Consider the following 57,671-nt stretch of genomic DNA (forward strand, 5'->3'; position numbering starts at 1 on the left):
AATATTTTCTTTAGCGACCAATCCTGTAATCGCTGCGACTGTTCCTTGCCAGTTTCCCCAACCAAGCGGCTGAAAAACAACTGCCAGGATTCGCCCGAAAAAGGCTAAGATACTTTGGTCTTCAGAAACAGGTTGAGCATAAAAATTATAAGAAGAGCTGAACCAGATCACGATACTAGAAACAAAGATAATCGTTCCTGCTTTTTTAACAAAAGACTTGCTGCGGTCATAGGTTTGTCTTAGGACCGCTGACCATTGAGGAAAATGATATGCGGGCAATTCCATGATAAAAGGAGCTGTATCTCCAGCAAACAAACGTGTTTTTTTCAAGCTGATTCCAGAGAAAATAATTGCAGTCATACCAAGAAAATAGGCAGAAGGAGCTACCCAAGATTGATGAGGAAAAAAGGCCCCTGCTACTAAGGCAATAATCGGCAACTTTGCAGAACAAGGCATGAAGGTTGTGACCATGATCGTCAAACGACGATCTTGCTCGTTTTCAATCGTGCGACTGGCCATGACGCCTGGCACTCCACATCCTGTAGCAATCAGCATAGGAATGAAGGATTTTCCTGAAAGACCGAATTTCCTGAAAAGTCGATCCATGACAAAAGCGATCCTCGCCATATATCCGCAGTCTTCCAGAAAGCTCAAGCATAAAAACAATATGATCAATTGCGGTAGAAATCCTAACACTGCTCCCACGCCTGCGATGATGCCGTTCAAGATCAGCTCCTGCATCCATCCCGCTACTTGCCATTCAGCTAACAATCTGCCAACATGTTCTGGTAACCATGTACCAAACAATGTGTCATTGATCCAATCTGTCCCCATTGTTCCTACTGTTTGAATAGCCAGATAATAGATCAGCCACATCACAAATGCGAAGATCGGCAAGGCTAACCAACGATTCGTTGCAATCTGATCGATTTTGTCACTCATCGATAATTGGAAAGAATCATTTGACACAACACAGAGTGTACATAATTGGGTAATAAATTCATACCGTTCATTGACTAGAATCGTTTCACTATCGTCATCCAATAGTTTCTCTGTCAACTGGATCAGTTGTTCGATTTCTTTTTGCTGAGAAACTGCTATCTCGTAATCCTCTCTTACCTTCTGATCTCGTTCAAAATATTTCATTGTATACCAGCGTTTCTTGCCGCTTTGTTCTCCTAGTACATCTTCAATTTCATGTAAAGCTGCTTCTACACGTGGATCATATGTACAGGGAACAGGAATAGAAGGCCGCTTTTTTGCAGACTCCTGAATCTTTTCGATTAGTTTTTCGATTCCTTGCTTTTTCAATACGCTGATTGGTAAAACTGGTACACCAAGACCATAGGAAAGCTTTTCTAGGTTGATTTTTTTTCCTTCTTTTTTGATGACATCCATCATATTCAGACCAATGATCATAGGAATGTCTAAATCCAATAACTGCGTAGTTAAATAAAGATTTCGTTCTAAATTGGTAGCATCAATAATGTTGATGATCAGTTCAGGCTGTTCCTGAACCAAATAATCTCTTGCAATCACTTCTTCTGGTGTATAAGGAGACAAAGAATAGATGCCGGGTAGGTCCTGAATATGAATGTTCGGATTTTTTTTCAACGATCCTTCTTTTTTTTCTACTGTTACGCCCGGCCAATTCCCTACATATTGATTCGAACCAGTCAAGAGATTGAACAAGCTAGTTTTCCCGCTGTTTGGATTTCCGACTAACGCGATATTCATTCTTTTTCCTCCCTTTGTATCAAGATTAGTTCGGCCTCTGACTTTCGTAACGTCAGTTCATACCCTCGCACTGTCAGTTCGATTGGATCTCCCAGAGGGGCTAGTTTTCGGATAACTATTTTTACATTTCGCGTCAATCCCATATCCATTAACCGTCGCTTCACTGCGCCTTGTCCGTGGATTGCTACGACGATCCCAGTCTCTCCTGCTTTTAATTGATCAAGAGAAGTCCAGCTTTCAGAGGAAGCAGTCTTTTTATTGACAAAGATTTGACCTAGTATTTCCCGACTTACTGCCACTCGATGACTTTTTACCAGTAAAATGGCATTGTTGCCTGATAAATTGACGACGACGATTTTACTTCCGGCAACGATCCCGATATTTTGCAAATGGCGTTTTGTTTTTTCTTCTGTTTCGATTCGTTCGACTTGATAAACGAAATTCTGCTTTGCCTGCGCTAAGGTCTGCATATTGATTCCTCTCTTGTGAAATAAATCATGTATTAAAATCATTCATTATATGTTCTAATTTTCTTACGTGTTACGCAAATAAATGAGAATCATTCTCACATAGAATACTCTCGGTAATTGAGAATGTCAATTATACTTGTGATATTATGAGCGAATCTTTAGTATTGATAGATAAAAATGAGAAAAAAATATTTCTTCATAGTTTTCCACAATTTTTTCTCTATTAAATTTGCTATTTTCCCACACGATACTTGTTTTCAGCTCTTTTTTCAAAAACACAAAACTTAGTATTCCACAGTTTCCACAACACAATATGTAGTGTTTGTTGTTTGACTTTTTTACTAAGAGTTTTATACTATCTATTATAGATAATAAGAATGTGTTAGAGGAGGCACTCACCATGAACGTAAAAATCTTTTCTAAAAATAATTGTATGCAATGTAAGATGGTCAAACGGTTTTTAACAGAAAATCAAATTGCTTTTGAAGAAGTCAATATCGATGAACAGCCTGAAGCAGTAGACTGGTTGAAAGCACAAGGATTCCAAAGTGTTCCTGTCATTACTTCTGATGCAGAAACAGTTATCGGATTCCGTCCTGATCAGTTGCGTAAACTTGCCAGCTAACATGACTAAAAGAATCAAAACGTGATACATGGATTTGAAGGGCTTGAGACAGCACCAGTTTTTGTCGCAAACTTCCAAATCCTTTTTTAAAGCTTAAAAACAATGCAATGATTTGCAATCAAGCATCATCAAATACGAAATGAAGGTTGGGCGTACGTATGAGTCTTAAAAATTTACAAGATGTCAGTTATTTCAAGCTGAATAATGAAATCAATCGGCCAGTCAATGGTCAAATCCCTTTGAATAAGGATAAAGAAGCTTTAGTTGCCTTTTTTGAGGAAAATGTCAAACCAAATACGATGACTTTTCCATCTATTATGGAAAAAATCAATTACTTGATCGATCAAGAATATATAGAAGCAGAATTCATTCAATTGTATTCACCATCATTTATTGAAAAGCTATATCAATTTTTGGACGAGCAACATTTTTCTTTCAAATCTTTTATGGCTGCTTACAAATTTTATTCTCAATATGCGTTGAAAACCAACGACGGTTCCGCTTATCTGGAAACTTATGAAGATCGAGTAGCCTTCAATGCGCTTTACTTTGCGAACGGGGATGAAGAATTAGCACTTGCTCTTGCAGACGAAATGATCCATCAACGATATCAGCCAGCTACACCTTCTTTCTTGAATGCTGGACGTAAACGTCGGGGCGAATTGGTGTCTTGTTTCTTGACTCAAGTCACTGACGATATGAACTCTATCGGGCGCTCAATCAACTCTGCTTTGCAATTGTCCCGTATTGGTGGCGGCGTAGGGATTACTTTATCAAATCTTCGTGAAGCCGGCGCTCCTATCAAAGGATATGAGGGTGCTGCAAGTGGTGTCGTTCCAGTCATGAAATTATTCGAAGATAGTTTCAGCTATTCTAATCAATTAGGTCAGCGTCAAGGAGCTGGCGTGGTTTATTTGAACGTTTTCCATCCAGACATTATTGCTTTCCTTTCAGCAAAAAAAGAAAATGCAGATGAAAAGATTCGCGTAAAAACTCTTTCTCTTGGCGTGATCGTACCTGATAAATTTTATGAATTGACACGTAAAAACGAAGATATGTATTTATTTAGTCCATATAGTGTCGAAAAAGAATATGGTGTCCCATTCTCTTATGTAAATATTACAGCTGAGTATGATCATCTAGTTGCAAATCCAAACATTCGCAAACAAAAAATCAAAGCGCGTGATCTTGAAAATGAAATCTCAAAATTACAACAAGAATCTGGCTATCCTTACGTAATCAATATTGATACAGCGAACCGCGAGAATCCAATCGATGGCAAGATCATCATGAGTAATTTATGTTCAGAGATTTTACAAGTTCAAACGCCTTCTGTGATTAACGGCAAACAGGAATATGAAGTATTAGGAACAGATATCTCATGTAACTTAGGCTCGACAAATATCGTGAATTTGATGCAAAGCCCTAACTTTGGTCAATCTGTGCGTACGATGACTCGTGCATTGACATTTATTACAGATGCATCTGATATCGATGTCGTACCACCGATCCAAAACGGAAATAAGCTGAATCATACGATTGGATTAGGTGCCATGGGCTTACACACTTATCTTGCAAAAGAACAAATGGAATATGGCTCAGAGGATTCATTAGACTTTACAAATATTTACTTCATGCTGTTGAATTATTGGACACTTGTTGAAAGCAACAATATCGCTCGTGAAAGAAAACAAGTTTTCCATAATTTTGAAAAATCAGCTTATGCTGACGGCACTTATTTCGAAAAATACGTAACTGGAGAATTCCAGCCAAAATCAGAAAAAGTCAAAGCATTGTTTGAAGGCATTTTTATCCCAACTGCTGAAGATTGGAATGCTTTGAAACAAGCAGTAATGAAAGATGGACTGTATCATCAAAATCGCTTGGCAGTAGCACCAAATGGCTCAATTTCATATATCAACGATACGAGTGCAAGTATTCATCCTATCACTCGCATGATCGAAGAACGCCAAGAGAAGAAAATCGGTAAAATTTATTACCCAGCGCCTTATCTATCCAATGAGACGATTCCGTATTACACTTCTGCTTATGATATGGACATGCGTAAAGTAATCGATGTTTATGCAACGGCACAACAACACGTCGATCAAGGCATGAGTTTGACTTTATTCATGCGTTCTGAAATCCCAGAAGGCATTTATGAATGGAAGACAACAACGAAGCAAACGACACGTGATTTGAATATTTTAAGACATTACGCTTTCCACAAAGGAATCAAATCCATTTATTACGTACGTACCTTTACTGATGATGCAGAAGAAATCGGAAGCAATCAATGTGAAAGCTGCGTGATCTAATATCATAGATAGATTCGCTTATTCATATTTTAATTAAAGGAGCATTCTCATGTCAGAAACATATTATGAAGCAATAAACTGGAATGAAATTGAAGATATCATTGATAAATCCACTTGGGAGAAGCTGACAGAGCAATTTTGGCTAGATACACGTATCCCACTTTCAAATGACCTAGATGATTGGCGTACATTGTCTCAATTGGAAAAAGATACAGTAGGACATGTATTTGGCGGTTTGACACTGCTAGATACTGTCCAATCTGAAAGTGGCATGGATCAGTTGCGTAAAGATGTCCGCACTCCCCATGAAGAAGCCGTTTTGAACAATATTCAATTCATGGAATCCGTTCATGCCAAAAGTTATTCTTCTATTTTTAGTACACTGAATACGAAAAAAGAAATCGAAGAAATTTTTGACTGGACAAATACGAATCCTTATCTGCAAAAAAAAGCTGAGCGTATCAATGAAATCTACAAACACGGTACACCGCTAGAAAAGAAAATTGCCAGCGTCTTTTTAGAAACATTCTTGTTCTATTCAGGTTTTTATACTCCTCTTTATTATTTAGGAAACAACAAATTGGCTAACGTAGCAGAGATCATCAAACTAATCATCCGAGATGAATCTGTACATGGAACCTACATCGGTTACAAATTCCAATTAGGATTTAACGAGTTACCTGAAGCAGAACAAGAAACGTTAAAAGACTGGATGTACAATCTTCTTTATGAGCTTTACGAAAACGAAGAACGTTATACAGAAGAATTATACGATCCAATCGGCTGGACAGAAGAAGTCAAGACATTCCTACGCTATAATGCCAACAAAGCATTGATGAACTTAGGGATGGATCCACTCTTTCCAGATACTGCCAATGATGTCAACCCAATCGTAATGAACGGGATTTCAACAGGCACAAGCAACCATGACTTCTTCTCACAAGTCGGAAACGGCTATTTGTTAGGTCATGTAGAAGCGATGAAAGACGACGATTATTTGATTGGATTGGAATAAGGATTTATTTTAATTCAAAAATTTTTCGAAAAATAAAAAGAGTTTAGCGTACAGATATTTTAAATGTACACTGAACTCTTTTTTATGCTTATTCACTTGTTTCTTCCAGCACTTTTGGACTGTCTAACTTTTCCGAAACATGTTCCATTCTTCTCAATAAATAGATTTTCCGGATATTTAATATTATCGTCTTAATCACTGCATAGACAGGTATGCAAATCAGCATGCCTAATATTCCTGCGACACTTCCTGCTCCAATCAATACCAAGATGATCGTCAAAGGATGGATATTCATTGATTTCCCAAATAACAACGGCTTGATCAAATTTCCATCTAATTGTTGGATCACTAAAATCGACAACGCCATATACAAAGCTTGAAATGGAGAGATAAACAAACCGACAATGATTGCTGGTACCGCTCCAATAAAAGGGCCGACATACGGGATAATATTCGTGATTCCGCAAATGACCGCAAGCAACAAGCTATAAGGCTGATCGAATATTCTCATTGCCAAAAAGCTCATTACACCAATAATCAAAGCATCTAAGATCGTACTGCTGATATAGGCAGATAATGTTTCGTTTAATTCTTTTACCGTTTGGCGTAACTCTTTACGAATCGCTTTCGGAAAGAAGTGAGACAACGCATCAATAAATTTGTGCCCATCCTTGAACATAAATAGCAAAATAAATGGAACGGTAAATAACAAAATAAAAAATTGCATCATAAATGAAATGATTTTTGAGACACTTGCAGATAAACTGACTAATATGATATTGAACAAATTACTAAGAGATAAATTTGCTGATGCTAATTGTTCTTCCAAATTGAAATTTTTAAACTCTTCCCGCTGCGCCAATTCATTTAACCATTTGCTTGTTTCATCTGCATACGTTGGCAAGCTCTGGGTCAATTGAATTGTCTGTTCCATTAACTGAGGCACTACATTCATGACAGTTAAAACAACTAAAATGATTACGACCAAAAACGTCAATAAAAAACCGAACACTCTCGGGATCCGATGCTTTTCGAGAAAAACAACGATTGGATCGAACATATAATAGATAAAACCAGCAACAAGCAATGGTAAAAAAATAGCCGAAAGCATTTTCAATATTGGACTAAAAATATTCGGCATTTGTAAAATAAAGTACACGCCGATGATCGTGAGTACTAGCTCCACTGTCCAGAAAAATAGTTTTGATTGTTTAAAACGTGATTGCATACATCTCCTCCAAGGTCCTTTGATACTTCTATTCTATCATTTAACAAAGAGTTACGCGCTGAGATTTTCATTTGCTTAAAAAAAACAAAAAAAATAAACATATTTTAATGAGTAGACGAGTACTTAAACAAAAACACGGTTTGGAGTAGTGACAAAAATTATACTGCAGTCCCTTTTTCCAAATAAACGGTGTTCAAAAGCTTGCATCTTCGTAATAAGCCCAGCCAAACGAAAAATATAAGGAACTATTTTTATTTGGCTGGGCTTATTACTTGATGTAGGACATCTATTTTACAACCTCAGATCATTTATTGCGCAATACTGACTAAATGCAACTTTGTGATATTTTTGTGTACGGACAACTCCTCGATCACATCGGCATAAGTGAGCCCTTTTGGAAGATCAATCGTATAGATATTTTTGTACACTCGGTAGTCATCAACGAATTTTACATCAAAATTCACATCTTCGATTACGATATTTTTCTCTTCAAAATAATCGGTAAGAAAATCTTTGGTTTCTTTTCTATGGATAAATTGGATTTCTAACTTTTTAGTCGTAGGTACATGGATCACGCGTTTCACTACTGTGAGTGCAATAGCAATCCCGATAAAACTGATGATCGCAATGGAATAGTAACCCATGCCGATGGCGATCCCTAATCCAGCAATAGCCCATAAAGAAGCGGCAGTCGTAAGTCCCGTCACCGATTGTTTCGTGACGATGATCGTTCCCGCGCCTAAGAAACCGACACCACTCACCACTTGAGCAATCAGCCTTGCTTCATCTGAACGAATCGTTCCAGCAAGCTGTGGATACTCTAAAGCATCTCTTAATGCACCACTAGCGATCTCAACTTGGATCAATGCAATGATACATGCTCCCATACAAACTAAAATATGCGTACGCATACCTGCTGGACGATTTTTATATTGTCGTTCAAAACCGATTGCTCCACCAAATAGCATAGCGATCCCTAAACGTAAAATAATCTCTGGAATTGTCAATACCATATCATTCATCTAAACACCCTCCAGTCCAATATATCATGTCTGAAAGGAGCAGACAAAAAAAGTGCAATTTTTACCTCTTACGAAAAAAGGACTATGACAAAATTTTTGTCATAGTCCTTTTTATGAATAAACGGTGTTCAATCAGCTGACCCTCGGTATTACTCAACAAACGGCAAAATATGGGGAGCTATTTTTCCTTTGTCTTCTCTAATACTCAGGTCAAAACGCTGATTTCACAACCTCTCTACTAAACGGTGTTCAATCAGCTGACCTTCGGTATTAGCTCAACAAACGGCAAAATATGGGGAGCTATTTTTCCTTTGTCTTCTCTAATACTCAGGTCAAAACGCTGATTTCACAACCTCTTTAGCCTACTATTGAAAATTACAACTTACTTGCTGCTTCTTCATCGATGATCACAACAACATTGTCGTGGTTTTGCAATACACTTGCTGGTAAATGATTCGTTACAGGTCCTTCAATCATCCCTTTGATTGCATCAGCTTTGCTTTCGCCAAATGCCATCAAGACGATTTCTTTACTTTTCATAATTGAACCGATTCCCATTGAAACAGCTTTTGTTGGTACATCTTCTGCTTTATCGAAGAATCGTTTGTTTGCATTGATTGTTGATTCTGTTAAGTCAACTACTGAAGTCGTTCCGTCAAATGAAGCACCAGGTTCATTGAAACCGATATGTCCATTTTGCCCGATTCCTAAGATTTGGATATCGATTGGATGTGCATCGATGATTTGATCATACTTTTTGCATGCTGCTTCCAGATCTTCTGCTTTTCCATCTGGTACAAACGTTTCTTTGAATGGTTTTTTATCAAATAATTGGACATCCATGAAATGACGGTAGCTTTGTTCATCTGAACCGCCTAGTCCAACGTACTCATCTAAGTTTACAGAAGTCATTTCACTGAAATCCAAATCGCTTGAAGTCATTTCTTTATATAAAGTAACTGGTGTGCTTCCTGTTGCCAATCCTAATACTTTTGCACCTTTGTTCATACCTTCTTTGATGATTTCAAATGCTTTTTTTCCGCCTTCTTCAGCGTTTTTTACACGAATGATTTCCATAGTGATTGCTCCTTTGTATTTTGGTATAGCCCAATTATAGCATTCTTTTTTTCTTTTTACAATAATTAGTATAGACCAAATTGAATTTTTTTCATTTTCTTGACAATAAATAGGAATCCGTGTTAGGTTTCATAAGATGGTTCAATCAAACAATCCATGTTGCATGAAAACCAAGCAAGTGATTCACTGTGGACGCTTTATGTCTGCAGTTTTTTTATGAAAAAGGAGTTATTATGAGTATACTGACATTAAACAGCATTACCCAGCAATTTGGCGACAAAATCCTCTATGAAGGTGTCGATCTGCAATTAAATGCTGGCGAACATCTTGGGCTGATTGGACAAAACGGAGCCGGTAAAAGTACATTGATTAAAATCATCACTGGTGAGATCTTACCAGATGACGGACAGATCCATTGGCAAAAAAATATTCACAAAGGTTACCTCGATCAATATGTGAAAGTCGATGAAACATTAACAATCGAAGAATTTCTAAAAACTGCGTACGCAAAAGAATACGAAAAGGAAGAAAAAATTGCTTTTCTTTACCAAACATATAGCGAGACCTTCGATGATTCTTTGCTGGAAAAAGCTGGGAAACTCCAAACGGAATTAGACCAAGGAGTGTTTTATCAAATCGACACCTTAGTTGCTGAGATGAGCAGCGGGTTGGGGATCGATGTCTTAGGTTTAGATTCACTGTTGAAAAATCTAAGTGGTGGACAACGTTCAAAGGTGATTTTAGCAAAACTACTTTTAGAAAACCCAGATGTTCTGATCTTAGATGAACCAACCAATCACTTAGATGATCAGCATATCCAATGGCTGACGCAGTTTCTTCAGGATTTTGACGGTGCGTATATCGTGATTTCCCATGACCAAGAATTTCTTGATCAGATCACCACCCATATCGCAGACATCGAGTTTGGAAAGATTACTAAGTATACTGGCCATCTAAAACAAGCATTGAAACAAAAGGAACAAAATCGCGAAAGCTATTTGCGCCAATATCATGCTCAACAAAAACAAATCGAAAAGACCGAAGCTTATATTCGAAAATACAAAGCCGGTTCCCGATCAACGATGGCTAAAAGCCGACAAAAACAATTAGATAAAATCGAACGGCTGACGCCTCCAGCTTCAGCAAGTAAAGCTGTCTTTGATTTTCCATTCTCGCCTATTGTCACGACATTAGCAGTGGAAACAACTGATTTAGTCATCGGATATGATCGACCGCTACTTGCACCCATCAATTTGACCATCCGCTTTGGTGAAAATATTGCCATTCGAGGCTTCAACGGGATTGGAAAATCTACTTTATTAAAAACACTGATCGGTGAGATTGAAAAAATAAGTGGCGATTTCCACTTCCCAGATAACACAAAAATCAATTACTTTTCACAAGATCTGTACTGGGAAAATCCATTAGAAACACCACTACAATATTTAAGCAGTCAATTTCCAAAAGCGACTATCAAAGAATTACGTCGCCAACTAGCTAAAGCAGGGTTAGTTAATCAATTAGCAAGTGAACCTCTCACTACATTAAGTGGTGGGGAACAAACTAAGGTAAAACTTGCACAGTTGACAATGAACCAAGGTAATTTACTGATTCTCGATGAACCGACGAACCATATCGATCAAGAAACGAAAGAAAGCTTACAAGACGGGATACAGAAATTTCCAGGAACAGTAATCATCGTCTCTCATGAACAAGAATTTTATCAAGATCTTGTGCAACGAGTCATTGAGATTGAACCAAAATAAACGTTTGATTGAATAGTTGAAAAAAAGGAGCTGTGACAAAAGTTTTGTCACAACTCCTTCTTCTGAATAAATGGTGGCCAATTAGCTGACCTTCGGTATTAGCTCAAAAAACGGCAAAATATGAGGAGCTATTTTTATTTGGCTATTCTTATTACTTGATGCAGAACAGCTTTTCACAACCTCTTTTCGTCTATTTTTTATTTTCGAGATTTCTCTTTCCTTTAAAAACAACTGTTTGAAAGAAGAACGCACATCCTTGAAAAACAAGCCCGCTAACCGTTACACCTAACCAGCCATACTGCTGCCACATTGTCGTCCCTAGCAATGAACCAGCCGCACCTCCAATAAAGTACATAAACATAAATACAGTATTATTTCGGTTGCTTGCTGCTTCACCTAGCCCTTGTACTCGTGTTTGATTGGCGACTTGACCAAATTGATTCCCGACGTCTAATAAAATAATAGCTAAAAGCAAAATGGCCAAATGGCTTCCGCCAACCAATAAAGCAATAAAGCTTATTGTTTGCATAACAAGTCCCATATACACGATTTTTCTTTCAGAATAAGAATCTGCCAGTCGTCCCACGATAGGTGCAGCAACTGCTCCAGACAAACCAAAAATCGCTAATATCCCTGCTTCGAATGTTCCCCAATTGTAGGCGGGACTGCTGATATAAAAAATCAACGTAGACCAAAAGATAGAAAATGTTCCAAACATGAAAAATCCACTGACTGCCGCTTCTCTTAATAGACGTTGAGAAGCAACTAAATGCGGCAAACTTTTAAGTGAATCAAGGTATGAAACAGCTGTACTACTTTGCTGGACAGAACGCGGCATTTTCCAGTAAAGCAGAAGTGTAAGAATTCCGACTGCACATAAAGCAAATAAATAGATCATCCGCCAAGAAAAAAGACTTGCAACAATGCCAGATACCGTGCGAGAAAGCAAAATCCCCACGAGTAAACCGCTAAGCAATGTACCCATGACCTTCCCTCTTGCTTTTGGTCCCGCTAATACCGCACCATAAGGAATGATGATCTGTGGTACGATTGAAAGTAACCCAATCAAGAAAGAAGCGCATGCAAATAACGTAAACGAAGGCGCAAAAAAAGCGGCCAACAGAGAGACGGCAGATAACGCTGCCATTCGAATGATCAATTTTGGACGATCCACCACGTCCCCTAAAGGAACTAAAAACAGTAACCCTAACGCATAGCCTAATTGGGTCAACATCGTCAATATCCCGACTGCACTTGTGCTAACAGATAAGCTTGCTGCTACTTTCGTTCCAATCGGCTGGATATAATACATATTGGCAACAACAACGCCACAAGTGATTGATAATAGTAAAATAAGCGAAGTTGTTAAAGGTGTTTTTTCATTACTCTTCATTGATTTCCCCCATTTCCTATCTTAGTTTACAACTTATGGAAAAGATTGGAAATAGAAAAATACAACTATTCGCCACACTTATTATTTGTGCTTTTGTTTTCCTTGTTTTTTCTTGCGATCTTTATAAATAAAGACAACTAACCCTACTAGTACAGTAACACTTGCAACCAACATAACTGCAGTTTTATTATATCCATGAAACAGAGCTTCTCCACCACACGCATACAACACAGACGAAGGGATGACTCCAATCACGATCGACAATATGATTTGCTGTAGAGGCAATTTCATCGCATCTGCAGCAAAATTGACCATAGAAGATGGGATCACCGGTATCATGTAACCTAACATTACGCCTATTTTTGGATGTTTCATTTGCCGAATAGATTGCACCCAATGATTCGTTTCGGTTTTCTTATCTAAAAATTTCAATCGGTGCATCAAAAACACAGCGGAGATATTGCCCAAAGCATTCCCTAAAACATTGATACCTGCCCCAATAAACGGACCAAAGCTCAAACCAGCGATGACTCCAACTACTGAAGTAGGAATACCTGGAACAGCACACATCACCGCTGTCAATACGATCAAGAGTATCGATGCAAAAGTCCCATGCGAACGAATATGTGCGAGTAGCTCTGCCTTACTTGCTCTCGGATTTAAAAATAATTGGATGTCTGTCTGATATTCTAAATACAACCGATAGCCCACTACCAGTATCAGAATGATTCCCAACGTGATCAACATCAATCGGATTATTTTCTTTTTCATATTTCCTCCTGAAAAAAATCTATATTCATTAAATAATAGTTTAACATAAAAACAAAAAAGCACCGAAATCCAACATAGGATCTCAGTGCTTTTAAATAGTAAAAATTATTTAACAGTTACAGATGCGCCAACTTCTTCAAGTTTAGCTTTCAATTCTTCAGCTTCTTCTTTAGATACGCCTTCTTTAACTGGTGCAGGAGCGCCATCAACTACAGCTTTAGCTTCTTTCAAGCCTAAACCAGTTGCTTCACGAACTGCTTTGATAACTTTAACTTTTTGGTCTCCAGCTGCAGTTAATTCTACAGTGAATTCTGTTTGTTCTTCAGCAGCAGCAGCGCCACCAGCAGCAGCTACAGCTACAGGAGCAGCAGCAGATACGCCAAATTCTTCTTCAATAGCTTTAACTAGGTCGTTAAGTTCTAGGATAGTTGCTTCTTTTAACTCAGCAACGATGTTTTCAATGTTCAATGCCATTATAATTTCCTCCGTTTAATTGTTCTTTTTTATTTAATGCTTTATGCGGCAATTAAGCTGCATCTCCATCTTCTTTGTCTGCCACTGCTTTGACAGCGTAAGCCACGTTGCGGACTGGCGCTTGTAGTACAGATAGCAACATAGATAGAAGTCCTTCGCGATTTGGCAATTTTGCCAATGCTGTGATTTCTTCCAATGAAGAGACTTTACCTTCGATGATACCGCCTTTGATTTCTAATGCTTTTGCTTCTTTAGCAAATTCGTCCATGATTTTCGCTGGTGCGACTACATCTTCGTTACTGAATGCAACAGCTGTAGGTCCAGTGAATACTTCGTCCATGCCTTCAAGGCCAGCTTTTTTAGCTGCACGTGAAAGAATAGAATTTTTGATAACTTTCATTTCTACGTTAGCATCACGAAGTTGTTTACGTAAACGTGTTACTTCATCAACTGTTAATCCGCGGTAGTCAACGACTACTACTGATGCAGCTGCTGTAAATTTTTCGCTTACTTCATCAACGATTGCTGCTTTTTTTGCGATAATTGCTTCACTCATTTTTGAGTTTCACCTCCTGAATTTTGATGGAAGAGTTTTTTGCACTGAAAAGGCAAGTCACTTTTATAGTTACTTTGCTCAACCAGTATTGTTCATCACCTATTCACTTCGTTCATAGTGATTCTACTCGCTTTGCTCGAAAGGAAACTCCTTTCGCTTTGCTCAACCAGTATTGTTCATCATCTCTTCACTTCGTTCATAGTGATTCACAATAAAAAACTCTATGCCACCGCAGACATAGAGGGACTATTGAATATATTCAATAAACGTCCTCGGTAGGAAATTAAGGCTTGATGCCACCTACTGTCTTCGGTACAAGTTAATTATTAACCTCAACTAGCTTAGCATGCTAAACTAGTTGAGTCAAGAATTATTTTTCAGTTGGATCAATCAACATTCTAATATTTAATTAGAAAGAAGCTTGGTCAACATGGATACCAGGTCCAAATGTTGTTGTGATCGTTACATTTTTCATGTATTGACCTTTAGCTGCTGATGGTTTAGCTTTTAGCAATACATCATGGATTGCTGCAAAGTTTTCAACTAATTTTTCATCGTCAAATGAAACTTTTCCGATTGGTACATGGATATTTCCAGCTTTGTCCACACGGTAAGTTACTTTACCAGCTTTCACTTCGTTTACTGCTTTTGTTACGTCCATTGTAACTGTACCAGTTTTAGGGTTTGGCATTAAGCCTTTTGGTCCTAATACTCGTCCTAGACGACCTACAGTAGCCATCATATCAGGTGTTGCAACAACTACATCAAAGTCAAACCATCCGTTTTGGATTTTTTGAACCATGTCGTCGTCACCTACGAAATCTGCACCAGCTGCTTCAGCTTCTTTTGCTTTGTCTCCTTTAGCAAAAACTAAAACAGTTTGTGTTTTACCAGTTCCGTTTGGTAATACAACAGCACCACGGATTTGTTGGTCTGCTTTTTTAGGGTCTACGTTCAAACGGTATGCAACTTCAACTGTTGCATCAAATTTTGCAATGTTTGTTTCTTTTGCTAAAGCTACTGCTTCGGCAACAGGATAAACTTTACTTGAATCAACTTTTTTTAATGCATCTTGCATTTTTTTGCTCTTTTTAGCCATTTTGGTTCCTCCTTGATTGTGGTTATAACGGTTGTACCTCCCACGTGTTCTATATCTTTCAATATAGAGCCAACTGAGAAGCTGCTGTCTTAGGGTGTATAGATTATTCTACAGTGATCCCCATGCTTCGTGCAGTTCCTTCAACCATGCGCATTGCTGCTTCAACGTTAGCTGCGTTTAGGTCTTCCATTTTTAATTCAGCGATTTCTCTTACTTGATCGCTAGAAACTTTCGCAACTTTATTTTTGTTTGGTTCGCCTGAACCTTTTTCGATTTTAGCTGCTTTTTTCAATAGAACAGCAGCTGGCGGTGTTTTTGTAACGAATGTGAATGAACGGTCTTCGTATACAGAAATAACAACCGGAATGATCAAACCTGCTTGATCAGCTGTACGAGCGTTGAATTCTTTTGTGAATCCCATGATATTGATACCCGCTTGACCTAGTGCAGGACCTACTGGTGGAGCTGGAGTTGCTTTACCTGCAGGAATTTGCAATTTAACGATTTTTTCTACTTTCTTTGCCACGAGACATACCTCCTTAAGTCCGTGATGTGGTTAATTGGAGATGCATATTTCTCCTCCCACGTTTTATCTGATCTGAAAAAATCCAGACAAATAATGTGCAAAACAATGCACACTGGTACAGTATAGCAAATTTATTTGTTTTTTCAAGATTTTTTTCTGCTATTTTTACATTTTGCTTGAATAAACGCTAAATTTATTCTAAAAAAACAACAATTTTTCGTTCCCATTTCTTCTTTTATGTTACACTTGCGCTAGCATGGTTCAACAGATGAAAGCAAACAATAACACGGTTTTTTAGACCCTTGTACAAAGATTCCTACATAACAAAATGAGGTGGAGAAAATGAAAGATTTAAGGTATAGAAGTGTCTTTGATATTATTGGACCTGTGATGATTGGTCCAAGTAGCTCTCACACTGCCGGAGCTGCTAGAATCGGGAAAATCATACGTAGTATATTTGGCGAACAACCTGATTCTGTAGATATTTATCTATATGAATCATTTGCAAAAACCTATCGGGGGCACGGAACAGATATTGCATTAGTTGGCGGTCTGTTAGGGATGGAACCCGATGATGAACGTTTAGCTGATTCTTTGAAATTGGCATATGAAGCCGGTATGGAAGTCTTGTTTGTTCCTAAGAGTGAAAAAGCCGAACATCCAAACTCTGTAAAGATGCTTCTAAAAAAAGGAACACGAAAGCTTTCAGTCACCGGCATTTCGATCGGCGGTGGCAATATCCAGATTTCTGAATTGAATGGATTCAAAATTTCTTTAAGCATGGGTACTCCTACCTTGATCGTTGTCCACCAAGATGTTCCAGGTATGATTGCTAAAGTGACTAGTATACTTTCTGAGACCAATACAAATATCGGTACTATGACAGTGACACGGGAATCAAAAGGCGAAAGTGCCATCATGATCATTGAAGTAGATAATCCTCAAGTTGAAGAAACGGTAAAAAGACTCAAACAGCTGCCAAATATCGACAGCGTAAATTATTTCGATTAAGGAGCTAAAAAAATGTTTTTATCGATTGAAGAATTAGTAGATCAAGCAAAAGCTTATCCAAGTGTAGCAGAATTGATGATTGCAGTTGAAATGGAAATGAGTGGCCGTTCCCGTAGTCACATCATCGAGATTATGGAAAAAAACCTCTCAGTAATGGAACAATCAATCAACGAGGGAAAAGAAGGTGTTACCTCCGTCACAGGAATTACCGGTGGTGATGCAAAAAAATTAGATGATTATTTAAATGAGGCAGACTTTTTAAGTGGAGAAACAATCTTAAAAGCTGTACGCAATGCTGTAGCTGTTAATGAAGTCAATGCAAAAATGGGGTTGATTTGTGCTACACCGACTGCCGGAAGCGCGGGTGTTGTTCCTGGTGTGCTGATGGCTGTCCGAGATCGGCTTGATTTGACACATGAACAGCAATTGGAATTCTTATTTACCGCTGGCGCTTTCGGGTTAGTTATCGCAAACAACGCTTCTATCAGTGGTGCAGAAGGGGGATGTCAAGCAGAAGTTGGTTCTGCAAGTGCAATGGCAGCAGCAGCTTTGGTTTGTGCAAAAAATGGGACTCCTCATCAAGCAGCACAAGCAGTAGCCATTACATTGAAAAATATGATGGGACTGATTTGCGATCCCGTTGCAGGCTTAGTTGAAGTCCCGTGTGTCAAACGTAATGCTTTAGGCTCTTCTCAAGCTTTTATCTCTGCTGATATGGCATTAGCGGGTATCGAAAGTGTCATTCCGCCGGATGAAGTCGTTGCTGCAATGTACCAAGTCGGACGTCAAATGCCGTCGATTTTCAAAGAAACAGCAGAAGGTGGCTTAGCTGTTACGCCAACTGCTAAACGACTTGCGGAAGAGATTTTAAATAAGAGGGCGTGATAAAGCTCCTTAATTTCGAGTATTAAGAGATTAGTTATCTTCATAACAAAAAACGAAGAGAGGACTAATTGCCCTTCTCTTCGTTTTTTATTAATCCATCAATTTCGTATTTTTTACTTCATCGATCGTTTTTGTTCCTGCAAGTTGCATCGTGATCGACAATTCTTTGTTCAGGTGTTCAAAAACAGATGTTACTCCTTCTGCCCCACCTAGATTCAACCCATAAATCACTGGTCGGCCAATCGCAACTAAGTCAGCACCACTTGCCAGAGCTTTGAAGACATGCTCTCCTCGACGGACACCAGAGTCGAAAATCACTGGTACACGTTTGTTGACTACTTCGGCAATTTTTGGCAATACTTCAAAGGAAGCAGGACCTCCATCTAATTGACGTCCACCATGATTGGATACCCAGATACCATCTGCCCCTGCAGAGATAGCGATTACTGCATCTTCTGGCGATTGTATTCCTTTTACGATAACTGGAAGATGGGTGATTTCTTTGATTGTTTTGATGTCATCTGGTGTCAAGCCTTGTTTTGCAGCTGCATAAATTTCTGCGATTCCTTTTCCTTCGCCATTACCACTTGCACTTTGTTCGCTATACGCAGCTAAGTTAGGCATTGGTAATGGAAATTGGAATTGATTGATGACGTCTTCTTCACGGTAACCACCGAGCGTTGAATCTGCCGTTAAAATGATAGCTTTAGCCCCTGCTTCTACTGCTTTGTTCAAAATGAACTCATTGAATCTGTCGTCTTTACTCATATATAATTGGAAAAACTGCGGTGCGCCTGGCGCTGCATCGGCTGCGTCTTTGATTGTCGTATTTGCATAAGTGCTGATGGAAAAGATTGATCCAGCAGCAGCTACTCCTTTAGCTGTATCAGCTTCCCCTTTTTCATGTGCCAATCCTTGGGCCGCTGATGGCGCTTGGATAATCGGTGTATCTAATTCAATTCCGAAAACAGATGTATGCAAATCGGCTGAGTCGATTCCGCGTAATATCCGTGGCATGATTTTCTTTGTATTAAAAGAAGTCGTATTTTCTTTCATCGTCCACTCATCTTCAGAACCACCGCGAATATAGCCAAAAACTCCTGCTTCCATGCGCTCTTTTACACGACCTTCTAGTGAGGCAATGTTTACAATATCGATTGGATGTTCTTCATTACTTGTATGATAAGTCATAGTAGATCCTTCTTTCATCTTCTTGATTACATATAAATCATACTAAACTTACAAAAAGTAAGCAAACATTTACTCTCAGATACTTTTATCGCTATTCTTTCCAAATAAATCGACTTACAAGCTGATCTACTTCTTGGTTTTCATGAAGCATACTATGAGAGGCATTTTCACCTGTCACTACTTTTTCCTCTATTTCATTTCCGCGTTGCTTCAACAACGCATAGACCGCTAATGCACTGTTTAACGGTACTGTTCCATCACTCAAGTCTGTTTCATCTAGTTGACCAGCAATCAAGAAAAATCGAGTGGTTATAGGAATATTACCGATCATTTGCTGGTAATCTTGATAGCGGTTAGAAACGACAGCAGGCCCCTTTGCTAACTCATCTGTCAGAGACTGCGCACTGTCATCGACAAAATCATTAAAAGGCGCGCCAATTGCTGTTAATGTCTGAACTTGTGGCAATGACGTATCCTGTCCATACGTTCCTAAATAGCGTAGTGCACTAACTCCTCCCATGGAATGCCCCACTATGTTGACTTTATCTATGCCGTAGTTTTCTTTCAGATACAAAAGACAAGATTTGATCCATTCTGCTTGATTCCACTCGTTATTTTTATTATCTTCAAACAATACTTGGACCATCGGATTGTCTGCTTTTCCAGACAAATCTCCTGTTGCTTGTATTTGTCCATCTGTTCCTACTGTTAAAACCAATTCTTTTACTGCTTGCTGATTTTTTTCCAAACGCCGCAACATCCCTTTAAAGGAATTTTCTGTCCCGCTGTAGCCGTGGAAAAAAAGTGTTGGAATAGTGGTTTTTTCTATCACTTTACTGGATTCTGCCGTTTTTTCTTTATCAGAAACTTCAGTAGTATTTATCTTCGTCGTCTGGCAACCACTTAACGCAAACAAACTGATAAGGACTAAAGCTGCTGCAGTTGCACGTTTGCATAAATTTTTGATTGGTTCTGTCATACACCTCTTCCTTTCCATATAGAAAAAAGAAAGACTTGAAAGGCCAATCATATGATCAACATTTCAAGTCTCTTTATTAATCGATTTTATCTACTTGATCGAAATCAAGTTCTGTACTGGTTTCACGTCCAAACATATCGATGTTGACTTTCAATTTTTCTTTTTCTCCGTCAACTTCTGTTACTTGTCCTTCTAATCCAGCAAATGCGCCTTCGATGATTTTCACGACTTCGCCAACTTCTACTTCTAGATCATTTTGTCGCAGGCTCATACCGATAGAACGCAAGATATGATTGACTTCTTCTGGAAGTAATGGTGCTGGTTTGCTTCCGGCTCCGTGTGAACCAACGAATCCTGTCACACCAGGTGTGTTGCGGACAACATACCATGAAGCGTCTGTCATGATCATTTCAACAAGTACGTATCCTGGGAATGTTTTATGAACGATTTCTTTTTCTTTCCCATTTTTGACTTCAGTTTCTTTTTCTTCAGGAACAACGACACGGAAAATAAAGTCGGCCATTTTCATACTTTGCGCACGAGATTCGATATTTGCTTTTACTTTGTTTTCATATCCTGAATATGTATGCAAGACATACCAGTTTTTTTCAAAAGATTCCATTGAAGGCTCCTCATTTCATTGTAAAATAAAAAAACCTCAGTACACCCGAAGTTTTTCTTTCGCTTCATTATAGCACTAAAAGTACGTTGTGGCTAGCGAGTTATTTTAAGATCCAGCCAAATAAACTTTGGATGGCTGTATCCATTACGTAAAACATCAATCCGAAAATAATAGAAGTTTCGATGACTACTAACGTATCTTTACGGAGTTGTTTTCTGCTTGGCCAAGTTACTTGTTTGATTTCATCTTTTACGCTTTTTAGAAATTTCATGAGACAACCTCCCTTGCTACTGTTTATTTCGTTTCTTTATGTAATGTATATTGATTACAATATTTACAAAACTTATTGATTTCCAAACGTTCGCCGCTTTTTCCTTCACTGACTGATTTTGTGTAGTTGCGAGACCCACAAATGGAACAAGCGAGTGCTGCTTTTTTCTTTGCCATTTACTTCTGCCCCCTTGCTGAGAATCAGACTTATACTTCATAACAGTATCACGTAACTTTTTACTTGTCAATTTGTGAAATAAACTATCTATTGTTTTGGATAAAATTATGATATGATTAATTTGAAATTAAGCTAAAATGAGACAATTGGAGGTATAGCGATGCTATTAAAAACACTTGTATATAAGAAAAAAGATCTGACAACCGTTACAGAGACTAGTACATTAGAAGAAGCATTAAAAATTTTAGAAACTTCCGGATACCGTTGTGTGCCGATCTTAGATTCTTCAGGTAATATTTTCCGTGGAAACATTTACAAAATGCATATCTATCGTCATAAAGCAAATGGCGGTGATATGACGCTTCCTGTCACTCATCTTTTGAAAAACGCTACAAAGTTCATTTACCTGGATACTTCTTTCTTCAAAGTATTCTTTACGATCAAAGAGCTTCCTTATATTGCTGTCCTTGACAGTGAAAATCATTTTTATGGTATTTTGACACATAGTACGTTGCTTAATATGCTCTCTCAATCTTGGAGCGTAGAACAAGGAAGCTATGTACTGACAATTGCTTCCACAGGAAAGCAAGGAGATTTGGCTGCTATTGCAAAAATCATTTCAAAACACAGCAGCATTGCCAGCTGTATTACTCTTGATATCGAAAAAGACGAATACATTCGACGTACATTGATCACGCTACCGGCTAACACTGAAGCGAAAGTATGTGAAACGATCGTCAACCACTTAGAGAAAAAGAATTATAAAGTGGTAGAAATTGAAAATTTGCAAAACCAAGAAGCATAATCAAAAAGCGAAAAAAGAAAACAGCTAATCTGCTTTCTTTTTTCGCTTTTTATAATTAGACACGCTTTTCAAAATCAAGCGCGCGATCTAAATAATACATCAATGGTGCTGAAACAGCCATGACGATAAACTCACTTAATGCAAGCGTGCCATAGGTTGTCCAAAATGCTTGGCCACCTGTTGGAACTAACATATAAGCAATCAGTCCCATGCTGATGGTAAAGAAGATCGTGTTCAATACTAAACGCATCTTTACATTTTTCACTTTGTTTTGCAATAAAGCTGTCAGGCCTAAAGAAAGCAATGTTTGGCCGCCACCAAAAACCACATCCATGATACCAAAACCAAAGAAGGCATTATAGACGATGACCCCGCCTAAAACTCCCCCAAGCAATTTACGGTTAAAGACAACTAAATGATTCAAACTTTCTGAAATACGAAACTGGATCGGCCCTGAGGATACAGGCGCAACTAAAATAGTTAACGCTAGATAAAGAGCCATGATGATGCCATTTACAACGATTACGGATAACCGTTGTCTGCTTTTCGTTTTTTGCATTTTCTCTCCTCTTTTCTCCTAGTTTTTTTAACGCGGGATGGTTGATGAACCGCGGTTATGTGAAACAAACAATAATTATAACAGACTTTTCATTTATTTCAATCCGTCTTATCTGCTTTTAAAAAAGCAAAAGCTTAAATAATGTAAACGTTTGCTAAAAATCGTGGGATATGGTATAAAGTAAGTGTAAGGGGTCATAAGAATTCCCAGTAAAGCAGACGAAGTAGGATCTGCAAGAACAGAATTGTTGTGAAACTTAAATAAATAAAAAAGGATGTGGGAATTTGAGCAACCTCTTACTAGAGAACGGTCTAGCAAGCAGCTGAAGATCTAAGTGGACATGCCGAACCTTGGAACTTCTCCTTACGTAAGTAATGGATCATGCGCTTGCTAGGCTTTTTTGTGTTTTTCGGTCTTCGGACCTTTTTCATTTTCCTAGACTTCTGCTATAATAACCAAGAATTAATTTTGTAACAGATTTTTTTGAAAAAACAAGTTTCTTTCATTCAAAAAATAGAAAAAGCTTGCTAATTATTGGTTAACCAGCAAACAGGAGTATTAAAATATCTTGTTTTATTGAATAGCAGGAGGAAATTATGAAATTCCATTATCATATATTGATCAATCCATCGGCAGGCAGCGGAAATGGCTATAAAGTAGCAGAAAGAATTTTACCGGTATTAAAAAATAAGCATATTGACTATACACTTCATTATAGTGAATACAAAGGACACGATGCTGAGATTGCTGAAACTTTGGCAAAAGAAACATTGATTCCTTGGATAGAAGAAGAACAGAAAACAATCGATATTTTCCCCCTTTTGATCATCGTAGGAGGTGACGGCACCTTACATCAGGTACTTGATACTTTCTATCAGATGGAAGTAGAATTCCCAGTTGCTTATATTCCAGCAGGTTCTGGAAATGATTTTGCTCGAGGGGCAGGCCTTCCAAAAAATCCCAAAAAAGGACTTCAGCTGATTTTAGCAGCTCAATCACCAGAAAAAGTCCACATAATGGCTTATGAAGAAAAAATAAGTGAAAAAAAAGGAATAGCTGTTAATAATTTCGGTATAGGATTAGATGCAGCTATCGTCCATGCGACAAATCATTCTTCCACAAAAAAGCGATTGAACAAATACAACTTAGGATCATTTTCGTATTTATTCTCTATTCTCCGTGCTTTATTCACTCAAAAAGGATTTCCAATTCTGGTAGATGCAGGAGGAAAACAATTAAGTTTTTCAAACGCATTTTTATGTACAGCAACGAAGCATCCTTTTTTTGGCGGAGGAATCGCGATTGTTCCAACTGCTGATGCGTCTAAACCAGTCATTGATTTTGTCGTGGTCGAACGAATCAATTTCTTTAAAATCTTGTGGCTCATTCTTTTACTTATACAGAAAAAACAATTGAAATCGAAATATTTCCATCACTACACAACAAACAGATTACGTATCGTTTCAACAACACCGCAACATGGTCAAGAAGATGGAGAAGAAATGGAAAAACGACCTTTTGATATCACAATAACCACAACTAAACAGTTGTTTTGGTGTTAATAAAAGAGGTTTTGTCAGAAGCTACATCTGGAACACCGTTTATTCGGAAAAAAGGACTGTGACACGACTTTTGTCACAGTCCTTTTTTTACTATGCAGTTAATTCTTTGCCCAATTGGGTTGCCATCGATAGTTTCTTTCTTTACCCAAAATAAATTGGATCATTGAAAACACCGCAGCAAAAGCAACTAAGACACAACCATTGAACCAAAAAGATTCTGCAAATGTTTGATTGTAACTGAGTGTTTCACTGATCAAGTTATTATTTTGAACAAACCAATATGTTGGTGTGAATGCCGCTATTTTGCTAACCATTTCTGGCAAGTATTCTGCTGGTACAAACACCCCACCGATAAAGCAACTGCCTGTGATAAAAATATCTTTGATCCCACTGCTGGTTTCTGAGTTTTTTACCAATGAAGTGATACAAGCCGAAAAGCTAATGACCGGCAATAAAAACAAGAAAGTATTTAAAATATGATACCATACCGTTATATCCCACGAGGTGTGGATCACTAACAGAACCATTAGAAGTAAGAAGCCACTGAACAACAGCAGCGAGTAACTAATCAAACTAAAGGTTACTTTGCGATTCAAGTTTCGTTTGGTAATGGGCGCACTCTGGTTTCGTTTACTGATCTCTTTGCGATTAAACGCTAGATTGATGACGCTGAAACCGCTAAAAATGGATAGAAACAACCCATAAGACAAGAAATTAAAGGTTGTGCCCGTCAACAGCTTTTTCATCCGCTGACTATATCCCGCACTTAGCTCAACTTCTCCAGTAACCGAGAGTGCCATTTGTGTCTGTTCCATAGCTGCATCGATTGTTTTATCTTCTTCTTGAAACAGAATCAGTGTTTGCAAAAAGGTGTTCACTTGCTGTGTAACAACTGTTTTAGAAAAGGCATCTGGGCGACTCTGTATCTTGATCGTCGGCATCTTTCCTACTTCGACTTGTTCGGTAAAGTCTGCAGGCAGATGTAAGATAATGTTTACACGATTAAAATAAAGAGCATCATCGATTTCTTTTTGTGAGGTTCCATCCAATGTAACGACTGTTTCCTTGTCATTCAAATATTTACGAAGGCCATCGACTACAGGCGACTCTTCTTCACTAATCAAGGCGATTTTCGCATCTTGCAGAGAGGTATTTTCAACATCAATATTTTGCGCAAAAAAGAATGTGGCAACAACAGTGATAATTACACCTATCAGTAAATTCGATTTATTTGCTTTAAGCAATGTCCAAATCGTTTTATAAAGCGTCATAACGCACCCCTCTTTCCATCCAAGCATTTCCTAACGCAAAAAGGAAAATAAATCCGATCAACCATAGAAGATTGGTATAAAAACTAGCCAAATCAGTGTAGAAATAAAGTTTATACAAACTTTCGCTGATCAAGTTGACGAGATTTAATTGACCAACAATCGGAATATGAAGATCAATCCAATACTTCACTTGTTCCGACCCCATCATACCAGCAAAAAAGCTCATCGCAATCGTCACTGAAATCAAGATGCTATCCTTTTGCACCAGATTCATTTTTGGTATCAAATTACCAACCAATGTACCTAACAAAATCGCACACAACGACCCCAGAGCGGTAACAATCATCAACCATTGCCAACGTTCACCAAAGTCTACTTGATAGATAAAACGAAAGACAGCTAACATAATATAAATCTCTGTCAAAACAATCGTAAATCTTGCTGCCAAATTAGCGATTGAAACTAACGATTGCTTTCTAGGAATCAAGGACAAGCGAATACCATTTGACGATTGATTTGCTTGCTGATCCTGTACATTGCGGACCCCCCACATCGTCCCGTAGAGAATCGCCATTCCAATCAGAGTGAAGAAATAAAAACTTTTGAAACTCATATTACGACCTGCATGAACTTCTTGAAAAGATACTTCTTGTTCAAAAACAGTCATGATGGGCGCGAGATCAACGTTCTCCACTTCTGCCACTTTACTCGAAATTATACCAATACGCTGTAAAAATTGATCCATGACGTTTTTCATCAACGTCTGACTCATTCCTGCTTGACCCACATGGAGCGAAACAGATGAACCATCAATGAGATAAAAACCAGCCAAATCATCTGCATTTAGCTTTTCATTCGCTTCTACTTCCGATAGTTCCTGTACTTCAAATAATGGTTTATCATTGACTTCGACTTGTTCTAAGACTGTGGTAAAATTTTCCGAAAGCGCTGTTTGATCCGCTTTGATTACAATTCCAGTATTAATCGTTTCGAGATTGCCACCTTGATCAATCTCGCCAAAGGCCGCCATAAACATCAATCCTAAAAGAATTGGAAAGGCCAATGTCCAAAACAACATGGATTTATTTCGCAGCAGTATTTTTGTGCGATATTTATAAAAATGCCAAAACATTATTTCCCCTCCTCTAGTCTCTCAAATCCTTGCCAGTAATCTCTAAAAAGACATCATTCAAGGACGCTTCTTTGGTTGCTATTTTTCCGTAACTGATCTTTTCTTCTTGTAAGATTGTAAGAATCGGCAACAATACTGTATTTAGTTCAGTAGTTGTTACTTGGAGCTGACCTTTTTTATAAGCGATTCCATCAGAAGCTATTGTTCGCTGAATCGCTGACAACACGTTTTCTGGGAGTAATGGGATGTCGATCGTCAAACGATCCGCCGTCCGTACCATATCTTTTAGAGATTCTTTGGTTCCTTTAGCAATCACCTGTCCTTGATCCATGATCACGATCTGGTCGCAAAGAATTTCTACTTCTTCCATGTAATGTGTTGTATAGACAATGGTTGCTCCTTGTCGATTCAGCTCCTTGATACTTTCTAAAATTTTATTCCGACTTTGGGGGTCTACAGCTACTGTCGGCTCATCTAAAAAAATTAACCGCGGCTTGTGGGCAATCCCACATGCGATGTTCAACCGACGTTTCAAGCCACCACTAAGTTCTCCTGGACGAAACGAAACATATTTTTCTAATCCCACTAATTGAATCACCTCTTCAATCAAGGCTTTCCTTTTCTCTTTTTCGGAAACATATAAACCGCAAAAATAATCGATATTTTCTTGCACACTTAGTTCGTCAAAGACCGCAACGTCTTGAGGAACGACCCCAATCATTGCCTTGACAGCATAATTTTCAGGAGTCATTGTTGTCCCGAACAATTTAATGGTTCCTTTGTCATAATTTAACAAAGAAAGCATACAGTTGATGGCAGTCGATTTCCCACTGCCGTTTGATCCTAACAGACCTAAGACTTCTCCTTCTTGTACTTGCAGATCAAAATGATTCAATGCTACAAAATCTCCATAGCGTTTGACTAATTTATCAATTTCGATAATCATCATGAAAAACTCCTTCCAAATTTCTTGTTGATCTGACTATAATAAAGTGCAAGAAAAGAAACTAGTGACGATTGGCTAAACCACACATGACATTTGTCACAATGAAGGAGTCTGCTATGCATAAATCTCGGCTACTCAACGAAACTAGCTTTCTACTGGTTATCTCATTGCTTTTGCTGGTAAGTCAAGGATTCGTTGCTATGCAAGTTATCTATTTATTGATCGCCGTTTTATTCACTGGTGTCAGTTATTTACTGCCTACAAAGCCAAATTGGATTTTCCAAGTTATTCTATTTCTTTTATGTGCCTTTTTACCTGATCTTGTCCTGTTTCTGCCAGCGACGATGCGAGTGATCGCCCCTGAAGAAAGCCACCTTGATTACTTGTTTTTGTTAGGTTTTTTGTTGATTTCGACGGTTGGTAATCATCCCCCCATCAAGGTCGCCTTTGTCGTAATTTTGCTGTTTTTTTCCTTTTACTTACGAAAAAAAGATCAACGAACGACCGATCTTGAGAAAAAGTACATTGTCTCCAAAGATACTCATTGGGAAAAACAACAAGAGTTATCGGAACAAAATAAAGTATTGGCCCTGTCACAAGAAACACAATTAGCCTTGCAAATTGTGGAAGAACGGAACCGAATTGCCCGAGACATCCATGACAATGTCGGTCATCTGCTGTCAAGTGCGATTTTACAAATTGGTGCGCTTGAAATGATCAATCAAGAACCAAAACTAAAAGAACCATTAGAAAATTTAAGTGCCACCGTTCACACTGGGATGGATCGGATTCGTCAAAGTGTCCATGACCTCCATGAGACATCGATCTCTTTTCAACACTCCTTAGAGTTTCTGATCGCTGATTTTCCTTCTTCTGTTACGATTGAAGGAAACTTGTTTGAAGGATTGAATGAAACGCAGCAAAACTGCTTCTTAATGGTCATCAAAGAAGCCTTAACCAACAGTATCAAACATAGTCATGCCAAAACCGTTGTTTTACATTTTCGAACGTTGCCGGCCTTTTATCGCTTGCAAATCACGAATGATGGCACCAGCCCACAAAAAAATTCTGCTCCCGGTATTGGTTTGAAAACGATGCGTCAACGTGTTCAAGAACAAAAGGGACAAGTCCATATTTTCCAAGAAAACCAGCAATTTCAGTTAACGATCATTTTACCAAGGGAGGGACACCAATGATAACAGTAGTCATTATTGATGATGATCCATTTGTGACGAAATCGTTACAAACCATTTTAGAAAGCACGAAAGAGATCCGTGTGTTAGGCATTGGTCATTGTGCCAAGGATGCGCTAGTCTTATACGAAACCCATCGTCCCGATGTTTTGCTGACGGACATCCCCATGCCTAAACAAACGGGCATCGATGCTGCCAAAGAAATTTTGGCTAAATTTCCCAAAGCCATCCTTTTGCTTTTGACGACATTCAAAGATGAAGAATACATCCGCGAAGCATTTTCCATCGGTGTCAAAGGGTATTTAATCAAACAGAACTTGCAAGCGATTATTCCTTCTGTCAAATCCGCTTATAATGGACAGGCCGTATTTGGTAATGAAATCATCGAGACTTTCACTCAAATGTTGAAGAATAAACCGACGATTGATAGTCATGCTTATGCTTCTTTTAGTGAACGTGAGCTTGCAATCATCAAAGAAGTAGCTGCCGGGAAAAACAATAAAGAAATTGCAGATGCCTTGTACTTGAGTGACGGCACTGTTCGCAATTACATCAGCCAATTACTAGAAAAGCTAGATTTACGGGATCGCACGCAATTGGCTATCTATTTTTATCAGCATTTGCAATAAGTCTTATCTAACACAAAAAAACCTGAATGATGCTCCTTCGCATCATTCAGGTTTTTTTCACATCTTCTATTCAATTGTCCCGCAAACCATTTCCTCACGATTGAAAGAATCAAGGATTCGCAGGGCTGCCAGGATTCGTTGGATTGTTCGGCGTGTTAGGCGGAAAAATAGGCGCCTTGTCTAACGTTTTTTCTAGTTTTGATTCTTCACGATCGTCTCGTTCTACATCAGGACTTTCATTCAATTTGAATTCTTTTTCCATCTCATCTAACTTTTTAAAGTCATTGCCAGATTCTTTTGCTAATTTCGCTAATTTATCTTCGGTTTCTTTAGCCATAAAGTAACGCCCCCCTTTTGATTTCAGCTTAGCATATCACACTGAAAAAACAAAAGAAAACGCTAACCAACGATCATTTTTAGCTATTTCTCATCTTTAAAATCAAGCATTTTTTGCCGGTATAAAATCGTAGGGAGAACTGTTTTCCATACCAATCATCGGATCTACTAACTGGTTATCGATCACTTCTGCTGTAAGAACGAAATCTTTAGAAACAGCAGGTTCTACCTCTTCTTTCTTTTCTTCTCCAACAAATGAAGAAAACAGATCTGGTTCCACTGTTTCCGTTACTTGTTTTTTCGATTCATTCGTCCCACTGTCATCTTCTACAGGTAGCTTTTCTTTTACAACCCGTGGCTCTTTTGTATAGTTCCCATCTTCAAATGGATCATTTCCGACCAAAGAATCTTCATAAGCTGCTAGTTTGGTCCGGAGAGTGATATTCATTTTATCATTATCTATGATCCTTGATTTCAACGTAGTCATCCGGCTTGCTGATTCATTCGCTACACAAGTGACATAGGCTTGCTCTTCCCCTAACAAAATCAACAGTTCCTTACTGCGGGTCACTGCCGTGTAGAGCAAATTACGCTGAAGCATTCGCTGATATTGATGGACCATGGGCAAAATAACCATCTTGAATTCACTGCCTTGTGATTTATGGATTGAGCAACAATAAGAAAGAGTGATTTTATTCCATTCGTTTCTTTTATAAGTGACCTCATTTGCATCAAACTGGATAACTAATTCATCCACTTTATCTTCAGAATCTTTTGCCAAGATGATACCCGTGATTTCTCCCATATCTCCATTGAATACATTCAATTCGGGAGTATTGACTAATTGGAGGACTTTGTCTCCTATCCGATAAACGGTGTCGTTCCAATGTACTTCCTTTTTTCCAGGTTTCCCTGGATTGAATATCTCCTGCATCATTTTATTTAACGCATCGATCCCTGCAGGTCCCCGATACATTGGTGCTAATACTTGGATATCTTGTGCACGGAATCCCTTATTTTTCGCTTTTTCCACAATTTTAGAGATCAAGGGTTCAATTTGATAAGCATCACTTCGGAAATAGGAACGATCTTTTTGATTCTTTGTGAAATCTTTTGGCAGACGTCCTTCTTTGATCTCATGGGCAAGAGGAATAATACTAGAACCATCACCTTGCCGATAAATCTGATTGAGTTCCATTTTGGGAATTTGTTCGATTTCCAAAAGATCATGGAGTACTTGACCAGGACCGACAGAGGGAAGCTGATCTTTGTCTCCTACTAAGATAACTTGCATATTCGTCGGAATCGCTTTGAATAATGTGTTAGCCAGCCATGTATCGACCATAGACATCTCATCAACAATCAAAAGTCCGCCTTCTAATTCTTTCGTACTGACTGAAGGTGTTTTTTCCCGTCCATTCAGCCCCAGAAGACGATGGATCGTACTGGCAGGCAGACCTGTCGTTTCGTTCATTCGTTTAGCTGCTCGGCCAGTTGGTGCTGCAAGTAGAATAGGAAAAATTTCTTGGGTATATTTTGAAGGATCCAATTCCAGTCCGTTCAACTCTGCAAAAAGATTGACGATTCCGTTGATCACAGTAGTTTTCCCCGTACCTGGTCCTCCTGTTAAAATAAATAGAGGGGAACGGATTGCTTCAGCGATAGCTTGTTCTTGCGAAGGTCCATACTGTATGCCGAATATTTTTTCGATACGCCGAATATTCTTCTGCACTTCTTTTTCAGGATAATGGATTTCTTTTTTACGACTGAGAAGGCGCTGGATCGAATTACCGATCCCCCATTCAGAAAAGTACAAACTGTTTTCGTAAAGATTAGTCTCTTCTTGTTGTATCTTTCCTTCTTCAACAAGTTGGATAATTACAGTAGCAACCTGATCAGGCTGGATTTCAATTGGGCGACTTGTTTCTAAAATACGGATCGTTTGCTGAAGCAATGTCTCCGCCGGTACGTATGTATCTCCTGTTTGAACTGCATGCTGAAAAATCTGATGCACGATAGCTGCTCGAATTCTTCTCGGTGAATCTGCTGCAATACCGATTTGTTCGGCTAGATTATCTGCACGTTTGAACCCGATTCCTTCTATGTCTTCGACTAGCTGGTACGGATTTTCTTCGATGATATCCAAAGACTCGTTCTTATAGGCCTGGTAGATACTGAAAGCTAACTGACTACCGAACCCGTAACGATTCAGTCCCATGATCACTTGATCCATCCCGTGGTTTAGCCGAATCGTCTCAGCAAGCATTTCTCTTTTTGGCTTCGTCAAACCGGAGATTTGTTTTAATACCGAAGGATCAGCAATGATTTTTTCGATAGCATCTTCTCCCAGCAATTCTACAATTTTTTCTGCTGTTTTCTTCCCGATTCCTGGGAATTTTTCGCTGGAAAGATACGCTACGATCCCATTTGCAGTTGTTGGCTTTTCTTGCTCATATCTTTCGAGTTTAAGCTGCCTTCCGTATTTAGGATGATCCACTAATTCTCCATAAAAACGATAAGTCTCATTTTCTTGAATATCGCCGAAACTTCCGGTGACTACAATCTCTTTTTCACGGTAATCAGCTGTGGTTTCACTGATGTGTACCAAAAGCACTTTGTAAAAATTACTAGGATTTTGAAAAAAAATCGCGGCAACTGTACCAACGAAATAAGGCATTTCTTCTGGCTGCATCGGAAGCCGCCTCCTTCTTCTATAGTAAAGGTTCTGGTGCTGTTTCAGTTCCTAAAAAATCTGTTTGGTTCCATACTTTCAGTTCATATGGCAATAATCTGCAAGGCTCTTCAGTCTCTAAAATCGTCAAACTACTATTGAACAATCCACCCATTTCACGCAACTCACTTAGCTCTTTTCCTGTCATCCATTGAATAGCTGCAGTTAAAGAAGCTCCATGTCCTACGAATAAAAGTGGGCCATCTTTATGTTGGGCAACCGCATCTGCTACAACAGTTTCGATACGTGTGATTGCCGATTCAATCGTTTCTCCGTGAAAAGGAGAAGGATCATACAGATCTAAATGATTACGCAAATTCGGCAGATTATCCGGATATTTCTGATACATTTCATCGATCGACTGACCTTCTAAAGTACCCAGCCCTAGCTCTCTTAGCTTATCTGTATAAAAAATCTCTACCGGACGAGCAAGCTCTTTGTTGATACCTTCTGCTGTATCACGTGCTCGCTTTGCTGTACTGGAATAAATTGCTTTAAAAGGAACATATTTTACCTTTTTCCCAAATGCTTTGATTTCTTCGTAACTTTGTGGCAAAAGCGGAGAATCGCCATTGCTCCCTTGAAAACGTCTTTCCTGATTCCATTGTGTCTTCCCATGTCGGGTAAAATATAGTTCCATACGCAGCAAACTCCTGTCTTTCTTTTATTTTACTCTATAATAAACTGTCTAATCCAGCTTGTCATTTTCATAGTGATGCGTCAATTCTAAATTAGGGAATCCTTGCTGGCGAAGTGCTTCATACACTATCATTGCAGCTGTATTCGATAAATTCAATGAGCGGACATGCTCATCATTCATAGGGATGCGTAAACACTTTTCTTCGTTTTCACGCATAAATGTTTCTGGCAAACCGGTTGTTTCTTTTCCAAATAAAAAGAAGTGCTCTTCTCCATCAGCAAAATTTTCGTCACTATATACTTTATGGGCAAATTTTGAGATCAAATGTAGTTTACGATTACCTAAAAATGTTAAAAAAGCTTCTAAATTACTGTGGTAAGTAATATTTACATCATTCCAATAATCCAACCCTGCCCGTTTTAGATGTTTGTCATCAGTTGAAAAACCTAGTGGCTCGATTAAATGAAGCGGAGTATTCGTGGCTGCACACGTACGGGCAATATTTCCAGTGTTTGCAGGGATTAATGGTTCAAATAAAACGATATGATTCATCAGGATCATTCCTCTCATATTTATGTTCGTTTCTATTTTCTGACAATTTGATTTTTGCATAAAAAAAAACGTATCAACTCGGTGTCAGTCACTGCGAGTCGTTACGTTAGTGAAGCTCTTCTCACTAACTTTTATCAGAACAGGAACCTGATAAAAACCAATGAAAAAACAACTTGTTGCTAATATAACACCCTCAACTTTTTTTTGCAACCTCTACTCATTAAAAACTGCTAGAAAAACGTTTTCTCTTAGTTCCTTTTAATAATTCTATGTCAATTGTAATCTTCTTCAAAGGATTCTTATATAAGTCTGCTTTGATTCGCTCTTCTACCTGCCATTCTAAAGGTGACATGGCCAAAAGATCTTTTTGATTTTCCTCTGGTATCTCAAATTCATAGGTTACACGCTGACGTTCAGTTAATTTCATTGCTTCAGCAAACTTAGCTACTACACGTTCATTGGAATAACTCTGTTTTTCAGGTTGATTCGGATAAAAAGCCTGACGTAGTTCCTTTAAATAATTTTCTTGTGGCACCACCTTCAACACTTCTCCATCTTCTGAGAGTACACGTTGGAATTCTTGGTAATGAGAAGGCGAAAAGATATTTAAAACCGCGTTGAATGTTTGATCAGCAAACGGCAAATTGGTCAAATCAGCTACACACCAAAATGCTTCGGCAGATTGTTCTGTAGCTGCGTAGACTCCTTCTTTTGAAATATCAAATCCAACAGCATTTTGAATCTTTTTCAATTTTGAAAGTTCATTCAAGAAGCTACCTTCTCCGCAGCCAACATCTAATAGCGAGACTTCTTCAGGTAAATGCTGCGCAATAGTCTCAATAACGGGCTGATACATGCCAGATTGGATCATTCTACGCCTTGGAACGAACATTCCTTGATCGTATTCTGTTTTAACCGCATGGGATAAAAAATAAAGTGTTCCTTTTTTGGAAAGGTCAAAACGGTGATTATTTTTGCATATCAAGCCATTATCAGACTTTTTTACTTCTTCTTGGCAAACCGGACAGCGGAACAGCTGATGATTTTCTGCCAAAAACTGGCGTCCTCGGTCAATTTTTTTTAACATAGTTCCCCCTCATTTCTGTTTTATCTTACCGTTAGATGCTCACTTTGGCAACTGCTAAAAATATGATACAATGCCTAGAAGAAAGTGAAAGATAAAGGAGAAGATTAGATGATCAAAGAATTTTGCGCTGAAAACTACACATCTATTCCTCTAGCAATTGCTAGAGGAGCCGATCGGATCGAATTGTGTGACAACTTAGCGGTCGGTGGCACAACCCCGAGTACTGGTGTGATCGAAGAAACGTTAAGTTATGCTGGGGAAAAAGATATCCCCGTAATGACGATTATTCGTCCTAGAGGGGGCGACTTCGTCTATAACGATATCGAATTGAAAATCATGCATACTGATTTGATTGAAGCAAAGAAATTAGGGACGGATGGCGTAGTATTTGGTTGTCTTACTCCTTCAGGCTGGCTAGACGAAGAGGCCTTGGAACTATTGATCGAAACAGCAGAAGGGTTGCAGATCACCTTCCATATGGCTTTTGACAGTATTCCTGAAGATCGGCAATTCGAAGCAATCGATTGGCTGGTAGAACATGGTGTTGACCGTATCTTGACTCATGGCGGTCCTGCTGACAAAACTATTGTAGAAAATTTCCCACGGCTTAAAGAATTGATTGCCTATACAGATGGCCGCTTAATCATTTTGCCTGGTGGTGGTGTCACTGCAGAGAATGCAGCACATGTAGCTAAAGAATTGAACGTAAGCGAAGTACACGGAACCAAAATCGTGGATCTTCAGTTATAATCTTATAAACAAAAAAACATTTGCAACAGGCATAATGCTTATTGCAAATGTTTTTGTTTTTTTACATAAAATAGCCCATAAATAAAGAAGCAATATTGAAATAAATCAGTACACTCGTCAAATCGCTCAAAGTCGTGATAAAGGGGCCGCTTGCTACTGCTGGATCAAATCCTAGACGATCCATTAGCATCGGGATTAAACTACCTGCAAGATTCGCCACTGTGATTGCAAATAGCATAGCCATCCCTATGACAAACCCCAAGATAAAATTATGTTTCCAAAAACCTACGATTAGAAAAATCGTGATCCCCGTAACAGCTCCTGTGACAACGCCGGTCAAGACTTCAGCCAAAACAAGTCGAACAAATCCATGATCTTTCTCATCAGAAATCGCAAGTCGACGAACAGCCACAGCTAGCGACTGGGTTCCAGCATTACCGGCAGTTCCTGTAATCAGCGAAATGAAGACTGCTAAAATACTCGCTTCACTTACCAAGTCTTCATAGTGACTGATTAAAGAAGCGGTCGACATACCTAAAAACAACAGAGTGATCAGCCAAGGCAAACGTCGAGACGCTGCCTTTACTGGATTTTCATTAATTTCTTCCACATTGACCCCGGCAAGTCCTGAATAATCGCTAGCAGCTTCATCATCAATAACGTCGATGATATCATCGACTGTGACGATTCCTAACAAATGATCATCATAATCGGTAACAGGAAGAGCTAAGAAGTCATAATCCCTAAATGTTTGTGCCACATCTTCTTGGTCGTCGCCTACATGAACTGAAAGCACTCGTTCGCTCATCAGATCAGAAATCATTGCGTCGTCATCATTCACGATTAGGTCGCGCAGAGAAATAACCCCTACTAGCTGACCTTCTTGATTAACGACATAGATGTAATAGATTGTTTCAGCTACATCTGCTTCGTTCTTCAGCACGTACATCGCAGAGCGAACAGTTTGATTGGCTACGATCGAAACAAATTCAGTTGTCATGATCGCGCCAGCTGTTTCATCCTCGTAATGGAGAAGTTCCTTGATTTCACTGGCATCGTCTGCCGACATCAAACTTAAATATTTAGCAATTTGCTTTTTATCCAGCGTATTAAGCAAGTCAACAGCATTATCTGTATACATCTCAGAAAGCATATCAGCTGCATAGCTAGGACGCATTTCATCTAGGTATTCTTTCATATGTTCGTTGTCTTCTTCAATCACATCGAACATATCCGCTAATTCTTTAGGCGACAGATAGGAATAGATCAGCTGTCTGTTCTCTTCTGTAAGAGATTGGTAGAATTGCCCCTGCTCATAGATATGCATCTCTAAAAAACTGTTTCTGAATGCCTGAATATTATTTTCCCTTAAATCTTGAGTCAACTGGGCAAATCTTTCCTCTAATTCTTGATTTTCATCCAAACCAATCTCACCTCGCCTTATTCTTCAAACCGTCTCACAACTGCCTCCATGTCTGCGGCTAAAGGCTGCTTGAACTCCAGCAACTCTTCTGTAAATGGATGGTAAAAACGCAGATCATAACAATGAAGGGCTTGTCTTTTTATTCCCAGATCCATTCGCCCGCCATACATATCATCACCGAGCAGGGCACAGCCAATTGCGGAAAAATGAACTCTTATTTGATGTGTCCTTCCTGTATGCAGCTGGATATCAACTAACGCGATTTCTGTTAGTCGCTTCTCTATCCAGTACTCAGTCTGTGCCGAACGTCCTTCATCAGAGACCATTCGCTTCAATAGCGAAGAATAATCTCGGGCGATCGGCAAATCGATATGTCCATGTGCCGATAAATCTGAAAGCCTTCCACTGACTAAGGCCTGATATTTTTTCACAAACTTCTTTTCACGAAGTTGCATATCTAATTTTGCGTGCGCAAATCCATGCTTTGCAAAAAGCATCAAACCAGATGTATCCCGATCTAGTCGCGTCACCACATGGATTACTTGGTTTTCGTAACCTTTTTTTTTATAATAAGCCTTTACACGATTAGCCATTGTCCCATTTGGATGGTATTGGGCAGGAATAGACGAAACGCCTGCTGGTTTATTTACTACCAGAACGTGTTCATCTTCATACACGATATCGATCGGTGTTTCATCCAAAAGTACGGTTTCATGTTCTCCTTCAGCAGGAATCACAATGGTTACCTTATCATCCTTAGCTAGAGAAAACAAGACATTTTCTACTTGATCATTAACTTTGATTTGACCGCCTTGAAATTTTATTTTCGCTAACAGACCCTTTGAGATCCCTTTTTCTTTTAAAAAATATTTTACTTGCTGAGAATGTTCTTTCTCATAATCCCATGTAAACTGCATATCAATCCTCACTAATAAAGGCATCTTTCACACGATGCCAAAAATGCATATGTCGATAAGAAGCAAAATGGATCCGTTCTTCTGCTATTCGATAATAAATTGAGCGGATATTTGCTTTTGCGACATTCAATTGATCAACCGTTACAAGATAATCTTCTGTATTTTCCAATTTTATTTCTAGCCATTCATCATGGGCAATCACGATCGGAGAACCCAAAGTACGAAACACTCGATTATTCAGTGAAGCAATCTCTGCCAACTGAAAGGCATTGATACTAGGATGGATCACAGCACCGCCGACACTTTTATTATATGCTGTCGAACCAGTAGGCGTAGAAATCGTCAATCCATCTCCTCTAAAACTTTCAAACAGCTCGTTTTTGATGTATACATCGGCTACCATCGTACGATTGGCCCGTTTAATCGTTGATTCATTCAGTGCTAAAAAATGCTGGTCCGGTGTTTCATCCAAATAACTGATCCGAACATCCAGCAAGGGATAACTAACACTTTGTTCCCGATTCGTTCGTAAGCTGTCTACTAGTTCTTCCAGCTCGTAATCCCGCCAATCCGTGTAAAACCCTAAATGACCTGTATGCACGCCCAAGAAACGCACATCATTCAGACAATGACTGTAGTGATGGAACGCCGACAATAATGTGCCGTCTCCGCCGACTGAGATGACCAATTCTGGCTCATGATCATCTCGTTGAATCCCTGCTTGTTCTAAAAGTGCGTTCAAACGTTCTGTCACTTCTATAGTCTTTGCTTCTTTATTATGAACGATCGCTACTTTCATCCCCTGCCTCCTCTCTTTCGCTTTCTTTCTTCAAAAGCGTTCGATAGTAGACATCATCTGATTTTCCTCTTCCATGGGAGAATAACCGCTGTGCTTCTTGGATTTCTTCACGGATACTGGACATCTCTTCATCCAACTGATAGGCAGCTTCTGCCGCACGCTGAAGTCGTTCACTCATTTCTTCTGGAAAAACGCCTTGATATTTATAATTCAGCGAATGCTCAATCGTTGCCCAGAAATTCATCGCAAGAGTCCGAATCTGGATTTCCGCCAAAATTTTCTTCTCACCGCTGATCAGCTGTACAGGATACTCGATCACCAGATGATAAGAACGGTAGCCACTTGCTTTTTTATTTGTGATGTAATCTCGTTCTTGGAGAACTTTCATGTCTTTTCTTTTACGGATGATCTCAACAACTTGATGGATATCTTCTACAAACTGACACATGATCCTTAACCCGGCAATATCAGACATTTCTTCTTCTAAACGTCCCATTGGAATATGCCGTAATTGTGATTTTGTTACAATACTATCGACTGGCTTGACTCTCCCAGTGACAAATTCAATCGGGACATGTCGATTTTGTTCACGGAACTGTTTGCGGATCCCCCGCAGTTTCACTTTCAATTCTGATACAGTTTGTTCATATGGTGCTAAAAATGCTTCCCAATCTCGTTCCATAGCTGATACCTCTACTTCATTAACATTCATTGTTTATTCTACCATATATGCAAAGTTTTTTCGTACTCTTGATTTATGCATTGACCAAAAAAAGAAAATTAGGCAAAATAGACAAAAAGGAGTCGATCAAATGACACAAATGCTTGAAATCGAATATAAATCTATGCTGACAAAGCAAGAGTACGAGATATTCATCGCTCACTATCAATTAACAGATAAAGATTTCCGTGTACAGACTAATATTTATTTCGATACCGTTGATGAACAGCTGAAGAAACAAAATTGTGGCCTACGGATCCGTTTCGTTGGTCATCAAGCTGAATATACATTAAAAACACCTGCTGAAAAAGGGCGTCTCGAAACAACGGATACCTTTATAACAGAAGAAGCAGAAGCATTTATCTTCGAAAAACGTCTGCCTCGTTCAGGCGCAGTTTTTCAAAAACTTTCTGATTTGAATATCGATCCTGCTTCATTAATCCAAACCGGAAAGCTTACAACAAAACGGGCTGAATTCCCTATTGAAGAAGGACTTTTAGCTATTGATGAAAGCTGGGGAGACAATCTACACGATTTTGAACTGGAACTAGAGGTAGGGGATGCATCTGTGGGAAAAATTGCTTTTATAAATTTTTTAAAACGTTTTTCTTTACCTTATCGTCCTGCTAAAAACAAGATCCAACGTATGCTTGAAGCTAAAAATTAGAAACCTTTCATTTTCACAAGGCACTTGAGTTCATTTTTTTACTTTTTTCTGTTAAGTTATAGGATGTGAAAGAATCTAGTCACTAGTTGTATAGAATCTATTTTGGGGGAGATTCATATGATCGAAATCTATTTATTTGTTAATCCTTTAGGGGAATACTGTTTCGAAATGGAACAACAGTTATTACAATTTATCGAAGAAGAGTACGGGACACCATCAAAAGAAAAGATGCAATTTCGCTTTCTTCCTTTGGTCAATTTGCAGACAATTGGGGATGTCATGCAACAAAAAGGAATTTCTCAGAACAATCTTGAGGAACGTAATCACTTATTCTCAATGACTTATTCTGCAGCATTAGACTGCAAAGCGGCGCAGTTTCAAGGAAAGAAAAAAGGCCGCCGTTTTTTGATCAAATTGCAAGAAGCAGTCGGCTGTAATGACATACCATATTCTCAAGAACTTGCTGAATCCATATTTGAAGAAATCGGCGGCGATTTGAATATGTTTAAAGAAGATCGGCAGTCTGACTTCGTTAAAGAAGTATTCTTTTCTGATCAAAAAATTGCTCGGGAAATGGGCATCACAAAACACCCTTCTGCAGTCGTTTACAATTATGCCTGCGACCGTGATTTTGGTGTTTTAGTAGAAGTAAAAGGTACAAGTAGCCTTTGGAGAATCACAGAGCTGTGTAAAACAACAGATAACTCATATCAAGTTTTTAATGGTGAACATTTACATACAAATGATTCTCAGTTCCATTCAAGAACTAGCCATTTACACTTGCTTTCTAATTAAAAAAATACGTCGACTCCCTTACAAGAGAGCCGACGTATTTTTTTCGTTTCTATTCGAGAAAATCAAAAATAGAAAGCCTTATAAACGATCGATCAATTCTTCTAATTCATTTAGACGTTGTTCAAACATCGACATTGCATCTTCGATATATGCAGCCTGTGTCATATCAACTCCTGCTTTTTTCATTACTTCCACAGGATAATCGCTGTTACCTGCTTTTAGGTAAGCCAAGTAGTTCTCTAGTGCCTCTGGTTCCTGGTTTAGTATTTTCTTCGCCAGTGCTGAAGCAGCAGAAAAGCCAGTCGAGTATTGGAAAACATAGTAATTATAATAAAAATGCGGTATCCGTGACCATTCGAATTTAATTTCTGGGTCTTCTTCGACTGCTGGACCATAATATTTTGCATTCAATTTACCATAACTATCACTTAGGTATTCACTAGTCAATGGCACACCTTTTTCATCTTCCGTATGCATGAAATGCTCGAATTCAGCGAATTGTGTCTGGCGGAAAACTGTTCCTTTAAACCCATCCAAGTAATGGTTGAGTACATAAGCCCGTACACGAGGGTCTTTTTCTGTTTCCAATAAATACTCCGTTAGGATATTTTCATTCGTTGTCGAAGCAATTTCTGCTAAAAAGATGGAGTAGTCGCCGTACACATAAGGCTGGTTCGAACGAGTGAAATAACTATGAACACTATGTCCCATTTCGTGGACAAGCGTAAATAGCTGATCCAGCGTATCATGCCAATTCAATAAAATATATGGATTTGTGTCATAGCTTCCCGAAGAATAAGCACCGCTTCGTTTCCCTTTATTTTCGACAACATCGATCCAACGTTCAGAGAATGCTTTTTCTACGATGGCCATGTATTCTTCACCCATTGGTTTCAGTGCTTCTAAAGCTTTTTCTTTTGCTTCTTCGTACGTAAAGGTAATTGGAGCTTCCCCTAAGACCGGTGTATAAAGATCATACATGTGCAGTTTTTCCACTTCTAATAAACGTTTCCGTAATTCCATGTATCGATGTAACAAAGGCAAATGCTTGTTTACCACGTCTACCAAAGTATCGTATACACTTTCAGGAATATGATTATTGCTCAAAGACGCTTCTCTGGCAGAGCTGTAATTACGGACTTTCGCTTTAAAATTATGTCCTTTTATATGTGTGCCTAAAGTAGAAGCAAATGTATTTCTAAATTGTTCGTAAACACTGTACAATCCCTTAAATGCTGCTTCGCGTACCCTTCGATCCGTGCTTTCTAGCAACTGACCATACACGCCATGAGATAATTGGACTATTTCACCATTTTCTCCTTCAATCGTTGGAAAAACTAGATCTGCATTATTCAAAACAGCAAATGTATCACTTGAAGCATCAAAGATTTCACCTGCTCCAGCAAGAAGAGATTCCTGCTCAGCAGATAAGACATGGGCTCGATTATCTACTATTTGCTGGATATAATGGCGATAGACTTCCAATTTTGGTTCTTCTTTGAAATATTGCCAAATCTGGTCATCTGACAATTGCAATATTTCTGGTTCAAACCAGGAAACGGCTTCACTAACTTTCGAAAACAGACTGCTTGCTCTTGCATAAAGCGCTTGGTAATCTGTATTTCCAGTGTCTTGATCGTTTTTAAGGTGCGCATATACATAAATGACTTCAGTTTGGCGATAAACCCTCAATACGAATTCAATCGCATTTAAAAATTGAGAAGCGCCTTGATCAAGTGTTCCTTTGTGTTTTTCAGATTGTTTTAACTCTTCTGATAATTCCAAATATTTCTCATCAAACTCTTGGTCGCTTGAAAAGATCTTGGTCAAGTCCCAAGTTAAATTTTCAGGCAATTCTTCTCGTTTTGGCAACTGCTTTACTTCCATGAAATCCACTCCTTTTCTTCCCTTAGCTCTATCTATCAAAATAGATCATAGTCTAACATCCACATGTCACAGCATCTAACTTTTCTACTCATTCATGTGTCTGCTTCCATCAATTTTAGCATAACTAAATCTTGTTTTACATAGAAAACCGATTCCTAGCCTATTTTTATACTTACTATTTTTTCAAAGAAGACAAGTGTATGCATTCGTTAAAAAACTGCTGATAGACCATCTCTTCATCAATCATAGGAAAAAGCCATTCCCTTTTATGTTCTTTTATTTGGCAAAGCCATGAGTTGAAATCAGGAACTTTCTGGTTTTCCAAGGCTTCTTCGTACAACATTCGATAAAGAAAAACCTGTTCTTGTAAATAAAAGAAAAACCGACTTTTTTGATAGATCCACGATGATAGATGCAAAAGATGTTTATGACGCAAGTAGCATTGTTCTTGTATGGATACTGTATTCTTTTGCTTGTGAATAAGTTGGCGTGTCAGCCATTTCTTCCCATCTTCACTCACTTTTTCTATTTTTTTCATTTGGTTCATTTTAATTTCGTTACTAGTGAATATTTCTTTAAGGTCCCTACTAGAAAAAGTCCAACAGCTACTGCAAAAGGAAATATGCCCTGATACAGTCTCTGTAATATGATGATACAAATAAAGCTTTTGTTTCTTGAGATCAGCTTTCCAGCAATGCACTCCTCTTTTTCTATTATAGTAGCAGCAACTTTTTTCTATCAATGAGAATTGCGATTGTCCAAGAAAAGAATTACCAAGTATCCACCATACTTGGTAACTGTTATTCAAATAATTTTGGGTTCTTTCAATAAATCTCTGGTGAGACAGTCTAGAACATTGGATTTCTATTGCTAGATTCGCCAACAAAATATCCGGCCTTTGCCGCAACCTCGGCAAATAGGCTTCCAAAAATACTGGTTCTACTGACTGTCCCAGCCAATTCATGAAGCATTCCTTTAACTGTAAGTGCTCTTTTGATTCTCTTTCACTAAAGACCGAACAGTTATCTGATTTTTGATGGGCAAAATGAGCACATTTTTTCTTTCCCTTTTTCAAAATCACTCTTTTTCGACAGCCACGACAATAATATTTCTTTCCTTTTTCTGCATGTTTAGCAAAACAGCACTTATTATATTCATTCATTGCAAGCAGCATTTTTCTCCCTCTGAACTTATTTACGTCTAAGAATTTATTTACACGAAAAAAGAGGGCGTGAAAAAGCTATTCTGCATCAAGTAATAAGAACAGCTAAACAAAAATAGTTCCCAATATTTTTCGTTTGGTTGGGCTTGTTACCGCAGATGCAAGCTTTTGAACACTATTTATACGAAAAAAAGACTGCGACACAATTTTTGTCACAGTCTCTTACTATAATGCTGATTTATACAAAATAAAATTTCGTTCGCTCGATAGCATTACGTGCCATCAGACATTTTCCATATTCATTCAATGTTTCTGGTGTACGATCGCTCTTTTCAGCAAACTCCAAAATTCGAGCAATCTGATTCTCTACATCCGCTTGGTTGAGATTTTCCATCCAGAAGTGAACGACTAGGTAATAGCGCTCTTCGAATAAATACAAATCAGTCCAAGCAGACTCTAGTTCGACATCTGTTGCAAGTTGGATCACTTGTTCAAAATCTTCAAAAGCAAAAGTTGCTTGTCTTTCCTGTTCTTCTAGGGCGCTTCCAGATAATTCTTCCTCCGGATCGCTGCCAATAATCTGCTGACGAAGAAAGTCACTCACATCTTCTGAATCAACAGTAGAATCTTCTGATTGAGAAATTTCTTCATCCGGAAGATTTTTACTGATAAACAGTTCTAATCCGTCTCCTTTTGGCAAAACTTGGAAAGTGACAGCTTCGCTTCCTCGGAACTCCTCTTCGATATCAACTTCTTCCAAAATACTATAAAAGAAATTTTCGATTTCTTTGTGATTGCCAAGTAAATCCAAAAATGAAACGCCCCGTTCCTCTAAATCTTCATGACCAATTAGTACACGGATCGTATTTTCATTAATATGTTCCATTTCCATTTTGCTACACCTCACTTTGCCACAATGTTTAATATAGATTCATTGTAGCGAAATCAGCTTAAATGTAAAGAAAAAAAATCTCGCTGTTAAGTGAATTTAATAAAACCAGCGGATTTTTCAACCTTTCAAGCTATCTTATTTAACTATAACATTTTTGGCAGACGAATACTATATAGCCGACTTTTCAGCTAATTTTTCCTCTCTATTTTTCGTGCAATCATCATCTTCTACTACCTTTTTATACATCTAATCAAGAATACTTTTTGTAAAAACAAAAAAACTTGGAAAAACTATCTTTGTAATAGTCTTTTCCAAGTTTCGTATTATCCTTCTATAATCCAGCCATCAATTGTGCTTGACGTAATTCTAATTGTCGTACATCGCGCGGTAGGAACCGACGAATTTCATCTTCATTAAAACCAACTTGCAGACGTTTATCATCAATCATGATTGGACGGCGAAGCAATCCAGGATTGTTTTGCACAAGTTCCAATAATTCTTGTAACGGCAGATCATCTAAATCCATGTTCAGTTTTTGGAATACTTTGGAACGTGTCGAGATGATTTCTTCTGTTCCGTCTTCTGTCATTTGTAAAATCGCTTTTAATTCAGAACTGTTCAATGGTTCTGAAAAAATATTACGTTCAACAAATGGAATCTGATGTTCTTGCAACCACGCACGAGCCTTTCTGCAGGAAGTACAACTTGGGGAAGTATATAATGTTAACAACGTGCACCACTCCTTTTCGTGATAAGAATCACTTTTTTGTAACAGAAGATCATAATAATCTCCCATCTGTTTCTATTATACATAATCAACTTTTAAATAGCTACCTTTTTTTCATAATTTTTTTAAAAAAATGAAAGTTATCTAAGGTTAATATACAGTAAAACCAGCATTCTCGCTTTTTTTATCATTTAAAAATTAGAGTTTTCAAATCTAATTCAAATTTTCTAAACATATGAAACAGCGTATAAAACTGTACTATTATTTTATCTCAAAAGCTAAATGAAACCGATTTCTTAAGATTTTTTATGTTTTTTATTTCTTTAATAGTAATGTTTTCTGTCATTTTAAATAATACTGTTCTTTATCATAACGCTTATTTTCTCTGTTATATAAGCGTAGTATTTTAAAGCAATGATTACTAAATAAAATTTACTATAAACAAATAAATCAAATAACGTTATTTTATGTTTGAATAGTTATATTGAGACTGTATTAAAAAAATAAATCTTTCGAAAATTCCACAGAGATTGCATTAAAATAAATCAATCGACTTCTACCATAATGATTAATTTGTTCATCAAACTTATTGACGTGTTTCACGATTTTTAGTGAAAAAAACTGAAATATAAAAACCTTATTCTGTCAAGGAAATAGAAATATAGTAAGAAAAACCTTTATTTATCAGCTTTTTTAGACAATTTTTTCTGTTACAATAGTCAAGGATTTGTGAAAAAATCAATGAAAACCGAAAGGCGTGTAAAATTTTGATTAAATCAGTTGTGTTTGATGTTGATGATACGATGTATGATCAGCAGCAGCCATTTCGAAACGCGGTCAAAAGAGTCGTTCCGCTTGTTTCAGATGCAGATATGCATCCACTATATATCCGGTTCCGCCATCATAGTGATGAAAACTTCCCAAAAGTAATGGCAGGAGATTGGACACTAGAATATATGCGAGCACATCGGATCAGCCAATCACTAAAAGATTTAGACTACCCTCATATTACGGAAGAAGATGGCCTCTTATTTCAAAAAATTTACGAGGAAGAACTTGATAATATCTGCTTGCATGAGGAGGTCAAAAAAACCCTCGATTTCTTGAAGGAAAAGAATGTCCCATTAGGAATTATCACAAATGGGCCGACTGACCATCAGACAAAAAAACTGAAGCAACTTCAATTGAACAATTGGATTCCTTCCCGCAATATGCTCATTTCTCAAGCAACAGGTTTCCAAAAACCAGAAAAAGAGATTTTTCAGCTGGCTGAGAAAGAATTTCATATGCTTCCAGAAGAGACCTTATACGTTGGCGATAATTACGACAATGATGTTCTAGGTGCAAAAAGTGCTAACTGGCAAGCGCTTTGGTTCAACCATCGAGAACGCAAAATTGAACAGACTCCAATTTGCGATATCGAGATTTCTTCTTTTGATCAGCTGTTAGAGACAATGAAGACAATCTTTGTATAACCTTTAAAAATAGAAATAAAAAAATGATAGCAAGGAAGCTGGGATAAAATGGAATCCCAGCCTCCTTGCTATTTTTTAAATCAAATAAACAATCGCTTCTTTAGAAAGACTTTCTTACCCATTACTGAACGCTTTTTCGAGTCTCTTACTCCTCGATTTCTCCTACACTTAAAATCATGCGGATGTCTTCTTCAGTCAGTTTCGTCAACTGTTCTTCATTACCTTGGATCACTTTTTGGAACAGTTCGCGTTTTTCTTGCTGGAGTGAATCCATGCGTTCCTCAATCGTTCCTTCAGAGATCATACGCCACACTTCTACCACATTTTTTTGTCCGATCCGATGTGCACGTCCAGCAGCTTGTTCTTCAATGGCAGGATTCCACCAAAGGTCATACAAGATGACCGTATCTGCTCCCGTGAGATTCAATCCAGTTCCCCCAGCCTTTAAGGAAATCAGAAAAACATCTTTTTCGCCAGCATTAAATGCGTCTACCATACTTAACCGATCTTGTGGTTTCGTACTGCCTCTTAAATAAAATGTCGAGATCCCTAGCTCGGCTAACTCTTCTTGCAAGATAGTCAGCATCCCTGTAAATTGAGAAAACAGCAAAACTCTTCGTTTGTTCTCTTTGGCAGCTACCAGTAGATCTTTTACTTGTTCGAGCTTGCCGGAACCGCCTTGGTAATCTTCAATAAACAGACGAGGATCGCAGCAAATTTGTCGCAGTCTTGTCAGACCAGCAAGTATCCCGATCCGGTTTTTCTTGAATGCTTCAGAATCCATTGACGTGATTTCTTCACGCATTTGACGCAAGTAAGCTAAATAAACAGTTTTTTGTTCTTCTGTAAGTGCAGAATATAGATTCATCTCTGTTTTTTCCGGCAAGTCTTTCAACACAGTTTGTTTATCTCGCCGTAAAATAAACGGTCGAATCATTTGCGCAATTTCTTCTGCGGCAAGTTCCCTGAATTTTGTTTTAGTCGGGAAAAATCCTGGCATAATCGTTGCAAACAATGACCACAATTCTTCTAAATTATTCTCGATTGGTGTCCCACTCAGTGCAAACCGCTGAGGTACAGCTAATTCTCTCAATGCTTGTGCAGTTTTCGTACTGCTATTTTTGACCATTTGTGCCTCATCAAGAATCAAATAATCAATTTTTTGCGACTGATAATTAGCTAGATCTTGTCTTAAGCTGGCATAAGAAGTCACTCGGATATCTGTGTCTTTAGCCAGTAATTCTTCACGTTCTTTTTTATTCCCATTGATTACTTGGATACTCAAAGAAGGGGCGAATTTTCTCACCTCTGCCTGCCAGTTGTAAATTAAGCTCGCAGGCGCTACGATCAAAGCAGAGAAGCTTTTCCGTTCTTCTTTTTCCGAAAGTAAAAAGGCAATTGTCTGTAGTGTTTTCCCAAGTCCCATTTCATCGGCTAAAATACCGCCAAACTGATAATGACCTAACATCTTCAACCATCGAAAACCTTGCTTTTGATAATCTCTCATCGTTGCATTCAATCCTTTGGGAAGCTGCGCCTGGTATCTTTCTGGATGAATGAGATCTTGTACCATCGTTTGGAACGATTCACTAAAAGTAGCATTGCTTTTTTCCAATTGATTTTGAATGATCAATCCTTGATTTTTAGGTACATGGATCGTTCCTTCTTCTGTACGTATCGATTCCCGTAATTGTTGCAACACTTGGCTTGTTTGTTGAAATTCTTCTGAATCAAAAGAAAGAACCTGACCATTTTCTAATGTATAAAAAGCATCATTTCTCAGCAAGCTTTGCAGGACATGATCGATTTCTTGCTCCTCTATCCCTGTCACATCGAATCGAATATCGAGCCATGAACCGGTCTCGGTTACTTCGATTTTCGGTTGATGTTTATGCGCATCTAAATACAACTCTCGCAATTTTCTTCCAAGTCTGACTTCACCAAACTGACGGAAGACAGATAGTTCTGTGCGGAAAAAGGCATATAGTTCTTCCCCGCTTGGCAATGGACGTTCATAACCAGTTTCATTTTTCTGGTAGCGATACATTCTGAATAGATCAAGTACTCGTTTCTCTTCTACTGTGTCACGTAACACCTGAAAAGCCTGTTCTGTCGAGACCTCATGCTTCGGGTCAGTCGAATAGATGACTTCGCCATAGACGAAATCGACTCGAGCTTGGATTTTTCCTTTTGCTTTTCGGAAAAAGAAAATAAATTCGACGGGGATATCTGCTACTTCCTCTTCTACTGCAGGGGCAATAGCTACGTCGCCGATCTCTGACAGCAGAGGGATAATCTCTTTAAACAAAGACGGTAATTCTTTTTTCTTGAACACTACTTCTGGTTTCTCCAATCGGCGAATCAATTGTTTCCAAGTTTGATAAACCGTTTGTTGATATTTCGTCAGAGAATAAAATGTCCCTTGGATAACTCCCCACTGATAATGCATAAAGAAAAAATCAAAATCATTCAATGCTTGCAGCAAATAATCTTCTCCAAATTTTTCCACTTTGAATGATAAAGGTTTGTTTTGATCGGAAAATTGTATTCCTTGATCGTTTTGTTCATTTATCTGCAGATGCAAACGTGTAGTCTGATTCATCTGCTCTAACAGGAAGCGGGCTTGTTCTACTGGGAGAAGCAGATATCTTTTATCTAGTTTTCCTTTGACTTGTAAGCCGTTCGCACCTAATAATTGATGCGTCTGAGCACTTCCTGCAAGATGCGTGAGTATTTTTTGATCTTCTTTTTGAAACGCCCGTTTATCTAGACGAAACTGGTACTGTTTATTAACAGTGTAAGTTTCTTTTTCTGCGTAAGCTTGTAAAAAATCATAGATGTTTTTTACGATATATGTTTTTTTCGGTGATGCCAATGAACCGATACGCAAGTAAAGTGCCAAAATAGAAAGCTCTGGGTGATACTGATTAGTCTCAATCGTTTCTACTTGGTATTCAATAATCAAAGGTTGCACCGCTTGAGGATTGTTTTGTGTTTTTAGACGAGAAAAACCTTTTGCAATGATTTCTCCCTCACTTGTTGCTTTTACCGGTTCTAGCATTGGCTGGTCTTTTTTCATGATACGAGATAGATTTTTCGACCGTAAATAAAGTTCCACAGCAACTGTATGCTTACAATATTTATGTTCCTCCCAATAGGGACATTGGCAGTAATCTATCTCTTTTGCTGTACCATCCAAATCAACCATATACAATTCACTGCCCAAGACTTCTGCATGCCACACGTTTTCTTCTTGGTCAGGGACAACCGATAACACTCGGCCTTCTTGCAAGTATTGACGTCCACGTGCAATGACTTTTTCTGGAATACTCCATTTCATAGTTACCAATCTCCCTTTTTATCCAAGTTGATAGCGTATTTTGCTTTGTCCGCTACCTTCTGTATCAATTCTTATTTGTTGTAATACTCGTTCTTTCAATTCTCTTACATGACTAATGATGCCGATCATTCTTCCTTCACTTTCGATCGTTTCTAAAGCTTCCATTGCCATTTCCAAAGCTTCTTCATCTAATGACCCAAATCCTTCATCAATAAACAATGCATCGATTGCTACACCACCAGCTTGTGCCTGGATCACATCGGCAAGAGCTAATGCTAAAGAAAGTGCTGCAATAAAACTCTCACCGCCAGACAGGGTATGCGCACTTCGAGACATACCTGCCTGATCATCATAGATATTGATTTCTAATCCGGTTTTCCCTCGATAACTGCCAATGGTATCCGCTAGCTCAAATTGATAACGATTTTTCGTTAAACGTTGGAGATGATCATTTGCTACTTGTAACACTTCTTGAAGATAAACCTGAAGCACATACCGTTCCAAACTAGTCTTCTTAGGATTTTCTCCGTTGAATGTTTGCGAAAGCTGCTGTAATTGCGTAAGCTCATCTAATTTCGTCTGGCTTGTGTGATAAATCGAAAGACATTCATCGTAGATTTTTTGATTACTAATTTTTTGTTCTTGTAAACCGTATATCTTTTCTTGCTTTATTTCGATCATACGTCTTATTTCTTCTAACTGTTGGCTGATCTCTTCTGTATCTGGGAATGTCTCAGTTAGCTGGATATTTTCTAATTGACGCAGCCGGTCAGCTGTCACTAATTGCTCTTCATGATAAGAAGTAACTGTACGTTGGTTTTCTTTATATTGTGCTTGCTGTTGTGCAAATGCACAGATTTCTTCAATTGTTGAAAAATACGACTGGCTTTCTAAATTTTTAGCTATTCTTTCTTGTTCCTTTTCTATTTTTTCATCTATTTTTTCTATTTGTTCATGTTGAAGATCAAGCTGTGTCCGAAGCGTATGAAGATCTTGCAACAATTGCACTCCTGCTTTCTGCTCAACAGCTAGTTGATTCGAGTCTTTTTCTAACTGTTTTTCAAGTCGTCGTATCTCCTCTTCTAAACAGTTACTATCCGTATCTTGCAATTGTTGTTCTAAACTTTTGATTTCTCCTTGCAGTTGCTGGAGCTGATTATTTTTTTCTGTCTGCTGCTGTTTGTAGACAGCTAATTGTTGTTCGAGCTTTTCTGCTTGTTGTCTTATTTCTTTCAGCTCTATTCTTGTATTGGCCATCTTGCTTTTTCGTCTATCTAAAGATTGTTCGATTACTACAAGAGCTGTTTTTGTTTTTTGTTCTGTTATCTCAGGAAATGCCTTTTTCAAAGCCTGTTGCAAGTGTTCTTCTTGTTCAGCCAATTGTATATTCGTTGCCATGATTTTTTGTTCTAAATCTGATAATTGTTGTTGAAGATTATTTTCATGTGCTTCACTTTTGGCAATGATTTGCTGAGTTCTTTCTACAGCAGACTCAGCTTCTGCCAGTTGTTGTTCTACTTTTAAGATATCTTCCTTATTTGGCTGTTCGTGTTTTAATTGTTGTATGGGGTGTTCCGTTGATCCACAAACAAGACATGGCTCCCCTGGACGCAAAAAAAGCTGAAGACGAGCAATTTGCTGCTTTGCCCATTGGCTTTTCAGCTGTTCTGCTTGTTCTGTCTGTTCTTTCAATAGCTGACTATTTTTTGTTATTTCTTCAGTTGCTTTTTTGAGTTCTTCTCTTATCTGTGCGAGCGACCCAGTGTCTTTTGCTTTTTGTTTTTCTATTTCTTGCTGCTTTTCATCTAGATATTTTAACTGTCCAAAAGCAAGACGATCTTCTTGCAGTTTTTCCTGATCCAGTAAATTTTCTTGAAGAATTCGAGTTCTTTCCTGATAGATAGCGAGATTTTGATACAGCTTCTCGGCATTCAATTCTTCTTTATCCAATGAAATTGTTAATTGTTCTGCGTCTTGTTTTTTACTACGTAAGGATTCGACAATTGGCACCATCATCTGTTTGTTTTGCAGTTTTTGAGCAGCTTCTTTGATTTTTGTTTGTCGGCGTACGCGGTTTGCTTCATTTTTTTGCCACTCTTCATAATTCTGCGTAGTCATCGCTAGTTTCTTTGTTTGCTCACTACTTTTTTGTGACAGTTCTATTTTTTCAGCTTTTATTTCTTGTAGGCGCTGGATTGGTTCGACTAATCGTTGCGTAAATTCATAATACCCAATCCATCGTTTCTTTTCCTCTATTTCGTCTTTTTGAGCAGCTAATTCCTTTTGCTTGTTTATTAATATCGTTTTTTCTTCATAACTTTTTTTCAAGCTTTCAAAACGATAGTAGGAATTTTCTAGTTGCTTTTGTTTTTCCTGAAGTTCCGTTAGAGCTTCTTTTTCTTCCGTGATTTGTTTTTCGAGTATTGCCTGATGGTTTGTCCATTGGGATAAAACGGCTTCAAACCCTGCTGCTGGTTCCTCTTCTTTGACTAAAACAAACCTTTTTTGCAGAAGATGCAGTTCTTGCTCTAAATGATCCAATTTTTGTTGCTGTTGTTTTGCTTTTTCTTTTAATCGCTCATTGAACTGTTGGAAAAACTGAGTACCGAATAAATGACGTAAAACAGTCTCTTTATCACTGCTTGATGAAACCAAAAAATTACGGAATTCTCCTTGGGGTAGTAAAACGATTTGAGAAAACTGTTTCGCATCGAGATTCATCAGTTCTCTGATCAACTGATCTGCTTCTGTACGTTTTGTGATTTGTTTGATTTCTTTTCCTTTCCCATCAAAAATGGTCAACGTTACTTTGGCTGCCTGTTTTTTTGTTCCGTTTCCTTTTCGTTTTGCTAAAACTTGTTCTGGTTTTCGTTCGATTTCATAGCTCATCTGCTGATGTTCAAAAGAAAAAGTCACGCTTGTTTCTTCGTCTGGTGTAGCAAACAAAGAACGCATCTCTTTTCCAGAGCGAAGTCTTCCGGAAGTTTCACCAAAAAGTGCGAAGGTGATCCCATCAAAAATCGTCGTTTTGCCAGCTCCTGTCTTCCCGCTGATCAAAAAAAGCGGTGCTTCTGTCAAACGTGAAAAATCTACGGTCTCATTGATAAAAGGACCAAAATTTTTAAGTTGTAATTTTTTCGGTTTCATTCTTGATCATTCCATTTCCATGATTTCTTGCAACGTTTCTCCGAGCCATTTTTCTTGGTTTGCAGTTAGCTGTTCTTCCGTCATTTCACTAAAAAATGCTTCTGCTAATTTTTGAGGATCTTTCATTTCTAGTACTTTCCGTTTGCGCTTTGATTGTTCTGCTCGACCGTTTGCCCGTTCAATCCCCAAAATACGAGGATATATTTGCCGAAGCTGGTTCATCATATTCGGGATGATCGTTCTGTCAGTGAGATAGATATGGATGTAATTCTCCCGATTGACGGACTGATAAAAGGCAGGGTCCAGCAATTCTTTGAAACTCGCTGTTATTTCTTCAATATCATGCAGGGGTTCGATCTCCCTAAAATTCAACTCCAGGCCTGTTGTCAGGTCAACGATCCATACGCCTTTTTTTTGGTTGATCTCAGATAAAGAGAATTTCAATGGGGAACCGCTATAGCGAGCATTATCCTGTCTCAAAGCAGCTTGATTATGCAAATGTCCTAGTGCTACATAATCAAACGGTGTAAGTAGTTCACCAGGGATCGAATCCAACCCGCCTACTTCGATTTTCGTTTCCGAATCAGATTTTACACTTCCCATTACAAAAAAATGGCTAATCAATACTTGTTTTTTTTCTGAATCAAATAGCTCCTGCATTTTATCTATCACCTTGGCTACCGCTTGCTTGATCGTTCGGATATTGTCATCTTCAAAATATAATCTCGCTGCAATTGGTTCAAAGTAAGGAAGAAAGAAAAATTGTACGTTTTTAAACTCGACTGGTTCAAATGCTTCTGCTAGCTGTGTTCGCAAAAAATAGTTCGAATAACTGAACCATGGCGTACCCGCTGAAAGTCTCGTACTGCTATCGTGATTTCCTGATATAGCAAAAATCGGGATCTTTTCCTTTAAATTCCAATCGACCATCAATTCATTGTATAATTCTACGGCATCAACAGCTGGGACACTCCTATCATATAAGTCTCCGGCAATCACGATTGCCTCTACTTTTTCTTCTTTCGCGATATCTAGTATAGAAGATAGTACATGACGCTGGTCTTCAATCAAGTCATAACCTTGTAGTTTTTTTCCGATATGCCAATCGGCTGTATGTAAAAAACGCATTCAATCACCTCAAAAAATGTCCTTCTAATTATTATAACACTTTGATCCATTACATGACACCTGTCTTCTATTTTACATATTGGAACGCAAAAAGAGGGCAGACTTGACGTCTCTCCCTCGTTTTCATTGAAAAAGTCTGAACTGAACAGGACAGTAGATTCAAAAGACCGCCCACGCATAAACTTATCATTTTATTTTTTTTTGACTTCATATTTGAAATCAGGGTTCACTTCTTTGTCCAATTTGTCAAAAGCTGCTTGTGTTCGTCGTTCGATCTCCGCCATACCTTCTTTATCCGTTTTCTTGATATCTGATAAGTCGATTGGTTCGCCGAAACGCACTGTCACTCTCTGACGCTTGAACAGATCCCCAAGTGTCAACGGACCTTGATATACAGCTGGCACGATTTTCGCTTTAGACATTCTGGAAATCAATGCCATTCCGCCTTTAAGTTCTGTAGCATGTCTTGTCCCACTGGGAAACATGATCAAACTCAAATTTGTCGATTTCAAAATCTTTACAGGTGTTTTAATGACGCTTGGTCCTGGATTTTCTCTTTTAACTGGAAAAGCATTGGATCGAGTTAATATAAATCGCAGAACTGGATTTTTGAACAGTTCTTCTTTTGCCATAAAGCTGAATTCCTTGGGTGCTGCAGCTACCGCCAGATATAATGGGTCCCACCAAGTACGATGGGGAGCAACTAGTATGTAATTCTCATCTTGCGGTAAAACTTCTTTATTCTCATAGCGGGCATTTCCATTAACTAAGGCTAATAGTACTCGAACTACCCCGCGCATAAATCGATAAAACATAGTCTCTTCCTTTCCCTTCTTATGGTCATAGTATGCATAAAAAATAGAGGTTTGACAAGCCACCTTGGTTCTTTTTAATAAAAATAGTATAATACAGACGACTATTTTTTTCATTTTGGAGGGAATCCATGCTTCACGAAGACGAACGAATCGACCAATTATACGCAGAAGATATCAAGATTATCCAAAGTTCCAAAGTGTTTTCTTTTTCTTTAGATGCTGTGCTGCTTGCTCACTTTTCCCGTGTACCTAAAAAAGGGAAGATTGTTGACCTTTGTGCAGGAAATGGCGCAGTTGGACTTTTTTTAAGTAAACGAACCCAGGCGGCTATCGACGCTATCGAACTTCAACCTCGTCTAGCAGACATGGCAAGACGTAGTATCGCGCTTAACCATTTAAATGAACAAATGACCGTCCACACCATCGATCTGAAAGACAGCTTATCTGTCGTTCGGCATAATTCTTGTGACTTAGTCGTCTGTAATCCACCTTATTTCAAAGGGCTGCCAACAAATAAAACGAACCCTAATAAACACCTGGCAATCGCCCGTCATGAGATCCATACGACGTTAGAAGAAGTGATCGATATTTCAAGTAAGCTACTAAAAACAAATGGACGCTTTACTATGGTCCATCGTCCTGATCGGTTCTTAGAAATCATTCAGGTCATGCAAGACTATCGAATTGCACCTAAAAGGATCCAATTTGTTTACCCAAAACCTGGAAAAGAGGCAAATATTTTGTTAGTTGAAGGAATCAAAGAAGGCAAATTAGACGGATTCAAAGTCGCTCCACCATTGATCACTTACAATATGGATGGAGAATACACTGTAGAGATTCGTGAGATGCTCTATGGCAAATGAACATTATTTTTACGTGTTATTCTGTAAAGATCAGACATTTTATGGTGGATATACAACCGATCTTTCTAGACGATTAGAGGAACATAACAATGGTACTGGTGCTAAATATACTCGTCTTCAAAAAAGAAGACCTGTTAAGATGATCCATGCAGAAGTATTTTCTTCAAGAAGCGAAGCAACAAAAGCAGAAGCTGCATTCAAAAAACTCACCCGAAAACAAAAAGAACGTTATTTACAGACACACTCAACCGTTTTGCTTCCTGAATCTATATGAATGTTAAAAACACGATAAATATAAAAAAACTTCAGGCAAAAACAAATGTTTTTGCCTGAAGTTTTTTGTAGCTATCATTCTGTCACGTTTGTCTCACTGCTGTTCGTACTTGAACTTCCTCCTAGCAAGGCTTCGCTGACTAAGTGAATGTAATGTGTCATCCCTTCAGGATTTGGATGGACTTGATCATCATAAAACCAGTCACTATGGTCATTACTGTAGCTGTACCAATCAATCAGCGTCATATTGTCGTATTTTTTCGTCATCTGTTCAAGCATCGCATTCACGTCATTTTGCCAGCGCTTCGTCGGTACTCGGACATTGACCCAGTATACTTTTCGATCACCGATTGCATCCATCACACTATCAAACTGAGCTTCCGAGAATGAGCCATTCGTTCCTAGTCCAATCAGAACAGTGTCTTTCAACAAATCTTGTTCCTTTAATTTTTCAATGTAAGGTACACTGGCATATAATTGTCGTCCGACATCTCCATCTACCACTACTTTTGGATAAAGTTCTTGTAGATCCGTTGCAGCATCCAACATAACTGAATCACCAAATGCCGTTAGTTCTAATTTTTGTGCCTTATTCCCTTGTGCCTTGGACAACTCGTACTTATCAAGGATCGCTTGGTCAACCGAACTAGTGGTGTTTTCTGAATTGTTTCTGGTTTCTTCTGCTAATTTTTTACTTTCAGCGATTTTTGCCTGCAGTTGTTTTTGATCGGCTGTTACAGCGTTTTTCGGTGCCGTAACGAAACCAACGAGTGCAATTGCTACAAGTAATGTGCCTGGAACAACCCATGGTTTGCTCTTACTGATGATCGGTTTGCTGAACCATCCTTTCATCACTTGGAATGTACGACCATAATCAAAACGTGCTAGCGGACGCTCCACATATCGATAAGAAAGTTCACTGATGATTAGAATCAATGTGATTTCCACTAAAGTATGCAACAAAACATGATCGGCAATATCAGTCACCTTTGCTTCATAAAAAATCATAACTGGAAACTGATACAAATAAATGCCATAGCTTCGTTTGCCAATCCAAGTAAATACTGGATTTGTCAACCATCGATTCAAACTTGCTCCAGGGTGTGCTGTCACTGCAACTAGCACTACGCATAACAGACTCACTAGGAGCATTCCTCCGTAATAGATGAAATTGTAATGATCATCTAAAAAGAAGAAGCAAAGAATCAGTGCCAAAAGCGAGATTCCTCCAGCG

General features: G+C 38.4%; 54 protein-coding genes, 1 riboswitch and 1 other annotated feature (2 of these 56 cut by a window edge). Of the genes, 16 read left to right on the forward strand and 38 right to left on the reverse strand.

Annotation, left to right across the window (positions count from 1 at the left end):
• Together feoB and IGL15_RS11850 are read right to left on the reverse strand one after the other, a co-directional pair.
• Window positions 1-1,737, reverse strand: partial view of a ferrous iron transport protein B gene (gene feoB / locus IGL15_RS11845; protein WP_104765623.1) — the 5' portion only. 396 nt of this gene lie to the left of the window's left edge; the window shows 1,737 of its 2,133 coding nt (coding positions 1-1,737); its start codon is at window positions 1,735-1,737; the stop codon falls past the left edge of the window.
• Window positions 1,734-2,207 (reverse strand): FeoA family protein, encoded by a 474-nt coding sequence (locus IGL15_RS11850; RefSeq protein ID WP_002287797.1) that lies wholly within the window; start codon window positions 2,205-2,207, stop codon window positions 1,734-1,736. The genes feoB and IGL15_RS11850 overlap by 4 nt, the downstream gene beginning before the upstream one ends.
• 400 nt (window positions 2,208-2,607) lie before the next feature.
• Between IGL15_RS11850 and nrdH the strand changes: the two genes are divergently transcribed.
• The 3 genes from nrdH (at window position 2,608) to nrdF (ending at window position 6,165) form a co-directional block, all read left to right on the forward strand.
• Window positions 2,608-2,832, forward strand: a complete 225-nt coding sequence (gene nrdH, locus IGL15_RS11855; RefSeq protein WP_002287795.1) for a glutaredoxin-like protein NrdH — start codon at window positions 2,608-2,610, stop codon at window positions 2,830-2,832.
• Window positions 2,833-2,990: 158 nt separating this feature from the next.
• A complete protein-coding gene (gene nrdE, locus IGL15_RS11860) occupies window positions 2,991-5,150 on the forward strand; it encodes a class 1b ribonucleoside-diphosphate reductase subunit alpha (RefSeq protein ID WP_002287793.1) in 2,160 nt (719 codons plus the stop codon).
• A 49-nt stretch (window positions 5,151-5,199) separates the two neighbouring features.
• Window positions 5,200-6,165, forward strand: a complete 966-nt coding sequence (gene nrdF / locus IGL15_RS11865) for a class 1b ribonucleoside-diphosphate reductase subunit beta (RefSeq protein ID WP_002287792.1) — start codon at window positions 5,200-5,202, stop codon at window positions 6,163-6,165.
• Window positions 6,166-6,253: 88 nt separating this feature from the next.
• Here nrdF and IGL15_RS11870 read toward each other — a convergent pair whose 3' ends face one another.
• The 3 genes from IGL15_RS11870 to nagB all read right to left on the reverse strand — a co-directional run bounded on the left by IGL15_RS11870 (window position 6,254) and on the right by nagB (window position 9,492).
• On the reverse strand, window positions 6,254-7,393 hold the full coding sequence (locus IGL15_RS11870) for an AI-2E family transporter (protein WP_002298514.1): 1,140 nt from the start codon (window positions 7,391-7,393) through the stop codon (window positions 6,254-6,256).
• A 308-nt stretch (window positions 7,394-7,701) separates the two neighbouring features.
• A complete protein-coding gene (locus IGL15_RS11875; protein ID WP_002287788.1) occupies window positions 7,702-8,415 on the reverse strand; it encodes an MgtC/SapB family protein in 714 nt (237 codons plus the stop codon).
• A 375-nt stretch (window positions 8,416-8,790) separates the two neighbouring features.
• Window positions 8,791-9,492: a glucosamine-6-phosphate deaminase gene (gene nagB, locus IGL15_RS11880; RefSeq protein WP_002287787.1), complete on the reverse strand. Its 702-nt coding sequence runs from the start codon at window positions 9,490-9,492 to the stop codon at window positions 8,791-8,793.
• 233 nt (window positions 9,493-9,725) lie between these two features.
• On the opposite strand from nagB, the gene IGL15_RS11885 reads away from it, so the two are divergent.
• The gene (locus IGL15_RS11885; protein ID WP_104765622.1) at window positions 9,726-11,258 is read left to right on the forward strand and encodes an ABC-F family ATP-binding cassette domain-containing protein; all 1,533 of its coding nucleotides are present in this window, start codon (window positions 9,726-9,728) and stop codon (window positions 11,256-11,258) included.
• A 190-nt stretch (window positions 11,259-11,448) separates the two neighbouring features.
• On the opposite strand, the gene IGL15_RS11890 is transcribed toward IGL15_RS11885, so the two are convergent.
• The 6 genes from IGL15_RS11890 to rplK all read right to left on the reverse strand — a co-directional run bounded on the left by IGL15_RS11890 (window position 11,449) and on the right by rplK (window position 16,077).
• On the reverse strand, window positions 11,449-12,651 hold the full coding sequence (locus IGL15_RS11890; RefSeq protein ID WP_002301341.1) for an MFS transporter: 1,203 nt from the start codon (window positions 12,649-12,651) through the stop codon (window positions 11,449-11,451).
• A gap of 81 nt (window positions 12,652-12,732) precedes the next feature.
• Window positions 12,733-13,422: a TVP38/TMEM64 family protein gene (locus tag IGL15_RS11895; RefSeq protein WP_002301342.1), complete on the reverse strand. Its 690-nt coding sequence runs from the start codon at window positions 13,420-13,422 to the stop codon at window positions 12,733-12,735.
• Between the two features lie 105 nt (window positions 13,423-13,527).
• Window positions 13,528-13,896 carry a 50S ribosomal protein L7/L12 gene (rplL, locus tag IGL15_RS11900; protein WP_002294588.1) on the reverse strand — a complete coding sequence of 123 codons (369 nt, stop codon included), beginning with the start codon at window positions 13,894-13,896 and terminating at the stop codon, window positions 13,528-13,530.
• Window positions 13,897-13,948: 52 nt separating this feature from the next.
• On the reverse strand, window positions 13,949-14,452 hold the full coding sequence (gene rplJ, locus IGL15_RS11905) for a 50S ribosomal protein L10 (protein ID WP_002291634.1): 504 nt from the start codon (window positions 14,450-14,452) through the stop codon (window positions 13,949-13,951).
• A gap of 203 nt (window positions 14,453-14,655) precedes the next feature.
• Window positions 14,656-14,783, reverse strand: a sequence feature (ribosomal protein L10 leader region).
• Between the two features lie 78 nt (window positions 14,784-14,861).
• Window positions 14,862-15,551 (reverse strand): 50S ribosomal protein L1, encoded by a 690-nt coding sequence (rplA, locus tag IGL15_RS11910; RefSeq protein ID WP_002294587.1) that lies wholly within the window; start codon window positions 15,549-15,551, stop codon window positions 14,862-14,864.
• Between the two features lie 103 nt (window positions 15,552-15,654).
• Complete coding sequence (gene rplK, locus IGL15_RS11915; RefSeq protein WP_002291638.1) at window positions 15,655-16,077, reverse strand: 50S ribosomal protein L11; 423 nt, start codon at window positions 16,075-16,077, stop codon at window positions 15,655-15,657.
• 342 nt (window positions 16,078-16,419) lie between these two features.
• Here rplK and sdaAB point away from each other — a divergent pair, with 342 nt between their 5' ends.
• Both sdaAB and sdaAA read left to right on the forward strand, forming a co-directional pair.
• Window positions 16,420-17,088 carry an L-serine ammonia-lyase, iron-sulfur-dependent subunit beta gene (sdaAB, locus tag IGL15_RS11920; RefSeq protein ID WP_002307114.1) on the forward strand — a complete coding sequence of 223 codons (669 nt, stop codon included), beginning with the start codon at window positions 16,420-16,422 and terminating at the stop codon, window positions 17,086-17,088.
• 12 nt (window positions 17,089-17,100) lie between these two features.
• Window positions 17,101-17,973, forward strand: a complete 873-nt coding sequence (gene sdaAA / locus IGL15_RS11925) for an L-serine ammonia-lyase, iron-sulfur-dependent, subunit alpha (RefSeq protein ID WP_002294584.1) — start codon at window positions 17,101-17,103, stop codon at window positions 17,971-17,973.
• A gap of 90 nt (window positions 17,974-18,063) precedes the next feature.
• On the opposite strand, the gene IGL15_RS11930 is transcribed toward sdaAA, so the two are convergent.
• The 5 genes from IGL15_RS11930 to rpmG all read right to left on the reverse strand — a co-directional run bounded on the left by IGL15_RS11930 (window position 18,064) and on the right by rpmG (window position 21,212).
• Window positions 18,064-19,164 carry a lactate oxidase gene (locus IGL15_RS11930; protein ID WP_104765621.1) on the reverse strand — a complete coding sequence of 367 codons (1,101 nt, stop codon included), beginning with the start codon at window positions 19,162-19,164 and terminating at the stop codon, window positions 18,064-18,066.
• 91 nt (window positions 19,165-19,255) lie between these two features.
• Entirely contained in the window at window positions 19,256-20,143 is an 888-nt protein-coding gene (locus IGL15_RS11935) for an alpha/beta fold hydrolase (RefSeq protein WP_010829736.1), read from the reverse strand.
• 76 nt (window positions 20,144-20,219) lie between these two features.
• Window positions 20,220-20,765, reverse strand: a complete 546-nt coding sequence (gene nusG / locus IGL15_RS11940) for a transcription termination/antitermination protein NusG (RefSeq protein ID WP_002294580.1) — start codon at window positions 20,763-20,765, stop codon at window positions 20,220-20,222.
• A gap of 100 nt (window positions 20,766-20,865) precedes the next feature.
• Window positions 20,866-21,036 carry a preprotein translocase subunit SecE gene (gene secE, locus IGL15_RS11945; RefSeq protein WP_002294579.1) on the reverse strand — a complete coding sequence of 57 codons (171 nt, stop codon included), beginning with the start codon at window positions 21,034-21,036 and terminating at the stop codon, window positions 20,866-20,868.
• 23 nt (window positions 21,037-21,059) lie between these two features.
• A complete protein-coding gene (gene rpmG, locus IGL15_RS11950) occupies window positions 21,060-21,212 on the reverse strand; it encodes a 50S ribosomal protein L33 (RefSeq protein WP_010727345.1) in 153 nt (50 codons plus the stop codon).
• Window positions 21,213-21,373: 161 nt separating this feature from the next.
• On the opposite strand from rpmG, the gene cbpA reads away from it, so the two are divergent.
• Window positions 21,374-22,018 carry a cyclic di-AMP binding protein CbpA gene (gene cbpA, locus IGL15_RS11955; RefSeq protein ID WP_002294577.1) on the forward strand — a complete coding sequence of 215 codons (645 nt, stop codon included), beginning with the start codon at window positions 21,374-21,376 and terminating at the stop codon, window positions 22,016-22,018.
• 55 nt (window positions 22,019-22,073) lie between these two features.
• Here the strand turns inward: cbpA and IGL15_RS11960 are convergent, their stop codons facing one another.
• On the reverse strand, window positions 22,074-22,577 hold the full coding sequence (locus tag IGL15_RS11960) for a QueT transporter family protein (RefSeq protein WP_010829737.1): 504 nt from the start codon (window positions 22,575-22,577) through the stop codon (window positions 22,074-22,076).
• A gap of 12 nt (window positions 22,578-22,589) precedes the next feature.
• Window positions 22,590-22,636: riboswitch (PreQ1 riboswitch) on the reverse strand.
• Window positions 22,637-23,173: 537 nt separating this feature from the next.
• Between IGL15_RS11960 and IGL15_RS11965 the strand changes: the two genes are divergently transcribed.
• Window positions 23,174-24,139, forward strand: coding sequence for a diacylglycerol/lipid kinase family protein (locus tag IGL15_RS11965; RefSeq protein WP_002318552.1), 966 nt, complete (start codon window positions 23,174-23,176; stop codon window positions 24,137-24,139).
• Between the two features lie 98 nt (window positions 24,140-24,237).
• Here IGL15_RS11965 and IGL15_RS11970 read toward each other — a convergent pair whose 3' ends face one another.
• From IGL15_RS11970 to IGL15_RS11980, 3 genes are read right to left on the reverse strand one after another with little or no spacing between them, the layout of a single operon-like run.
• The gene (locus IGL15_RS11970) at window positions 24,238-25,410 is read right to left on the reverse strand and encodes an ABC transporter permease (RefSeq protein WP_104765620.1); all 1,173 of its coding nucleotides are present in this window, start codon (window positions 25,408-25,410) and stop codon (window positions 24,238-24,240) included.
• Entirely contained in the window at window positions 25,397-26,542 is a 1,146-nt protein-coding gene (locus IGL15_RS11975) for an ABC transporter permease (RefSeq protein WP_104765619.1), read from the reverse strand. Before IGL15_RS11975 ends, IGL15_RS11970 begins: the two co-directional genes overlap by 14 nt.
• Window positions 26,543-26,555: 13 nt before the next feature.
• Window positions 26,556-27,488 carry an ABC transporter ATP-binding protein gene (locus tag IGL15_RS11980; RefSeq protein WP_104765618.1) on the reverse strand — a complete coding sequence of 311 codons (933 nt, stop codon included), beginning with the start codon at window positions 27,486-27,488 and terminating at the stop codon, window positions 26,556-26,558.
• An 86-nt stretch (window positions 27,489-27,574) separates the two neighbouring features.
• On the opposite strand from IGL15_RS11980, the gene IGL15_RS11985 reads away from it, so the two are divergent.
• A complete protein-coding gene (locus IGL15_RS11985; RefSeq protein WP_373413087.1) occupies window positions 27,575-28,684 on the forward strand; it encodes a sensor histidine kinase in 1,110 nt (369 codons plus the stop codon).
• Window positions 28,681-29,310, forward strand: a complete 630-nt coding sequence (locus tag IGL15_RS11990; RefSeq protein ID WP_104765617.1) for a response regulator transcription factor — start codon at window positions 28,681-28,683, stop codon at window positions 29,308-29,310. The genes IGL15_RS11985 and IGL15_RS11990 overlap by 4 nt, the downstream gene beginning before the upstream one ends.
• Before the next feature lie 109 nt (window positions 29,311-29,419).
• On the opposite strand, the gene IGL15_RS11995 is transcribed toward IGL15_RS11990, so the two are convergent.
• The 5 genes from IGL15_RS11995 to IGL15_RS12015 all read right to left on the reverse strand — a co-directional run bounded on the left by IGL15_RS11995 (window position 29,420) and on the right by IGL15_RS12015 (window position 34,656).
• Window positions 29,420-29,647 carry a hypothetical protein gene (locus tag IGL15_RS11995; protein WP_002289596.1) on the reverse strand — a complete coding sequence of 76 codons (228 nt, stop codon included), beginning with the start codon at window positions 29,645-29,647 and terminating at the stop codon, window positions 29,420-29,422.
• A 102-nt stretch (window positions 29,648-29,749) separates the two neighbouring features.
• Window positions 29,750-32,338 (reverse strand): SF1B family DNA helicase RecD2, encoded by a 2,589-nt coding sequence (gene recD2, locus IGL15_RS12000; RefSeq protein WP_104765616.1) that lies wholly within the window; start codon window positions 32,336-32,338, stop codon window positions 29,750-29,752.
• Between the two features lie 19 nt (window positions 32,339-32,357).
• A complete protein-coding gene (locus IGL15_RS12005; protein WP_002294557.1) occupies window positions 32,358-33,017 on the reverse strand; it encodes a histidine phosphatase family protein in 660 nt (219 codons plus the stop codon).
• 48 nt (window positions 33,018-33,065) lie between these two features.
• Window positions 33,066-33,569, reverse strand: a complete 504-nt coding sequence (gene trmL, locus IGL15_RS12010) for a tRNA (uridine(34)/cytosine(34)/5-carboxymethylaminomethyluridine(34)-2'-O)-methyltransferase TrmL (protein ID WP_002289592.1) — start codon at window positions 33,567-33,569, stop codon at window positions 33,066-33,068.
• Between the two features lie 220 nt (window positions 33,570-33,789).
• Window positions 33,790-34,656 carry a methyltransferase domain-containing protein gene (locus IGL15_RS12015; protein WP_002294559.1) on the reverse strand — a complete coding sequence of 289 codons (867 nt, stop codon included), beginning with the start codon at window positions 34,654-34,656 and terminating at the stop codon, window positions 33,790-33,792.
• Between the two features lie 108 nt (window positions 34,657-34,764).
• On the opposite strand from IGL15_RS12015, the gene IGL15_RS12020 reads away from it, so the two are divergent.
• Entirely contained in the window at window positions 34,765-35,406 is a 642-nt protein-coding gene (locus tag IGL15_RS12020) for a copper homeostasis protein CutC (RefSeq protein ID WP_002294560.1), read from the forward strand.
• 61 nt (window positions 35,407-35,467) lie between these two features.
• On the opposite strand, the gene mgtE is transcribed toward IGL15_RS12020, so the two are convergent.
• Genes mgtE through IGL15_RS12040 form a run of 4 tightly spaced genes read right to left on the reverse strand, consistent with a single transcriptional unit; the run spans window position 35,468 to window position 39,227 of the window.
• Window positions 35,468-36,829: a magnesium transporter gene (gene mgtE, locus IGL15_RS12025; protein ID WP_002294561.1), complete on the reverse strand. Its 1,362-nt coding sequence runs from the start codon at window positions 36,827-36,829 to the stop codon at window positions 35,468-35,470.
• A gap of 17 nt (window positions 36,830-36,846) precedes the next feature.
• Window positions 36,847-37,746 carry an RluA family pseudouridine synthase gene (locus tag IGL15_RS12030; protein WP_104765615.1) on the reverse strand — a complete coding sequence of 300 codons (900 nt, stop codon included), beginning with the start codon at window positions 37,744-37,746 and terminating at the stop codon, window positions 36,847-36,849.
• A gap of 1 nt (window position 37,747) precedes the next feature.
• Complete coding sequence (locus IGL15_RS12035) at window positions 37,748-38,545, reverse strand: NAD kinase (RefSeq protein WP_002289847.1); 798 nt, start codon at window positions 38,543-38,545, stop codon at window positions 37,748-37,750.
• Entirely contained in the window at window positions 38,523-39,227 is a 705-nt protein-coding gene (locus IGL15_RS12040) for a GTP pyrophosphokinase (RefSeq protein ID WP_002289848.1), read from the reverse strand. The genes IGL15_RS12035 and IGL15_RS12040 overlap by 23 nt, the downstream gene beginning before the upstream one ends.
• Window positions 39,228-39,357: 130 nt before the next feature.
• On the opposite strand from IGL15_RS12040, the gene IGL15_RS12045 reads away from it, so the two are divergent.
• Both IGL15_RS12045 and IGL15_RS12050 read left to right on the forward strand, forming a co-directional pair.
• On the forward strand, window positions 39,358-39,933 hold the full coding sequence (locus IGL15_RS12045; RefSeq protein WP_002289849.1) for a CYTH domain-containing protein: 576 nt from the start codon (window positions 39,358-39,360) through the stop codon (window positions 39,931-39,933).
• 117 nt (window positions 39,934-40,050) lie between these two features.
• A complete protein-coding gene (locus tag IGL15_RS12050) occupies window positions 40,051-40,728 on the forward strand; it encodes a ClpXP adapter SpxH family protein (protein ID WP_002289850.1) in 678 nt (225 codons plus the stop codon).
• 78 nt (window positions 40,729-40,806) lie between these two features.
• Here the strand turns inward: IGL15_RS12050 and pepF are convergent, their stop codons facing one another.
• The 4 genes from pepF to spxA form a co-directional block, all read right to left on the reverse strand.
• Entirely contained in the window at window positions 40,807-42,615 is a 1,809-nt protein-coding gene (gene pepF / locus IGL15_RS12055; RefSeq protein WP_002288947.1) for an oligoendopeptidase F, read from the reverse strand.
• Between the two features lie 175 nt (window positions 42,616-42,790).
• Window positions 42,791-43,789 (reverse strand): competence protein CoiA, encoded by a 999-nt coding sequence (locus IGL15_RS12060; protein WP_002307085.1) that lies wholly within the window; start codon window positions 43,787-43,789, stop codon window positions 42,791-42,793.
• Between the two features lie 226 nt (window positions 43,790-44,015).
• Window positions 44,016-44,669, reverse strand: coding sequence for an adaptor protein MecA (locus IGL15_RS12065; RefSeq protein WP_002299370.1), 654 nt, complete (start codon window positions 44,667-44,669; stop codon window positions 44,016-44,018).
• Between the two features lie 331 nt (window positions 44,670-45,000).
• Window positions 45,001-45,399 (reverse strand): transcriptional regulator SpxA, encoded by a 399-nt coding sequence (spxA, locus tag IGL15_RS12070; protein WP_002296384.1) that lies wholly within the window; start codon window positions 45,397-45,399, stop codon window positions 45,001-45,003.
• Between the two features lie 764 nt (window positions 45,400-46,163).
• On the opposite strand from spxA, the gene IGL15_RS12075 reads away from it, so the two are divergent.
• Entirely contained in the window at window positions 46,164-46,871 is a 708-nt protein-coding gene (locus tag IGL15_RS12075) for an HAD family hydrolase (RefSeq protein WP_002294563.1), read from the forward strand.
• A gap of 145 nt (window positions 46,872-47,016) precedes the next feature.
• Here the strand turns inward: IGL15_RS12075 and IGL15_RS12080 are convergent, their stop codons facing one another.
• The 4 genes from IGL15_RS12080 to IGL15_RS12095 form a co-directional block, all read right to left on the reverse strand.
• A complete protein-coding gene (locus IGL15_RS12080; protein WP_002307082.1) occupies window positions 47,017-50,211 on the reverse strand; it encodes a DEAD/DEAH box helicase in 3,195 nt (1,064 codons plus the stop codon).
• 18 nt (window positions 50,212-50,229) lie between these two features.
• Entirely contained in the window at window positions 50,230-53,358 is a 3,129-nt protein-coding gene (locus IGL15_RS12085) for an AAA family ATPase (protein WP_104765614.1), read from the reverse strand.
• 6 nt (window positions 53,359-53,364) lie between these two features.
• Window positions 53,365-54,486 (reverse strand): exonuclease SbcCD subunit D, encoded by a 1,122-nt coding sequence (locus IGL15_RS12090; RefSeq protein WP_002299373.1) that lies wholly within the window; start codon window positions 54,484-54,486, stop codon window positions 53,365-53,367.
• A 191-nt stretch (window positions 54,487-54,677) separates the two neighbouring features.
• Window positions 54,678-55,301, reverse strand: a complete 624-nt coding sequence (locus IGL15_RS12095; protein WP_002288956.1) for a lysophospholipid acyltransferase family protein — start codon at window positions 55,299-55,301, stop codon at window positions 54,678-54,680.
• 128 nt (window positions 55,302-55,429) lie between these two features.
• Between IGL15_RS12095 and IGL15_RS12100 the strand changes: the two genes are divergently transcribed.
• Both IGL15_RS12100 and IGL15_RS12105 read left to right on the forward strand, forming a co-directional pair.
• Entirely contained in the window at window positions 55,430-56,164 is a 735-nt protein-coding gene (locus IGL15_RS12100) for a tRNA1(Val) (adenine(37)-N6)-methyltransferase (protein ID WP_002299374.1), read from the forward strand.
• Entirely contained in the window at window positions 56,154-56,438 is a 285-nt protein-coding gene (locus IGL15_RS12105) for a GIY-YIG nuclease family protein (protein WP_002304776.1), read from the forward strand. Before IGL15_RS12100 ends, IGL15_RS12105 begins: the two co-directional genes overlap by 11 nt.
• Before the next feature lie 74 nt (window positions 56,439-56,512).
• Here IGL15_RS12105 and IGL15_RS12110 read toward each other — a convergent pair whose 3' ends face one another.
• A protein-coding gene (locus IGL15_RS12110; protein WP_002303199.1) for an acyltransferase family protein crosses the window boundary here: on the reverse strand, window positions 56,513-57,671 show its 3' portion. Its footprint extends 725 nt past the window's final position; the window shows 1,159 of its 1,884 coding nt (coding positions 726-1,884); the start codon falls outside the window, past its right edge; the stop codon is at window positions 56,513-56,515.

Source organism: Enterococcus sp. DIV0436a, assembly GCF_051711605.1.
GTDB classification, from domain to species: Bacteria; Bacillota; Bacilli; order Lactobacillales; family Enterococcaceae; genus Enterococcus_B; species Enterococcus_B faecium.

Coding starts and splice junctions, on each gene's coding strand:
- IGL15_RS11885 (WP_104765622.1), top strand. CDS start 9,726: ATGAGTATACTGACATTAAACAGCATTACCCAGCAATTTGGCGACAAA.
- IGL15_RS12015 (WP_002294559.1), bottom strand. CDS start 34,656: ATGTTAAAAAAAATTGACCGAGGACGCCAGTTTTTGGCAGAAAATCAT.
- IGL15_RS12040 (WP_002289848.1), bottom strand. CDS start 39,227: ATGGAACGAGATTGGGAAGCATTTTTAGCACCATATGAACAAACTGTA.
- IGL15_RS11870 (WP_002298514.1), bottom strand. CDS start 7,393: ATGCAATCACGTTTTAAACAATCAAAACTATTTTTCTGGACAGTGGAG.
- cbpA (WP_002294577.1), top strand. CDS start 21,374: ATGCTATTAAAAACACTTGTATATAAGAAAAAAGATCTGACAACCGTT.
- IGL15_RS12050 (WP_002289850.1), top strand. CDS start 40,051: ATGATCGAAATCTATTTATTTGTTAATCCTTTAGGGGAATACTGTTTC.
- rplA (WP_002294587.1), bottom strand. CDS start 15,551: ATGGCTAAAAAGAGCAAAAAAATGCAAGATGCATTAAAAAAAGTTGAT.
- pepF (WP_002288947.1), bottom strand. CDS start 42,615: ATGGAAGTAAAGCAGTTGCCAAAACGAGAAGAATTGCCTGAAAATTTA.
- IGL15_RS12060 (WP_002307085.1), bottom strand. CDS start 43,789: ATGCTGCTTGCAATGAATGAATATAATAAGTGCTGTTTTGCTAAACAT.
- IGL15_RS12100 (WP_002299374.1), top strand. CDS start 55,430: ATGCTTCACGAAGACGAACGAATCGACCAATTATACGCAGAAGATATC.
- IGL15_RS12035 (WP_002289847.1), bottom strand. CDS start 38,545: ATGAAAGTAGCGATCGTTCATAATAAAGAAGCAAAGACTATAGAAGTG.
- IGL15_RS11985 (WP_373413087.1), top strand. CDS start 27,575: ATGACATTTGTCACAATGAAGGAGTCTGCTATGCATAAATCTCGGCTA.
- sdaAA (WP_002294584.1), top strand. CDS start 17,101: ATGTTTTTATCGATTGAAGAATTAGTAGATCAAGCAAAAGCTTATCCA.
- IGL15_RS12090 (WP_002299373.1), bottom strand. CDS start 54,486: ATGCGTTTTTTACATACAGCCGATTGGCATATCGGAAAAAAACTACAA.
- secE (WP_002294579.1), bottom strand. CDS start 21,036: ATGAAATTTCTAAAAAGCGTAAAAGATGAAATCAAACAAGTAACTTGG.
- rpmG (WP_010727345.1), bottom strand. CDS start 21,212: ATGGCAAAGAAAAAAGCAGCACTCGCTTGTTCCATTTGTGGGTCTCGC.
- nrdF (WP_002287792.1), top strand. CDS start 5,200: ATGTCAGAAACATATTATGAAGCAATAAACTGGAATGAAATTGAAGAT.
- nagB (WP_002287787.1), bottom strand. CDS start 9,492: ATGGAAATCATTCGTGTAAAAAACGCTGAAGAAGGCGGAAAAAAAGCA.
- IGL15_RS12105 (WP_002304776.1), top strand. CDS start 56,154: ATGGCAAATGAACATTATTTTTACGTGTTATTCTGTAAAGATCAGACA.
- IGL15_RS12080 (WP_002307082.1), bottom strand. CDS start 50,211: ATGAAATGGAGTATTCCAGAAAAAGTCATTGCACGTGGACGTCAATAC.
- IGL15_RS11995 (WP_002289596.1), bottom strand. CDS start 29,647: ATGGCTAAAGAAACCGAAGATAAATTAGCGAAATTAGCAAAAGAATCT.
- IGL15_RS11960 (WP_010829737.1), bottom strand. CDS start 22,577: ATGCAAAAAACGAAAAGCAGACAACGGTTATCCGTAATCGTTGTAAAT.
- nrdE (WP_002287793.1), top strand. CDS start 2,991: ATGAGTCTTAAAAATTTACAAGATGTCAGTTATTTCAAGCTGAATAAT.
- rplL (WP_002294588.1), bottom strand. CDS start 13,896: ATGGCATTGAACATTGAAAACATCGTTGCTGAGTTAAAAGAAGCAACT.
- IGL15_RS12030 (WP_104765615.1), bottom strand. CDS start 37,746: ATGCAGTTTACATGGGATTATGAGAAAGAACATTCTCAGCAAGTAAAA.
- nusG (WP_002294580.1), bottom strand. CDS start 20,765: ATGGAATCTTTTGAAAAAAACTGGTATGTCTTGCATACATATTCAGGA.
- IGL15_RS12020 (WP_002294560.1), top strand. CDS start 34,765: ATGATCAAAGAATTTTGCGCTGAAAACTACACATCTATTCCTCTAGCA.
- nrdH (WP_002287795.1), top strand. CDS start 2,608: ATGAACGTAAAAATCTTTTCTAAAAATAATTGTATGCAATGTAAGATG.
- IGL15_RS11990 (WP_104765617.1), top strand. CDS start 28,681: ATGATAACAGTAGTCATTATTGATGATGATCCATTTGTGACGAAATCG.
- trmL (WP_002289592.1), bottom strand. CDS start 33,569: ATGAATCATATCGTTTTATTTGAACCATTAATCCCTGCAAACACTGGA.
- sdaAB (WP_002307114.1), top strand. CDS start 16,420: ATGAAAGATTTAAGGTATAGAAGTGTCTTTGATATTATTGGACCTGTG.
- IGL15_RS12085 (WP_104765614.1), bottom strand. CDS start 53,358: ATGAAACCGAAAAAATTACAACTTAAAAATTTTGGTCCTTTTATCAAT.
- IGL15_RS12095 (WP_002288956.1), bottom strand. CDS start 55,301: ATGTTTTATCGATTTATGCGCGGGGTAGTTCGAGTACTATTAGCCTTA.
- IGL15_RS11970 (WP_104765620.1), bottom strand. CDS start 25,410: ATGACGCTTTATAAAACGATTTGGACATTGCTTAAAGCAAATAAATCG.
- IGL15_RS11850 (WP_002287797.1), bottom strand. CDS start 2,207: ATGCAGACCTTAGCGCAGGCAAAGCAGAATTTCGTTTATCAAGTCGAA.
- recD2 (WP_104765616.1), bottom strand. CDS start 32,338: ATGCAGCCAGAAGAAATGCCTTATTTCGTTGGTACAGTTGCCGCGATT.
- IGL15_RS11875 (WP_002287788.1), bottom strand. CDS start 8,415: ATGAATGATATGGTATTGACAATTCCAGAGATTATTTTACGTTTAGGG.
- IGL15_RS11935 (WP_010829736.1), bottom strand. CDS start 20,143: ATGACAGAACCAATCAAAAATTTATGCAAACGTGCAACTGCAGCAGCT.
- IGL15_RS11965 (WP_002318552.1), top strand. CDS start 23,174: ATGAAATTCCATTATCATATATTGATCAATCCATCGGCAGGCAGCGGA.
- IGL15_RS12045 (WP_002289849.1), top strand. CDS start 39,358: ATGACACAAATGCTTGAAATCGAATATAAATCTATGCTGACAAAGCAA.
- IGL15_RS11890 (WP_002301341.1), bottom strand. CDS start 12,651: ATGAAGAGTAATGAAAAAACACCTTTAACAACTTCGCTTATTTTACTA.
- IGL15_RS11930 (WP_104765621.1), bottom strand. CDS start 19,164: ATGACTTATCATACAAGTAATGAAGAACATCCAATCGATATTGTAAAC.
- IGL15_RS12005 (WP_002294557.1), bottom strand. CDS start 33,017: ATGGAACTATATTTTACCCGACATGGGAAGACACAATGGAATCAGGAA.
- IGL15_RS11980 (WP_104765618.1), bottom strand. CDS start 27,488: ATGATTATCGAAATTGATAAATTAGTCAAACGCTATGGAGATTTTGTA.
- IGL15_RS11895 (WP_002301342.1), bottom strand. CDS start 13,422: ATGAAAAAGAAAATAATCCGATTGATGTTGATCACGTTGGGAATCATT.
- rplJ (WP_002291634.1), bottom strand. CDS start 14,452: ATGAGTGAAGCAATTATCGCAAAAAAAGCAGCAATCGTTGATGAAGTA.
- IGL15_RS12065 (WP_002299370.1), bottom strand. CDS start 44,669: ATGGAAATGGAACATATTAATGAAAATACGATCCGTGTACTAATTGGT.
- IGL15_RS11975 (WP_104765619.1), bottom strand. CDS start 26,542: ATGTTTTGGCATTTTTATAAATATCGCACAAAAATACTGCTGCGAAAT.